General features: G+C 73.5%; 54 protein-coding genes and 1 riboswitch (2 of these 55 running past the window's edge). Of the genes, 34 read left to right on the top strand and 20 right to left on the bottom strand.

Annotated elements, in window-relative coordinates; translation table 11 throughout:
* Together IE251_RS09695 and IE251_RS09690 are read left to right on the top strand one after the other, a co-directional pair.
* Nucleotides 1-305, top strand: the 3' portion of a protein-coding gene (locus IE251_RS09695) for a C40 family peptidase (RefSeq protein WP_189752491.1). It extends 703 nt beyond the left edge of the window; only the last 305 of its 1,008 coding nucleotides appear in the window; its start codon lies beyond the left edge, outside the window; its stop codon occupies nt 303-305.
* Nucleotides 306-332: 27 nt separating this feature from the next.
* A complete protein-coding gene (locus IE251_RS09690; protein ID WP_189752490.1) occupies nt 333-1,517 on the top strand; it encodes a hypothetical protein in 1,185 nt (394 codons plus the stop codon).
* On the opposite strand, the gene IE251_RS09685 is transcribed toward IE251_RS09690, so the two are convergent.
* Nucleotides 1,498-2,733, bottom strand: a complete 1,236-nt coding sequence (locus tag IE251_RS09685) for a glycosyltransferase 87 family protein (RefSeq protein ID WP_229896672.1) — start codon at nt 2,731-2,733, stop codon at nt 1,498-1,500. The two genes, IE251_RS09690 and IE251_RS09685, sit on opposite strands and share 20 nt — an antisense overlap.
* Before the next feature lie 128 nt (nt 2,734-2,861).
* Here IE251_RS09685 and IE251_RS09680 point away from each other — a divergent pair, with 128 nt between their 5' ends.
* On the top strand, nt 2,862-4,004 hold the full coding sequence (locus tag IE251_RS09680) for a glycosyltransferase family 4 protein (protein ID WP_189752488.1): 1,143 nt from the start codon (nt 2,862-2,864) through the stop codon (nt 4,002-4,004).
* Nucleotides 4,005-4,127: 123 nt separating this feature from the next.
* Here the strand turns inward: IE251_RS09680 and IE251_RS09675 are convergent, their stop codons facing one another.
* Nucleotides 4,128-5,924, bottom strand: coding sequence for an AMP-dependent synthetase/ligase (locus IE251_RS09675; protein ID WP_189752487.1), 1,797 nt, complete (start codon nt 5,922-5,924; stop codon nt 4,128-4,130).
* A 295-nt stretch (nt 5,925-6,219) separates the two neighbouring features.
* On the opposite strand from IE251_RS09675, the gene IE251_RS09670 reads away from it, so the two are divergent.
* The 6 genes from IE251_RS09670 to IE251_RS09645 all read left to right on the top strand — a co-directional run bounded on the left by IE251_RS09670 (nt 6,220) and on the right by IE251_RS09645 (nt 11,223).
* The gene (locus tag IE251_RS09670; protein WP_189752486.1) at nt 6,220-7,017 is read left to right on the top strand and encodes a metallophosphoesterase family protein; all 798 of its coding nucleotides are present in this window, start codon (nt 6,220-6,222) and stop codon (nt 7,015-7,017) included.
* A gap of 133 nt (nt 7,018-7,150) precedes the next feature.
* Nucleotides 7,151-7,594: an SRPBCC family protein gene (locus IE251_RS09665; RefSeq protein ID WP_189752485.1), complete on the top strand. Its 444-nt coding sequence runs from the start codon at nt 7,151-7,153 to the stop codon at nt 7,592-7,594.
* A gap of 68 nt (nt 7,595-7,662) precedes the next feature.
* Nucleotides 7,663-8,835, top strand: a complete 1,173-nt coding sequence (locus IE251_RS09660; protein ID WP_189752484.1) for an ArsA family ATPase — start codon at nt 7,663-7,665, stop codon at nt 8,833-8,835.
* Nucleotides 8,836-8,892: 57 nt separating this feature from the next.
* Nucleotides 8,893-9,372: a DUF5304 family protein gene (locus IE251_RS09655; protein WP_189752483.1), complete on the top strand. Its 480-nt coding sequence runs from the start codon at nt 8,893-8,895 to the stop codon at nt 9,370-9,372.
* A gap of 67 nt (nt 9,373-9,439) precedes the next feature.
* Nucleotides 9,440-10,393, top strand: a complete 954-nt coding sequence (locus IE251_RS09650) for an ROK family glucokinase (protein WP_030605596.1) — start codon at nt 9,440-9,442, stop codon at nt 10,391-10,393.
* Between the two features lie 83 nt (nt 10,394-10,476).
* Nucleotides 10,477-11,223 (top strand): endonuclease/exonuclease/phosphatase family protein, encoded by a 747-nt coding sequence (locus tag IE251_RS09645; protein ID WP_189752482.1) that lies wholly within the window; start codon nt 10,477-10,479, stop codon nt 11,221-11,223.
* A gap of 145 nt (nt 11,224-11,368) precedes the next feature.
* Here IE251_RS09645 and IE251_RS09640 read toward each other — a convergent pair whose 3' ends face one another.
* Nucleotides 11,369-12,016, bottom strand: coding sequence for a hypothetical protein (locus IE251_RS09640; protein ID WP_189752481.1), 648 nt, complete (start codon nt 12,014-12,016; stop codon nt 11,369-11,371).
* Nucleotides 12,009-12,788 (bottom strand): alpha/beta hydrolase, encoded by a 780-nt coding sequence (locus IE251_RS09635; protein ID WP_189752480.1) that lies wholly within the window; start codon nt 12,786-12,788, stop codon nt 12,009-12,011. Before IE251_RS09635 ends, IE251_RS09640 begins: the two co-directional genes overlap by 8 nt.
* A 102-nt stretch (nt 12,789-12,890) precedes the next feature.
* On the opposite strand from IE251_RS09635, the gene IE251_RS09630 reads away from it, so the two are divergent.
* From IE251_RS09630 to IE251_RS09615, 4 genes are all read left to right on the top strand, one after another.
* A complete protein-coding gene (locus tag IE251_RS09630; protein WP_189752479.1) occupies nt 12,891-13,637 on the top strand; it encodes a lysophospholipid acyltransferase family protein in 747 nt (248 codons plus the stop codon).
* 33 nt (nt 13,638-13,670) lie between these two features.
* Nucleotides 13,671-14,894: a MacS family sensor histidine kinase gene (macS, locus tag IE251_RS09625; RefSeq protein ID WP_189752478.1), complete on the top strand. Its 1,224-nt coding sequence runs from the start codon at nt 13,671-13,673 to the stop codon at nt 14,892-14,894.
* Nucleotides 14,894-15,571, top strand: coding sequence for a response regulator (locus tag IE251_RS09620; protein ID WP_189752477.1), 678 nt, complete (start codon nt 14,894-14,896; stop codon nt 15,569-15,571). The genes macS and IE251_RS09620 overlap by 1 nt, the downstream gene beginning before the upstream one ends.
* A gap of 119 nt (nt 15,572-15,690) precedes the next feature.
* Nucleotides 15,691-16,719 (top strand): 6-phosphofructokinase, encoded by a 1,029-nt coding sequence (locus IE251_RS09615; protein ID WP_189752476.1) that lies wholly within the window; start codon nt 15,691-15,693, stop codon nt 16,717-16,719.
* 586 nt (nt 16,720-17,305) lie between these two features.
* On the opposite strand, the gene IE251_RS09610 is transcribed toward IE251_RS09615, so the two are convergent.
* On the bottom strand, nt 17,306-19,162 hold the full coding sequence (locus IE251_RS09610) for an anthranilate synthase family protein (RefSeq protein ID WP_189752475.1): 1,857 nt from the start codon (nt 19,160-19,162) through the stop codon (nt 17,306-17,308).
* A 96-nt stretch (nt 19,163-19,258) separates the two neighbouring features.
* Entirely contained in the window at nt 19,259-19,315 is a 57-nt protein-coding gene (locus IE251_RS42065; RefSeq protein WP_350967234.1) for a trp operon leader peptide, read from the bottom strand.
* Nucleotides 19,316-19,392: 77 nt separating this feature from the next.
* On the opposite strand from IE251_RS42065, the gene IE251_RS40885 reads away from it, so the two are divergent.
* From IE251_RS40885 to IE251_RS09590, 3 genes are all read left to right on the top strand, one after another.
* Complete coding sequence (locus tag IE251_RS40885) at nt 19,393-20,865, top strand: hypothetical protein (protein WP_229896671.1); 1,473 nt, start codon at nt 19,393-19,395, stop codon at nt 20,863-20,865.
* Between the two features lie 119 nt (nt 20,866-20,984).
* Nucleotides 20,985-22,337 carry a class II 3-deoxy-7-phosphoheptulonate synthase gene (locus tag IE251_RS09595; RefSeq protein WP_030783351.1) on the top strand — a complete coding sequence of 451 codons (1,353 nt, stop codon included), beginning with the start codon at nt 20,985-20,987 and terminating at the stop codon, nt 22,335-22,337.
* A gap of 151 nt (nt 22,338-22,488) precedes the next feature.
* Nucleotides 22,489-22,713 (top strand): (2Fe-2S)-binding protein, encoded by a 225-nt coding sequence (locus tag IE251_RS09590; protein ID WP_189752473.1) that lies wholly within the window; start codon nt 22,489-22,491, stop codon nt 22,711-22,713.
* Here the strand turns inward: IE251_RS09590 and bfr are convergent.
* On the bottom strand, nt 22,710-23,201 hold the full coding sequence (bfr, locus tag IE251_RS09585; protein WP_189752472.1) for a bacterioferritin: 492 nt from the start codon (nt 23,199-23,201) through the stop codon (nt 22,710-22,712). The genes IE251_RS09590 and bfr overlap by 4 nt on opposite strands.
* 170 nt (nt 23,202-23,371) lie before the next feature.
* Between bfr and IE251_RS09580 the strand changes: the two genes are divergently transcribed.
* Nucleotides 23,372-24,004 carry a sulfite oxidase-like oxidoreductase gene (locus IE251_RS09580; RefSeq protein ID WP_189752471.1) on the top strand — a complete coding sequence of 211 codons (633 nt, stop codon included), beginning with the start codon at nt 23,372-23,374 and terminating at the stop codon, nt 24,002-24,004.
* A gap of 18 nt (nt 24,005-24,022) precedes the next feature.
* On the opposite strand, the gene IE251_RS09575 is transcribed toward IE251_RS09580, so the two are convergent.
* From IE251_RS09575 to thiO, 6 genes are all read right to left on the bottom strand, one after another.
* Nucleotides 24,023-24,583, bottom strand: a complete 561-nt coding sequence (locus IE251_RS09575; RefSeq protein WP_189752470.1) for a DUF4396 domain-containing protein — start codon at nt 24,581-24,583, stop codon at nt 24,023-24,025.
* Between the two features lie 70 nt (nt 24,584-24,653).
* Nucleotides 24,654-25,532 carry a deoxyribonuclease IV gene (locus IE251_RS09570; RefSeq protein ID WP_189752469.1) on the bottom strand — a complete coding sequence of 293 codons (879 nt, stop codon included), beginning with the start codon at nt 25,530-25,532 and terminating at the stop codon, nt 24,654-24,656.
* An 86-nt stretch (nt 25,533-25,618) separates the two neighbouring features.
* Nucleotides 25,619-27,547: a Stk1 family PASTA domain-containing Ser/Thr kinase gene (gene pknB, locus IE251_RS09565; RefSeq protein ID WP_189752468.1), complete on the bottom strand. Its 1,929-nt coding sequence runs from the start codon at nt 27,545-27,547 to the stop codon at nt 25,619-25,621.
* Nucleotides 27,548-27,891: 344 nt separating this feature from the next.
* The gene (locus IE251_RS09560; RefSeq protein ID WP_189752467.1) at nt 27,892-28,686 is read right to left on the bottom strand and encodes a thiazole synthase; all 795 of its coding nucleotides are present in this window, start codon (nt 28,684-28,686) and stop codon (nt 27,892-27,894) included.
* A 3-nt stretch (nt 28,687-28,689) separates the two neighbouring features.
* Entirely contained in the window at nt 28,690-28,902 is a 213-nt protein-coding gene (gene thiS, locus IE251_RS09555) for a sulfur carrier protein ThiS (protein WP_189752466.1), read from the bottom strand.
* Complete coding sequence (gene thiO / locus IE251_RS09550) at nt 28,899-30,068, bottom strand: glycine oxidase ThiO (RefSeq protein ID WP_189752465.1); 1,170 nt, start codon at nt 30,066-30,068, stop codon at nt 28,899-28,901. Before thiO ends, thiS begins: the two co-directional genes overlap by 4 nt.
* Nucleotides 30,066-30,176: riboswitch (TPP riboswitch) on the bottom strand. Its footprint overlaps the gene before it by 3 nt.
* Before the next feature lie 53 nt (nt 30,177-30,229).
* Between thiO and IE251_RS09545 the strand changes: the two genes are divergently transcribed.
* The 6 genes from IE251_RS09545 to IE251_RS09520 all read left to right on the top strand — a co-directional run bounded on the left by IE251_RS09545 (nt 30,230) and on the right by IE251_RS09520 (nt 35,246).
* On the top strand, nt 30,230-30,580 hold the full coding sequence (locus tag IE251_RS09545) for an avidin-fold protein (RefSeq protein ID WP_189752464.1): 351 nt from the start codon (nt 30,230-30,232) through the stop codon (nt 30,578-30,580).
* Between the two features lie 32 nt (nt 30,581-30,612).
* A complete protein-coding gene (locus IE251_RS09540) occupies nt 30,613-31,845 on the top strand; it encodes an NAD(P)/FAD-dependent oxidoreductase (RefSeq protein ID WP_189752463.1) in 1,233 nt (410 codons plus the stop codon).
* A gap of 110 nt (nt 31,846-31,955) precedes the next feature.
* Nucleotides 31,956-32,321, top strand: coding sequence for an Rv2175c family DNA-binding protein (locus IE251_RS09535; protein WP_030783380.1), 366 nt, complete (start codon nt 31,956-31,958; stop codon nt 32,319-32,321).
* A 211-nt stretch (nt 32,322-32,532) separates the two neighbouring features.
* Nucleotides 32,533-33,180: a thiamine phosphate synthase gene (gene thiE / locus IE251_RS09530; protein ID WP_189752462.1), complete on the top strand. Its 648-nt coding sequence runs from the start codon at nt 32,533-32,535 to the stop codon at nt 33,178-33,180.
* A gap of 122 nt (nt 33,181-33,302) precedes the next feature.
* Entirely contained in the window at nt 33,303-34,226 is a 924-nt protein-coding gene (gene metF / locus IE251_RS09525) for a methylenetetrahydrofolate reductase [NAD(P)H] (RefSeq protein WP_189752461.1), read from the top strand.
* Nucleotides 34,227-34,298: 72 nt separating this feature from the next.
* The gene (locus IE251_RS09520; protein WP_189752460.1) at nt 34,299-35,246 is read left to right on the top strand and encodes a low temperature requirement protein A; all 948 of its coding nucleotides are present in this window, start codon (nt 34,299-34,301) and stop codon (nt 35,244-35,246) included.
* A 16-nt stretch (nt 35,247-35,262) separates the two neighbouring features.
* Here IE251_RS09520 and IE251_RS09515 read toward each other — a convergent pair whose 3' ends face one another.
* From IE251_RS09515 to IE251_RS09505, 3 genes are all read right to left on the bottom strand, one after another.
* Nucleotides 35,263-36,774, bottom strand: coding sequence for a phytoene desaturase family protein (locus tag IE251_RS09515; RefSeq protein ID WP_189752459.1), 1,512 nt, complete (start codon nt 36,772-36,774; stop codon nt 35,263-35,265).
* Nucleotides 36,775-36,832: 58 nt separating this feature from the next.
* Nucleotides 36,833-37,435: a DUF4126 domain-containing protein gene (locus IE251_RS09510; RefSeq protein WP_189752458.1), complete on the bottom strand. Its 603-nt coding sequence runs from the start codon at nt 37,433-37,435 to the stop codon at nt 36,833-36,835.
* 402 nt (nt 37,436-37,837) lie between these two features.
* Nucleotides 37,838-38,467: a TetR/AcrR family transcriptional regulator gene (locus IE251_RS09505; RefSeq protein WP_189752457.1), complete on the bottom strand. Its 630-nt coding sequence runs from the start codon at nt 38,465-38,467 to the stop codon at nt 37,838-37,840.
* Nucleotides 38,468-38,620: 153 nt separating this feature from the next.
* On the opposite strand from IE251_RS09505, the gene IE251_RS09500 reads away from it, so the two are divergent.
* From IE251_RS09500 to IE251_RS09490, 3 genes are all read left to right on the top strand, one after another.
* The gene (locus tag IE251_RS09500; RefSeq protein WP_189752456.1) at nt 38,621-39,208 is read left to right on the top strand and encodes an SAV_6107 family HEPN domain-containing protein; all 588 of its coding nucleotides are present in this window, start codon (nt 38,621-38,623) and stop codon (nt 39,206-39,208) included.
* 209 nt (nt 39,209-39,417) lie between these two features.
* Nucleotides 39,418-40,188, top strand: coding sequence for a methyltransferase (locus tag IE251_RS09495; RefSeq protein ID WP_189752455.1), 771 nt, complete (start codon nt 39,418-39,420; stop codon nt 40,186-40,188).
* Nucleotides 40,189-40,491: 303 nt separating this feature from the next.
* Nucleotides 40,492-40,875 (top strand): SCO2097 family morphological protein, encoded by a 384-nt coding sequence (locus tag IE251_RS09490; protein ID WP_189752454.1) that lies wholly within the window; start codon nt 40,492-40,494, stop codon nt 40,873-40,875.
* 82 nt (nt 40,876-40,957) lie between these two features.
* Here the strand turns inward: IE251_RS09490 and IE251_RS09485 are convergent, their stop codons facing one another.
* The 4 genes from IE251_RS09485 to IE251_RS09470 all read right to left on the bottom strand — a co-directional run bounded on the left by IE251_RS09485 (nt 40,958) and on the right by IE251_RS09470 (nt 46,604).
* A complete protein-coding gene (locus IE251_RS09485; protein ID WP_189752453.1) occupies nt 40,958-43,336 on the bottom strand; it encodes a transglutaminase TgpA family protein in 2,379 nt (792 codons plus the stop codon).
* Nucleotides 43,333-44,694 carry a DUF58 domain-containing protein gene (locus tag IE251_RS09480; protein WP_189752452.1) on the bottom strand — a complete coding sequence of 454 codons (1,362 nt, stop codon included), beginning with the start codon at nt 44,692-44,694 and terminating at the stop codon, nt 43,333-43,335. Before IE251_RS09480 ends, IE251_RS09485 begins: the two co-directional genes overlap by 4 nt.
* The gene (locus tag IE251_RS09475; RefSeq protein WP_189752451.1) at nt 44,694-45,734 is read right to left on the bottom strand and encodes an AAA family ATPase; all 1,041 of its coding nucleotides are present in this window, start codon (nt 45,732-45,734) and stop codon (nt 44,694-44,696) included. Before IE251_RS09475 ends, IE251_RS09480 begins: the two co-directional genes overlap by 1 nt.
* A 258-nt stretch (nt 45,735-45,992) precedes the next feature.
* Nucleotides 45,993-46,604 (bottom strand): beta-class carbonic anhydrase, encoded by a 612-nt coding sequence (locus IE251_RS09470; protein ID WP_189752450.1) that lies wholly within the window; start codon nt 46,602-46,604, stop codon nt 45,993-45,995.
* 288 nt (nt 46,605-46,892) lie between these two features.
* Between IE251_RS09470 and rsmH the strand changes: the two genes are divergently transcribed.
* The 8 genes from rsmH to ftsW form a co-directional block, all read left to right on the top strand.
* A complete protein-coding gene (rsmH, locus tag IE251_RS09465; RefSeq protein WP_189752449.1) occupies nt 46,893-47,849 on the top strand; it encodes a 16S rRNA (cytosine(1402)-N(4))-methyltransferase RsmH in 957 nt (318 codons plus the stop codon).
* A gap of 64 nt (nt 47,850-47,913) precedes the next feature.
* Nucleotides 47,914-48,468, top strand: a complete 555-nt coding sequence (ftsL, locus tag IE251_RS09460) for a cell division protein FtsL (RefSeq protein WP_189752448.1) — start codon at nt 47,914-47,916, stop codon at nt 48,466-48,468.
* A 5-nt stretch (nt 48,469-48,473) separates the two neighbouring features.
* The gene (locus tag IE251_RS09455; protein WP_308436571.1) at nt 48,474-50,438 is read left to right on the top strand and encodes a peptidoglycan D,D-transpeptidase FtsI family protein; all 1,965 of its coding nucleotides are present in this window, start codon (nt 48,474-48,476) and stop codon (nt 50,436-50,438) included.
* A 179-nt stretch (nt 50,439-50,617) separates the two neighbouring features.
* Nucleotides 50,618-52,138: a UDP-N-acetylmuramoyl-L-alanyl-D-glutamate--2,6-diaminopimelate ligase gene (locus IE251_RS09450; protein ID WP_189752446.1), complete on the top strand. Its 1,521-nt coding sequence runs from the start codon at nt 50,618-50,620 to the stop codon at nt 52,136-52,138.
* Nucleotides 52,139-52,142: 4 nt separating this feature from the next.
* Entirely contained in the window at nt 52,143-53,555 is a 1,413-nt protein-coding gene (locus IE251_RS09445; RefSeq protein ID WP_189752445.1) for a UDP-N-acetylmuramoyl-tripeptide--D-alanyl-D-alanine ligase, read from the top strand.
* Nucleotides 53,555-54,625, top strand: coding sequence for a phospho-N-acetylmuramoyl-pentapeptide-transferase (mraY, locus tag IE251_RS09440; RefSeq protein ID WP_030605496.1), 1,071 nt, complete (start codon nt 53,555-53,557; stop codon nt 54,623-54,625). Before IE251_RS09445 ends, mraY begins: the two co-directional genes overlap by 1 nt.
* Nucleotides 54,607-56,043 (top strand): UDP-N-acetylmuramoyl-L-alanine--D-glutamate ligase, encoded by a 1,437-nt coding sequence (gene murD, locus IE251_RS09435; RefSeq protein WP_189752444.1) that lies wholly within the window; start codon nt 54,607-54,609, stop codon nt 56,041-56,043. The genes mraY and murD overlap by 19 nt, the downstream gene beginning before the upstream one ends.
* A 95-nt stretch (nt 56,044-56,138) precedes the next feature.
* Nucleotides 56,139-56,636 carry the 5' end (the start) of a putative lipid II flippase FtsW gene (ftsW, locus tag IE251_RS09430; RefSeq protein WP_189752443.1) on the top strand. The gene runs 864 nt beyond the window's last position, so the window shows 498 of its 1,362 coding nt (coding positions 1-498); the start codon lies at nt 56,139-56,141; the stop codon falls past the right edge of the window.

Here is a 56,636-nt window from a genome sequence, read left to right as displayed (position 1 = left end):
TCGGCCGCCCCTATGTGTGGGGCGCCAACGGCCCCGCGGGCTTCGACTGCTCGGGCCTGACACAGTGGGCGTACGCGCACGCCGGCATCCGGCTGCCGCGCACCTCGCAGGAGCAGCGGTTCGCCGGCCGCCGGGTCCCGCTCTCCCAGGCCCGCCCCGGCGACCTGGTCGTCTACCGCTCCGACGCCAGCCATGTGGCGCTGTACGCGGGCCACGGCCAGGTCATCCACGCGCCCTACCCCGGCGCGCCGGTGCGCTACGACCCGGTCGGCATGATGCCGGTCTCCTCGGTCACCCGGCCCTGACCGGGCCGCGCGCCGTACCATCGGGCAGTGGCTGGTCGCGGGCGGGCGTGGAGGATCGGAGCCGTAGGGCTCGTGCTGCTGCTGCCGCTCACCGGGTGCGAGGGGCGGCCGGCGGCCGATCCGGTGCGCACCGAGGTGCAGCGGATGCTGGACCGGCGCTCGGCCGCGCTGCTCGGCCACGACGAGCAGGCGTACGCCGCGACGGGCACCCGCGCCCAGTACACCCGGCTGCGCGCCCTGCCGCTGGCCTCCTTCGCCTACCGGGTCACCGCCGTGCGCCGCACCGCCTCCGGGGCCACCGCCGACGCCGAGCTGAGCTACCGCGTCGCCGGCTACGACAAGGCCCCGGTCGACGCCCGCCGCACCCTCACCCTGGGCCGCACCGCCGACGGCCACTGGTACGTCGCCACCGAGCGGCCCGCCCGGGAGGCCGGGCAGCAGCTGTGGGACCAGGGCCCGGTGAGCGCCGTCCGGGGCGCGCACAGCCTGGTGCTCGGCACCGGCGGCACGGCCGGCCTGAGCGGGTTCGCGCGGCTGGCCGACCGGGCGGTCCCGGCCGTCTCCGGGGTGTGGGGCACCCGCTGGAGCCGCCGGGTGGTCGTCCTCGTCCCCGAGTCGCTGGCGGGCATGGCGGGCCTCCTCGGCGCGCCGGCCGCCGAATACAAGGGCATCGCGGCGGTCACCACGGGCGAGGCGGGCGGCTCGGGGCGGGCGCCCGCGGACCGGGTGGTGGTCAACCCGGAGGCGTACGCGATGCTCGGGGACGCCGGCAAGCAGATCGTCCTCACCCACGAGACGACCCACGTGGCCACCCGGGCGGACACCACCGCCGCCACCCCGCTGTGGCTGTCCGAGGGCTACGCCGACTGGATCGGCTACCTCGACACCGGCCGCACCCCCGCCGAGGCCGCCCCCGAACTGGCCCGCGCGGTCCGGGCGGGCGAGGTGCCCCGGGCGCTGCCCGACGACAAGGACTTCGGCTTCACCAGCGACCCCGTGAAGCTGGCACGGGCCTACGAGAGCGGCTGGCTGGCCTGCCGGATGATCGCCGAACAGTGGGGCGCGGCCCGGCTCGGCGCCTTCTACCGCGCCGTCGGCACCCACGGCGAACGGCCCGGCGCGATCGAGAAGGCCCTGCGCGAGGTCCTGGACACCACCCCACAGGCGTTCACCACCCGCTGGCAGACCTACGTCACGACCCACCTGCGCTGACCACCCTCACCCCACGCCCCGGCGGCGAGGGGGTCGCCGGGTGGGGTGGGAGCGTGGTGTGCCACAGGTGGTGGGCGGCGGTGAGGGCGGCCGCGGCCAGCAGGCCGTTGCGCAGCACCAGCAGCGTGATGCCGTACGCGTCGCTCAGCACCACGTGGGAGAAGCCGAGCGGGAACTCGAGGACCGTCAGGAAGGACGCCGCTGTGATCATCAGCGCGGGCCCTGTCATCCGGCTCGCCCGGTGCGTCAGGCATACGGCGGCCAGGCCGACCAGCCACACCAGGTACTGCGGGCTGATCACCCGGTTGGTCACCGTGAACAGCAGCACGGCCGTCAGGGCCGCGTCGGCGAGGACGGCCGCCGTCGGTTCCCCCGCCCGCAGCCGCCACAGCAGCAGCCAGCCGAGCGCGGCCGCGGTCAGCGCCAGCGCGGCCGTGCTCACCACGTTCACCCACGGGCCCAGGAACTCGATCGAGCCGTAGTTCAGCAGCACCTCGCCGCGCCAGCCGAAGTGCCGGGCCACGTGGAACACCAGGCCGCCCAGCGACTCCACCTCGGTGCCCCGCTCCCGCTGGAAGGTCAGGAACGCGAACGCGCCCGGCATGGACAGGGCGAACAGCAGCCCGACGCCCGCCCCGGTCACCGCCGCCGCCCCCCACGCCCGCCGCCGGGCGGCACCGGCCAGCAGCAGCGCCGGCCACACCTTCACCAGCGCCCCGACCGCGGCCAGCGCCCCCAGCACCCGCGGATGCCGGGCCCCGGCCAGCAGCGCCGCCACGGCCACCGCGGTCACCATCAGGTCGTAGCGGGCGTACACCGTCGGCCCGAGCAGCGGCACGCCCGCCACCCACACCCAGGCCCCGCGCGGGGACCGGCCGGGCCGGCCGCCCGCGTACGCCAGCAGCGCCAGCACCACGGCGTCGGACAGGCACACTAGCGTGAAGAAGGCGTGCGCGTACGACAGGAAGGGCAGGGCGGCGGGGGAGAGGATCGCGAGGGCCGCGGCGGGCGGGTACTGCCAGGTGACGTCGTCCAGCGGAAACGTGCCCTGGCGCAGCACCTCGTACCAGCCGCGGTAGATCACCGACACGTCCGTGGTGACGTCCGGGCCCGGGAAGACGTACACCCGGAACACGAACAGCAGCAGCACCGCGCGGGTCACCGCCCAGGCCGCGAGCAGCCACAGCGGGGACCGTCCGGCGCCCTTGGTCTCCACGCGATCCCCTGCCGTTCGAATCCGCCCGAATCCGCTTCGAGCGACCATGATGTCCTCCGATCCTGTGCGCGGGCCACACACTCGGCCGCGCCCGGCCGGGGACGGCCCATTCGGTAGGGTCGGCGGCGATGCGAAAGACCCTGATCGTCACCAACGACTTCCCGCCCCGGCCGGGCGGCATCCAGGCCTTCCTGCACAACATGGCCCTCCGCCTGGACCCCGGCCGGCTGGTCGTCTACGCCTCCACCTGGAAGCGCGGCCGGGAGGGCGCCGAGGCCACCGCCGCCTTCGACGCCGAGCAGCCCTTCACCGTCGTCCGCGACCGCACCACCATGCTGCTGCCCACCCCCGGGGCCACCCGGCGCGCGGCCGGGCTGCTGCGCGAGCACGGGTGCACCTCGGTGTGGTTCGGCGCGGCCGCCCCGCTCGGGCTCATGGCCCCCGCGCTGCGCAGGGCCGGCGCGGAGCGGCTGGTGGCCACCACCCACGGGCACGAGGCCGGCTGGGCCCAGCTGCCCGCCGCCCGGCAACTGCTGCGCCGGATCGGGGAGTCCACGGACACGCTCACCTACCTCGGCGAGTACACCCGCTCCCGGATCGCCGGCGCCCTGACCCCGCGGGCGGCCTCGCGGATGGTCCAACTGCCGCCGGGGGTCGACGAGAAGACCTTCCACCCCGGCTCCGGCGGCGACGCCGTCCGCGCGCGGCTCGGCCTGACCGACCGGCCGGTCGTCGTCTGCGTCTCCCGGCTGGTGCCGCGCAAGGGCCAGGACACCCTGATCCGGGCCATGCCCCGGATCCTGGCCGCCGAACCGGACACCGTCCTGCTGATCGTCGGCGGCGGCCCCTACGAACGGGACCTGCGCCGCCTCGCCCGGGAGACCGGCGTCGCCGGCTCGGTCCGCTTCACCGGTGCCGTGCCCTGGCCCGAACTGCCCGCGCACTACGGCGCCGGGGACGTGTTCGCCATGCCCTGCCGCACCCGGCGCGGCGGCCTGGACGTGGAGGGCCTCGGCATCGTCTACCTGGAGGCCTCCGCGACCGGCCTGCCCGTCGTCGCGGGCGACTCGGGCGGCGCCCCCGACGCGGTCCTGGACGGCGAGACCGGCTGGGTGGTCAGGGGCGGCGAGCCCGCCGAGGCCGCCGACCGCATCGTGACCCTCCTGGGGGACGCCGGACTGCGCCGGCGGATGGGCGAGCGGGGCCGCCGCTGGGTGGAGGAGAAGTGGCGCTGGGACCTGCTGGCGGAGAACTTGAAGACATTGCTGTAGTGCGGCGCCCCAAAGGGGCGCGGGGCCGCGTCCGGTGTGCGGCTACCGCCGCGTGGGCGCGAGTGACCACCGGACAACCCGCACCCGCCCACGGCGCCCGGGGGGCACCCCTCCAGGCGCACGTCACTTCGCGTAGATCGCCTCGATCTCGTCCGCGTAATCCTTCGCCACCACGTTCCGCTTCAGCTTCAGCGACGGCGTCAGATGCCCCGACTCCTCCGTGAACTGGGCGGACAGCACACGGAACTTGCGCACCGACTCGGCCTTCGACACCGCCGCGTTGCCGTCGTCCACCGCCGCCTGGACCGCCGCGAGCAGATCCGGGTCGTCCTTCAGCGACGCCGCCGTGGAGTTCGCCGGCTTGCCGTGCTCGGCGGCCCAACGGCCCAGGAACTCCTCGTCGATGGTGACCAGCGCGCCCACGAACGGCCGCCCGTCGCCCACCACCATGCACTCCGCGACCAGCGCGTGCGCCCGGATCCGGTCCTCGATCACCGCCGGGGCCACGTTCTTGCCGCCGGCCGTGACGATGATCTCCTTCTTCCGGCCGGTGATGCGCAGATAGCCGTCCTCGTCCAGGGTGCCGATGTCACCGGTGTGGAACCAGCCGTCGGCCAGCGCCTCCGCCGTCGCGCCCGGATTGTTCCAGTACTCCTTGAACAGGTGCTCGCCGTGCAGCAGCACCTCGCCGTCGTCCGCGATCCGCACCACCGAACCGGGCAGCGGCTGCCCGACCGTGCCGATCTTCTGCCGGTCCCACGGGTTGAACGCGGTCGCCGCGCAGGACTCGGTCAGGCCGTACCCCTCCAGCACCGTGAAGCCGATGCCCCGGAAGAAGTGGCCGAGCCGCTCGCCGAGCGGGGCGCCGCCGGAGATGGCGTACTCGCCCCGGCCGCCGAGGACCGCGCGCAGCTTGCCGTAGACCAGCTTGTCGAAGAGTCTGTGCTTCAGCCTCAGGCCGAGCGACGGGCCGGACGGGGTGTCCAGCGCCCTGCTGTAGGCGATCGCGGTGTCCGCCGCCTTGTCGAAGATCTTCCCCTTGCCCTCGGCCTGCGCCTTGGCGCGCGCCGCGTTGTACACCTTCTCGAAGACCCGGGGCACACCGAGGATCAGCGTCGGCCGGAACGCGGCGAGTTCGTCGGTGAGGTTCTTGATGTCCGGGACACAGCCCAGCTTGATCGGCGCCATCATCGGCGCCACCTGCACCAGCCGCCCGAAGACATGGGCGAGGGGCAGGAAGAGCAGCACGGAGCACTCACCGGTGCGGAACAGCGGACGCAGCCGCTCCACCACGTTCCCGCACTCGGCGAAGAAGCTGCGGTGGGTGAGCACACAGCCCTTGGGGCGCCCGGTGGTGCCGCTGGTGTACACGATGGTCGCCGGGTCGTCGGCCCGGGCGAGCGAACTGCGCTCCTCCACCGTCTCGTCCGACACGCCGTGGCCCAGCCGGCCCAGCTCGGCCACGGCCCCGGACTCGATCTGCCAGACGTGCTTCAGCGCGGGCAGCGACTCGCGCACCGACTCCACGGCCGCCGCGTGATGGTCCAGCTCCACCACACAGGCGGTCGCGCCCGAGTCGGACAGGATCCAGCGCACCTGCTCCGGCGAACTGGTCTCGTACACCGGCACGGTGACGGCGCCCGCGCTCCAGATCGCGAAGTCCAGCAGCGTCCACTCGTAGCGCGTCCGGGACATCAGGCCCACCCGGTCGCCCGGCTGCACCCCGGCGGCGATCAGACCCTTGGCCGCGGTGCGCACCTCGGCCAGGAACTCCCGGGCGGTCACGTCCTGCCAGACACCCTCCGCCTTGCGGGCGATGACGGCGACATCGGGATGCTGCGCGGCGTTTCTGCGGACGATATCGGTCAGATTTCCGTCCGCAGGGACCTCGTACAAAGCCGGAAGGCTGAACTCGCGCAAGACTGCTGCTCCTCATAGGGCGCCGGCGCCACGACGTTGTGCGATGCGACGGTGCGGTCCAAGGCTCGGGCAGGTGCTCGGGTCTTCGGTGGCTGAAATCCGAGCACGACTGGACTGCCCGGACGTTACCCGCCGGTATGGCGTCTACGACAGGGGGTCCCGGTGAGATGTTCGGTGCGTCACACACGCGGGCTCTCCTCCGCGCACAGTAGTCCACGGCCCAACCGACCGGCGAGTAACCGCAGGCCGGACCGGCACTGTTCACCTACACCCCACACGCCTACTCTTGATCACCATGGCATCCACACGCACCGGCAACCGGCGGACCCGGGTCCATGTGGTCAGCGATGTGCACGGCAACGCCCGCGACCTGGCCCGGGCCGGCGACGGTGCCGACGCCCTGATCTGCCTGGGCGACCTCGTCCTCTTCCTCGACTACGCCGACCACTCGCGCGGGATCTTCCCCGACCTGTTCGGCAAGGAGAACGCGGACCGCATCGTCGAGCTGCGCACCGCCCGCCGGTTCGCCGAGGCCCGCGAGTTCGGCGCCCGGCTGTGGGGCGGCATCGGCACCGACCGGGCCGCCGCCATCGAGAAGGCGGTGCGCCGGCAGTACGAAGAGCTGTTCGCCGCGTTCCCCACCCCGACGTACGCCACCTACGGCAATGTCGACATGCCGCAGCTCTGGCCGGAGTACGCCCGGCCCGGCACCACGGTCCTCGACGGGCAGCGGGTGGAGATCGGCGGGTGGACCTTCGGCTTCGTCGGCGGCGGCCTGCGCACCCCGATGCGCACGCCCTACGAGATCGACGACGAGGAGTACGCCGCGAAGATCGAGGCCGTCGGCGAGGTCGACGTGCTGTGCACCCACATCCCGCCCGAGGTGCCCGAACTCGTCTACGACACCGTGGCCCGCCGCTTCGAGAGGGGCAGCCGGGCCCTGCTGGACGCCATCCGCCGCACCCGGCCGCGATACGCCCTTTTCGGCCATGTGCACCAGCCGCTCGCGCGCCGGATGCGGATCGGCGCCACCGAGTGCGTGAACGTCGGCCACTTCGCGGGCACCGGCACCCCGTGGGCGCTGGAGTGGTGAGGCACCGCGGGTACCGCGGGCGGGGTGAAGGCGGCAGGTCGGCGGCGCGGTAGCCTTCACGCTGCACACACGTGCGCGGCCCGGCGCACACACGACCTCTCCCACACGGCGCGCATCCGGAGGAGCCACGGCGATGGCGGAACACACCAGTTCGAGCATCACGATCGAGGCGGCCCCCGCCGACGTCATGGCGGTGATCGCCGACTTCGCGCGCTACCCGGACTGGACCGGCGAGGTGAAGGAGGCCGAGGTCCTCTCCGCCGACGAGCAGGGCCGCGCCGAGCGGGTCCGCCTCGTCATGGACGCCGGCGCCATCAAGGACGACCAGACCCTCGCCTACACCTGGCACGGCGACCACGAGGTCTCCTGGACCCTGGTCAAGTCCCAGATGCTGCGCTCCCTGGACGGCTCCTACCTGCTGAAGCCGGCCGGCCAGGGCGCCACCGAGGTCACCTACCAGCTCACCGTCGACGTCAAGATCCCCATGCTGGGCATGATCAAGCGCAAGGCGGAGAAGGTCGTCATCGACCGGGCGCTGGCGGGCCTGAAGGGGCGGGTCGAGTCCCTGGGGAAGTAACTCCCCGACGCCCCCGGGGCAGGTCCTCCCCGGCTCTCCCCCCGCCCGCGACGGTACGGTTCAGCCTCATGCGCACCCTCCTGATCATGGGCCCGGGCGGCAGCGGCCGTACGACCGTCGCCGCGGCCACCGCGCTCGCCTCCGCCCGTGCGGGCCACCGCACCCTCCTGCTGAGCGCCGACCGCACCGACACCCCGGGCGCCGCCCTGGGCACCCCGACAGGACCGGCCCCCACCGAGGCCGCGCCGCACCTGACCGTCTGGCGCCCGGACGCCACCGAAGGCTTCCGCCGGGACCTCACCGCCTTCCAGACCCGCGCCGAGAACGTCCTCGACCTGCTCGGCGCCGCCCGCCTGGACGCCGAGGAGGTCACCCCGCTGCCCGGCGCCGAGGAACTGTCCTTCCTGCGCGCCCTGCGCGACGCGGCCCTCTCCGAGCGCTACGACCTGCTCGTCGTGGACCTCCCGCCGCTCCCGCGGGCCCTCGCCCTGCTCGGCCTGCCCGAGGAGCTGCGCCGCTATCTGCGCCGCCTGCTGCCGCCCGAGCGGCAGGCCGCCCGCGCCCTGCGCCCGGTCCTCGGCCGGCTGGCCGGCGTCCCCATGCCCGCCGAGTGGCTGTACGAGACGGCGGCCCGCTGGGACGTCGAACTGGCCGCCGTCGAGGCCGTCCTCACCGACCGGGCGACCGCCGTACGCCTGGTCGCCGAGCCCGGCCCGGCCGGCGCCGACGCCCTGCGCACCGCCACCCTCGGCCTCGCCCTGCGCGGCCTCGCCACCGAGGCCCTGATCGCCAACCGCACCCTGCCCGAGACCGCCTGCGACCCCTGGCTGTCCGGACTGACCGCCCAGCAGCGCAAGACGCTCGGCGAGTGGCGGGAGGCGTACGACGTCCACCCCGTCCCGCACCTCGGCCGCGACCCGCAGGGCGGCGACGACCTCACCGCGCTCGCCGTGCCCGCCGGCGGTCCGGCGCCCGCCCCGGTCGAGTGGCCCGTCACCGACCGGATCGCCGAGGACGGCGTGCTGGTCTGGCACCTCCCGCTGCCCGGGGCGATACGGGACGAACTGGACCTCGTCCGGCGCGGCGACGAACTCGTGATCACCACGGGCCCCTTCCGCCGGATCGTTCCGCTGCCCTCCGCGCTGCGCCGCTGCACCGTCGCCGGCGCCGGACTGCGCGACGGCGAACTGCGCATCCGGTTCGCCCCGGACCCGGCCCTGTGGCCCGCCGGCGGACGGTGAACCGGGCACGCCCGTTCGGGTAACGTCGTAAAGGCGAACCGTAGTCAGGAGTCCGCCATGAGCGAAGAGCGCCCCGCACACGAGCCGCCGCCGGAGCGGGCGACCGACGCCGACGCCTGGGCCACGGCCTGCGCCGAGGACCTCGCCGCCGAGCGGGCCCGCCGCCGCGCCGAGCACCAGCCGCCGCCGGGCTCGGCCGCCGAGGAGCTGAAGAAGCTGGTGGACGCGGTCGCCGACAAGCTGTCCGACCTGCGCTCGCCCCTGCTCGGCGGCCTCGCCGGACCGGCCGCCCAGCAGATGGTGCGCCAGGTCGTCCAGCAGGCCAAGGCCGCCGTGGAACCCGTCATAGAGCGCAACCCGGACGTCTTCGACCATCTCGCCGCGGCCGGGGGCGAACTGCTCGCCGCCTACCGCTCCGCGGTCCAGGGCCAGGAGCGGCGCTGGACCGAGCGCACCTCCGACCCGGCGAGCGACCGGCCGGACCGGGGCGAGGGGGGCGCGGGCGCGGGTCCGGGGGAGCGCATCGACCTGGACTGACGCTCTGCCGGGGCGGGGCCTCGGGTACGGTTGGCCGTAGCGGGGCTCGACCGAAACTGAGGGATTCATGGGACTCACCATCGGCGTCGACATCGGCGGCACGAAGATCGCGGCCGGCGTGGTCGACGAGGAAGGCAACATCCTCTCGACCTTCAAGGTGCCGACCCCCACCACGCCCGAGGCCATCGTGGACGCCATCGCCTCGGCGGTGGAGGGTGCGCGGGCCGGGCACGAGATCGTCGGCGTGGGCATCGGCGCGGCCGGTTACGTCAACCGCCAGCGTTCCACGGTGTACTTCGCGCCCAACATCGACTGGCGCAACGAGCCGCTCAAGGAGAAGGTCGAGGCCCGCACGGGCCTCCCGGTCGTGGTCGAGAACGACGCCAACGCCGCCGCCTGGGGCGAGTACAGGTTCGGCGCGGGCAAGGGCCACCGCAACGTCATCTGCATCACGCTCGGCACCGGCCTCGGCGGCGGCATCATCATCGGCAACAAGCTGCGCCGCGGGCACTTCGGCGTGGCGGCAGAATTCGGCCACATCCGGATGGTCCCGGACGGCCTGCTGTGCGGCTGCGGCTCGCAGGGCTGCTGGGAGCAGTACGCCTCCGGCCGCGCCCTGGTCCGCTACGCCAAGCAGCGCGCCAACGCCACCCCCGAGCGCGCCGAGGTCCTCCTCGCGCTCGGCGACGGCACCCCGGACGGCATCGAGGGCAAGCACATCTCCATGGCCGCCCGTCAGGGCGACCCGGTGGCCGTCGACTCCTACCGCGAGCTGGCCCGCTGGGCCGGCGCCGGCCTCGCCGACCTGGCCTCCCTCTTCGACCCGTCCGCGTTCATCGTCGGCGGCGGCCTCTCCGACGAGGGGGACCTGGTCCTCGACCCGATCCGCAAGTCGTACAAGCGCTGGCTGGTGGGCGGCAACTGGCGCCCGGTGGCCGACGTGATCGCCGCCCAGCTCGGCAACAAGGCGGGCATGGTCGGCGCCGCGGACCTGGCCCGGGAGCCCGACCCGGTCATGTAGCACCCGCGGGGCGCGGGGAACGGGGCGACCGGGTGGTCGCCCTTCACCTCGCGCCCCGATCCGCGGGGCGTACATTGATCCACATGGCGTTGCTCCCCGACTCCGCGACAGAGCCCGACGGTTCGGCCACGGTCCGCGTCCTGAGCTACAACATCCGCTCGATGCGCGACGACACCGCGGCCCTCGCCCGAGTGATCACCGCCTGCGCCCCCGACCTGGTCCTGCTCCAGGAGTCCCCCCGCTTCTTCCGCTGGCGCAAGAAGCTGGCGCGGCTCGCGGCGGCCTCCGGCCAGGTCATCCTCACCGGGGGCGGCACGGCGGCGGGCCCGGCGATCCTGTGCGGCCTGCGCGCCACCGTGGAGCGCACCGAGGACGTCCTGCTGCCCCTCACCCCGGGCCTGCACCGGCGCGGCTTCGCCACGGCGGTGGTCCGCTTCGGCGGCGCCCGCCTCGGCGTGCTCAGCTGCCACCTGTCCCTCCAGCAGGAGGAGCGCTACGACCAGGGCGGGATGCTCCTCGACCGGCTCGCCGGACTCGGGGTGGAGCACGCGGTCGCGGGCGGCGACCTCAACGAACGCCCCGACGGCCCGGTCTTCCGCCGCCTGGCCGCCGGTCTGACGGACTGCCGTACGGCCGCGCCCTGGGGCGGCGAGTTCACCTCCACCCCCGCCGACCCGCACCAGCGCATCGACGCGATCTTCGCGACCAAGGGCATCGAGGTGCTGGGCTGCGGGGTGCCCCTGGACCAGCCGGGCGTGCGCGAGGCGGACCTGCGGGCGGCCTCGGACCACCTTCCGGTGCTGGCCGCCCTCCGCGTCCCGGCCTCTTAGAGCCTCCGGGCCCGGCCTCGTACGGTCTCCGGGCCCGGCGCCGTACGGTCCCGGGTCCCGGCCTCGCAGGGCCTCCGGGTCCCGGCCCCCGTACGGTCTCCGGATCGTCCCGGCGTCGCGGGGCCCGGGCCCCGGACCGGCCGCCTCAGACGACCGCCCCGCGCCCGGGGCCGTCGTCCTCCTCGTCGTCGGTCCGCATCCGGGCCACCAGCGTCACGAAGCCGCCGAGGAAGCCGCCGATCCCGAGGGTCGCCAGCCACCAGGTCATGTCCCAGCGCAGCAGCACCGCCAGCAGCAGCAGGAGGGGCCCGCCGACCACACCGAGCCAGGCGAACCGGGCGGTGGTGTCCGCGGTCGGCAGCGGCGGCGGCTCCGGCGGTACGAAGTGGCCCTCGTCCTCCTCGTCCAGGTCGTCGTCGGAGGGCTCGGCCAGGGTGAAGTCGCGCGGGCCGACGCCGGGCGCGAAGGACACCGAGCCGCCCAGCGGCCGCGGGGGCGGCTCCTCGCCCCCGGCGTCCTTGCCGGCGTCCGGCGCGGCGTTCTTCTCCATCAGGGCCAGGTCCTCCACGGCCTTGAACGGCCGGGCGCCCGGCGGGTCCGGCGGCTCCTCGCCGTACCCGGCCACGATGGCCCGCCAGGCGGCGTCCTCGTCGAAGGGCACCTCCTGCCGGTGCGGCTCGAGGGCCCGGGGGCCGTCATGGGCCTCCCGGCCGTCGCGTTCGTCCCGGCCCCCGGAATCCTCCCGGCCCTCGCGGCCTTCACGGCCCTCGCGGTCGGAGTCGTGCTCAGCCAACTGAGGCCGTCCCTTCCTTGCCGACACCGGTTGCGAGCCGGCCGATGAAAGCGAGGCTCTCCTCGAAGATCCGGTCCGCGTCCACGTCCAACGTCGCCACGTGGTAGCTGTGTTCCAGCACGATCTCCGTGACGTCCCGGGACGACACCCGGCTCAGCACCCGCGCGGAGTCGGCCGCCGGGACGACATGGTCCTCGGCGCTGCGCAGCAGCAGCAACGGCTGGGTGACCTGGGGCAGCTCGCCGTCCACCCGGCGCAGGAACCGCCTGAGCGAGTGCGCCGCGTGCAGCGGCACCCGGTCGTAGCCCAGCTCCGCCGCGCCCGGCCTGGCGATGTCGCTGGCGATGCCCTTCGTCGAGCGGACCAGGTGCCGGGCCACCGGCAGGGCGTACGCCGACAGGCCGTGCACCTTGTTCGCCGGGTTGACCACCACCGCGCCCGCCACCCGGCCGCCGTGCCGGGCCGCGAGCCGCAGGGCCAGCGCCCCGCCCATCGACAGGCCCGCCACGAACACCCGGGAGCAGCGGTCGGTGAGCGCGCGCAGTTCGCGGTCCACCTCCGCGTACCAGTCCTGCCAGGTGGTGAGCTGCATGTCCGTCCAGCGGGTGCCGTGACCGGGCAGCAGCGGCAGGGACACGGTCAGCCCGTGGGCCGCGTGGTGCTCCGCCCAGGGGCGCAGCGACTGGGGTGAGCCGGTGAAGCCATGGCAGAGGAGGACACCCACCTCGCCGCCCTCGTGGCGGTACGGCTCGGCTCCGGGGAGAACTGGCATGTGCTTCACCGTACGCGACCGCACGGACACCGACCAGGGTCGTCGGGCTCATTGCCGGTCCTTGGGGTTAAGGTCTTGCCGACGGAAACGGGAGGCACACGGGTGTTGTACGGCACGATGAAGGTAGCCATCGGCGGGCCGCTGAAGGTCGCCTTCAGGCCCTGGGTGGAGGGCCTGGAGAACATCCCGGCCAGCGGCCCGGCCATCCTGGCCAGCAACCATCTGTCCTTCTCGGACTCCTTCTTCCTGCCGGCCGTGCTGGACCGCAAGGTCACGTTCATCGCCAAGGCCGAGTACTTCACCACCCCGGGCGTCAAGGGCCGGCTCACCGCGGCCTTCTTCAAGGGCGTCGGCCAGCTCCCGGTGGACCGCTCCGGGGCGCGCGGCGCCGGTGAGGCGGCCGTCCGCAGCGGCATCGAGGTGCTGGAGCGCGGCGAACTGTTCGGCATCTACCCGGAGGGCACCCGCTCGCCCGACGGCCGGCTGTACCGGGGCAAGCCCGGCGGCCTGGCCCGGGTGGCGCTCGCCACCGGCGCGCCCGTCATCCCGGTCGCCATGATCGACACGGAGAAGATCCAGCCGCCCGGCCAGGTCGTGCCGAAGCTGATGCGGCCCGGCATCCGGATCGGCAAGCCCCTGGACTTCAGCCGCTACCAGGGCATGGAGCACGACCGGTTCGTCCTGCGCGCGCTGACCGACGAGGTCATGTACGAGATCATGAAGCTGTCCGGCCAGGAGTACGTCGACATGTACGCCACCGCCGCCAAACGGCAGATAGCCGAGGCAGCCAAGGCGGCGAAGGCGGCGAAGGACGCGGAGAAGGCGGGGAAGAAGCAGGCCGGGCAGTAGCCGGGGGATCGGGGGAACCGGGGGAGGCGGGGGATGCCCAAGCGCGAACGCGTCATGCGGATGTCGGTCGAGCTGCCGCTGTGGCGTGCGCTCGCCGGCTACCGCGTCCTGACCATGCTGTACGCCATCGGCCTGTGCGCCACCGCGTACGACCAGTTCACCCGGCCCTGGGTCGCCGTCGCCTACTACGCCGTCCTGGTCGGGTGGACCCTGGCCACCCTGCCCAAGGTGTCCGGCGCGGCGAGCTGCACCCCGCGCTTCCTGGCCGCCGACCTGGCCGTCGCCCTCGCCGGCATCCTGCTCACCCCCATCGCCGACAGCCACCAGCGGATCGCGGGCGGCGGCCCCACCCTGCCGTCGATCTGGACCGCCGGCGCGGTGCTGGCCTTCGCCGTCAAGGGCGGCTGGCGCTGGGCGGCCATCGCCTCCACGGCCGTGGCCGCCGTCAACCTGGTCGAGCGCGGCCACCCCGCCCGGGACACCGTGCACAACGTGATCCTGGTCTGGGTGGCCTCCATCGCCATCGGCTACGTGGTGGAGGTGGCCCGCGCCTCCGAGCGCACCCTCGCCCGCGCGCTGGAGATCGAGGCCGCGACCCGGGAACGGGAGCGGCTGGCCCGGGACATCCACGACAGCGTGCTCCAGGTGCTGGCGATGGTGAAGCGCCGGGGCGCGGCCCTGGGCGGCGAGGCGGCCGAGCTGGGCCGGCTGGCCGGGGAGCAGGAGGTGGCCCTGCGCACGCTGGTCTCGGGCGGTCTGGTCCCGGTCTCCCGGGTCTCGGAGGACCTGGCCGAGGGCGCCGTCGTCCGCGCGGTGGAGGAACCGGACGACGACGGTCCGCTCGATCTGCGCGCCCTGCTCGCGCCGTACGCCGGCGCCCGGGTCAGCCTGGCCGAGCCCGGCGCCCCGGTGCCGCTGCCGCCGGACGCGGCCCGTGAGGTGGCCGCCGCGGTCGGGGCCGCCCTGGACAACGTACGGGCGCACGCCGGGGACGGGGCCCGGGCCTGGATCCTGGTGGAGGACGAGCCGGACGAGATCGTCGTCACCGTCCGGGACGACGGCCCCGGCATCCCCGAGGGCCGGCTCGCGCAGGCCGAGGGCGAGGGCCGGCTCGGGGTGGCCCTGTCGATCCGGGGCAGACTGCGCGACCTCGGCGGCAGCGCCGGGATCCTCTCCGTGCCCGGGCAGGGCACGGAGGTCGAACTGAAGGTACCCAAGGGCGCCGTGCGGGCGCGGGGGAAGAAGGCGGAACGGTGATGACTGAGCGGCAGGACCCGATCAAGGTCATGGTGGTCGACGACCACCCCATGTGGCGGGACGCGGTCGCCCGGGACCTGGCCGAGTCCGGGTTCGACGTGGTCGCCACCGCCGGCGACGGCGAGCAGGCGGTCCGCCGCGCCAAGGCCGCCGCCCCCGACGTCCTGGTGCTGGACCTGAACCTGCCGGCCAAGCCCGGCGTCCAGGTGTGCAAGGAACTGGTCGGCCACAACCCGGCGTTGCGGGTCCTGGTGCTGTCGGCGAGCGGCGAGCACGCGGACGTGCTGGAGGCCGTGAAGTCCGGCGCGACCGGCTATCTGCTGAAGTCGGCCTCCACCGAGGAACTGCTGGACGCGGTGCGCCGCACCGCCGTCGGCGACCCGGTGTTCACCCCGGGCCTGGCCGGGCTGGTCCTCGGCGAGTACCGGCGGCTGGCCGCCGAGCCCGCGCCCGCCGCGGACGCCGACGAGCCGGGCGCCCCCCGGCTGACCGACCGGGAGACGGAGGTGCTGCGGCTGGTGGCCAAGGGGCTGAGCTACAAGCAGATCGCCGAACGCCTCGTCATCTCCCACCGCACCGTGCAGAACCACGTCCAGAACACCCTGGGCAAGCTCCAGCTGCACAACCGTGTGGAGCTGGTCCGGTACGCCATAGAGCGCGGACTCGACGAGGAGTAGGAGCGCGCGGGGCGCATCCGCCGTACGCCCCGGAATCACCCTTCTCGCCTATCCCGGTGTGACCTGAATCACCATTAGCGTGACCAAGCGTCAGGTAACCGCGGCGAAGGGACATTTCCATGCGGGTCGGAGTACTGACCGGAGGCGGCGACTGCCCCGGGCTCAACGCCGTCATCCGGGGCGTCGTCCGCAAGGGCGCGCAGGAGTACGGCTATGACTTCGTCGGCTTCCGGGACGGCTGGCGCGGTCCCCTGGAGAACGACACCGTCCGTCTCGACATCCCCGCCGTGCGTGGCATCCTGCCCCGTGGCGGCACCATCCTCGGCTCCTCCCGGACCAATCCGCTCAAGGTGCCCGACGGCATCCGCCGGATCAAGGACAACCTCGCCAAACAGGAGATCCAGGCGCTCATCGCGATCGGCGGCGAGGACACCCTGGGGGTCGCGGCACGGCTGTCCGACGAGTACGGCATGCCCTGCGTCGGCGTGCCGAAGACCATCGACAACGACCTGTCCGCCACCGACTACACCTTCGGCTTCGACACCGCCGTCAACATCGCCACCGAGGCCATCGACCGGCTGCACACCACCGCCGAGTCCCACATGCGGGTGCTGGTGGTGGAGGTGATGGGCCGGCACGCCGGCTGGATCGCCCTGCACTCCGGACTGGCCGGCGGCGCCAACGTCATCCTCATCCCCGAGCAGCGCTTCGACGTCGGCCAGGTCTGCGAGTGGGTGACCTCCCGGTTCCGGGCCTCCTACGCGCCGATCGTGGTCGTCGCCGAGGGCGCCATGCCGAAGGACGGCGAGATGGTGCTCAAGGACGACTCGCGGGACTCCTTCGGGCACGTCCGGCTGTCCGGGGTGGGCGAGTGGCTGGCCAAGGAGATCGAGAAGCGCACCGGCAAGGAGGCGCGCACCACGGTCCTCGGGCACGTCCAGCGCGGCGGCACCCCCAGCGCCTTCGACCGCTGGCTCGCCACCCGCTTCGGCCTGCACGCCATCGACTGCGTGCACGAGGGGGACTTCGGCCGGATGGTCGCCCTGCGCGGCACCGACATCGTCCGCGTCCCCCTCACCGAGGCCACGGCCCGCCTGAAGACCGTGGACCCGAAGCTCTACCAGGAGGCCGACGTCTTCTTCGGCTGACCCCCACGGCCCGCCCCGCCGACTCGACCACCGACCGCCCCACCCCGGCCGGGTCCTGACCGCCCCCGGACGGCCTGACAGCCCTGGGTGACCTGGCTGCGGCCGGGCCGTCCCCGGACAACCCGCCCCGCCTGCCGGCGTGACCGCCCGGTGCCCCGGCTGATGGTCAGCGGGCGTCCCGGCCGCCGGCCGGCCGTCCGCGGGTGGTCCGGTCGTCGGCCGACCGCCCCGGGAACCGCCCGGCGGCCGGCCTGACCGGCCCGGGCGCTCTGACAGCGGTCGGACCGTCCGCGGGTGGCTCAGCCCGTCCCGCCCGCCTGCCGGCCGACCGCCGGACTGACAGCCCCTGGCGACCCGGCCACCAGGGCGGGTTGCTCCGGCCGTCCTGGTCGTTGGCCGGGTTGCTCCGGGTGACCTGGCCGTCCGCCTGATCGGGCCGCTCCGGCTGTCCCGGCTGTCGGCCGGTCGCCCGGGCCGCCGTTCGGACCGTCTTCCGGCGCCCCGGCCGCCGGCGGGCCGGCCCCGGTGCCCGGCCGACCGCCCCCGGAGTTCCGGCCGCCGGCCGCCGGGCGGTCGTTCCGCGCGGTTACACGGTCGTGCGGTGCAGGCCGGTCACCAGTTCGCGCACGATCGTCGCACCGTTCAGTGTCAGTACCGACTCCGGGTGGAACTGGACACCGGCGAAGCCGGGGCCGCGCAGGGCGTGTACCTCGGCGTCGGCCGAGCGGCTCACCTCCACGCCGTGCGCGGCCAGCTCCCGGGCCGTCGGCTCGTCGCAGCGCGCGACGAAGCTGTTGTAGAAGCCGACGGTCTCGCTCCGCCCGAACAGGTCGATCACGGTCTGCGCCCCCTGGTACGGCACCCGCTTGCGCACGATGTCCAGGCCCAGCCCGGCCGCGATCAGCTCGTGCCCGAGGCAGACGCCGAGCACCCCGTGCCGGTGCGTCCCGACCACCTCGGCGGCCAGCTCCCGCAGGATCCGCATCTTGGGGTCGGCGAGGTCGCGGGGGTCCCCGGGGCCGGGCCCGAGGACGACCGGACCCTCGTGGCCGAGCACCGCCGCGCGCAGCCCGGGCTCGTCGTAGCGCCGGACGGTCACCTCGAGCCCGCCCGAGCGCAGGACGTGCGCCAGCATCGTGGTGAAGGTGTCCTCGCCGTCGACCACCAGGGCGTGGCCCGCGAGACCGGCGGACCGCTCCTGCATCCGCAGCCAGAACGGCGCGAGCCCGGCCCGCCGGCCGTCCAGCGCCGCCCGCACCCGGGGGTCGTCGGCCAGCCGGGGCCGCTCCCGCTCCGCCCGCGGCCGGGCGGGCCGCACGCCGAGGGCGGCCAGCACGCCCGCCGCCTTGGCATGGGTCTCGGCGACCTCGCCGGCCGGGTCGGAGCCGCGCACCAGCGTCGCCCCGACCGGCACCCGCAGCCGGCCGTCCCCGCCGATGTCGGCGGTGCGGATCAGGATGGGCGAGTCGAGGGTCTGCGCGCCCCCGGCGTCCCGCCCGAGCAGGGCCAGCGCCCCGGCGTAGTACCCGCGCCCCGTGCTCTCGTACCGCTTGATGACCCGGCAGGCGTTCTGCACCGGCGACCCGGTCACGGTCGCCGCGAACATGGTCTCCCGCAGCACCTCCCGCGCGTCCAGCGAGGACTTCCCGCGCAGCTCGTACTCGGTGTGCGCGAGGTGTGCCATCTCCTTCAGCCGGGGGCCGACGACGACCCCGCCCATGTCGCCGACGGTGCACATCATCTTCAGTTCCTCGTCGACGACCATCGACAGCTCCTCGGTCTCCTTGGCGTCGGAGAGGAACGTCAGCAGGTCCTCCGGGGTGGGCCCGCCGGCCGGATAGCGGTACGTGCCGCTGATCGGGTTCATGACGACCGTGCCGCCGTTCATCCGGACGTGCACCTCGGGGCTCGCGCCCACCAGCGTCCGGTCCCCGGTGTGCACCACGAACGTCCAGTACGCGCCCCGCTCGGCCACCAGCAGCCGCCGGAACAGCGCGAGCGCGTCCGCGCGGCCGAAGCCGGGGATCCGGCCCTCGTACGTGCGCCGGATCACGAAGTTCGCGCCCTCGCCCCGGCCGATCTCCTCGCGCAGCACCCGGCCGACGATCTCGCCGTACTCCTCGTCGTCCACGTCGAAGCCGCCGTCCTCGACCCGCACCGCGTGCGCGGGCAGCCGGTCCAGCGCTTCGGTGAGCGGGAGCTCATACGACTCCTCGGGGGTGAGCACCAGCAGCGGGGTGCCGTCGTCGCGGACGTCGAAGCCGCGCTCGCCCAGCTGCCGGAACGGCACCAGGGCGAGCCCCTCGTCGGGCAGGGCGGCCAGCTTCTCCCGCCGGGTCACCGGGCCGATCAGCACCTCGACCAGCTGCTCGTCGCGGCCCGGGGTGCGGCGGCGGAGCAGGGCGAAGGGGCGGTCGTCGTGGGCGAGCCGTGCCAGGTCCATGGGTTCCTCATTCCGTCGGGTGTCGGTGAGGAACGGCCCCGGAAACGCCGAAGGCCGCCCCTCGGAGCGGCCTTCGCGAAGTCGTCGTACGCGCGATCAGTGGGCCGCCAAAGAAGCGGTCCACCACCAGTTCTGGATCGACGGCGCGAACATGCGGGGAACCCTACCGCACCGCGCTACGATCTTGGCTTCATTTGTCATGTTCCACTCCTACCGCACGGAAGGTGTGCATGGGACTCAGATCCAGGCTGCTGGCCTCGCTGGCGGCCACGGCGGCGCTCCTGACGACCGGCCTCACGGCCCAGCCCGCCTCGGCGGTGGACGCGCCGACGATGACGAAGCTCTCGCTCGGCGCCGACCAGTTCAAGCTGACCGACACCAGCACCGTCTCCGCCGCGAACAACCTCTACAACAACGTCCTCACCGACCACGCCACGCTCACCGACGTCGTCACCACGGACTACACGAAGAACTCCGCGGGCGCGACCGACCCCTGGCTGAACCTGCGCTCGATGCGCGCCTGCACCGGCGACGAGACCAAGGCACTGCCGCCCGTCACCACCAAGACGGCCTGGTGCTGGTCGCACGCGCACACCGACGACACCACCCCGCACTGGTGGCCGCAGGGACTGAGCAGCACCGGCACCGCCGACGGCGGGGACGGCGCGATCCAGGGCCGCCGCGTCACGGCCGTCTCCTGGCACTACGAGGTCCTCTCCGGGGAGAAGTCGGAGAACTGCACGACGCAGAACATGCTGAAGCTGACCTTCCTGGACCGGGACACCGCCAAGTACCGTCACGTCTTCCTCGCCGAGCCCACCGGCTCGGGCACGAACTTCAAGCTGGTGACCGGCCACGGCGGCGGCATCGTCTGGTACGGCAACTACATCTATGTGACGGACACCGTGAACGGCATCCGGGTCTTCGACATCGACCGCATGGCGAAGGTCGACCGCTACGGCTCCGACGTGCACACCTACGGCGTCGACAGCGGCGGCCGCTCCAGCGCCTGCGGCTACCCGTACGTCGTGCCGCAGGTGCACTACTACAAGCAGGCCGGCGTGCCCTCCTCCTGCCAGGGCGGCGTCATCGACCCCCAGTACCTGTGCTTCTCGTGGCTCTCGCTGGACAAGACCGGGGACGGCCCGTACAAGCTCGTCACCGGTGAGTGGTACGGCGGCACCGAGGGCGGACGCGTGGTGCGCTACCAGCTGAACCCGTCCGGGTCGGCCTCCTATCCGGGGCTGCTCAACATGTCCGGCGGCAGGACCGTGGTCCAGGACGCCTACAAGGCCGGCGCCTACCGGGGCCTGCAAGGCGGCATGACCTGGACCGACGGCCAGGGCGTGCTGAACTTCGCCTTCCACAAGGGGTGCGGCACCAAGAGCGGTGTGTTCTCGCACACCTGGCTGGGCGACACCGGCCCCACGACGAGCTGCGCGGCCGGCGGCAACTGGGCGGTGGGCCCGCCGCAGGCCCTGAGCTACTGGCCCCGGCTCGGCACCACGCAGGTGGAGGAGCTGTGGGGGCAGACCGAGGGCATCTGCGCGGGCAGCGCCCTGCGGGCCGCGCACGAGACGGACTTCCCGGTCATCACCGAGAAGGACAACGCGTGCACGGGCTACCAGGGCGTGGACAACCTCTCCCTGCGCGCCGTCTTCGCCGTCGGCTTCGACGACCCGGCGGTGCAGGACCGGCGCTGACGGCCGGGTGTGACGGCCCCGGCCGGTCCGCCGCGCGCCTCTCGCGCGGTGGACCGGCCGCGTCTCACCCTTCGAGCCGGGGCGAAAATCCCTTGGCGCGACCCCGTAATGTTTACGGGGTGACCGTGAACGCTAAGACCAGCCAGAGCGCTGGCAACACCTGGCGAGACCTGCCCGCGGCGCAGCAGCCCGAGTACCCCGACCCCGAGGCTCTGCGCGCAGTGATCGCGGACCTCGAGTCGTATCCGCCGCTCGTCTTCGCGGGCGAGTGTGACCAGCTGCGCGCCCGGATGGCGGCCGTCGCCAAGGGAGAGGCGTTCCTCCTCCAGGGCGGCGACTGCGCGGAGGCCTTCGACGGCGTCTCCGCCGACCAGATCCGCAACAAGCTGAAGACGCTGCTCCAGATGGGCGCCGTCCTGACCTACGCGGCCTCCGTGCCCGTGGTGAAGGTCGGCCGCATCGCGGGGCAGTACTCCAAGCCGCGCTCCAAGCCGACCGAGACCCGCGACGGCGTGACGCTGCCGGTGTACCGGGGCGACTCCGTCAACGGCTTCGACTTCACCGAGGCCAGCCGCATCCCGGACCCGGAGCGGCTGAAGCGCATGTACCACGCGTCGGCGTCCACGCTGAACCTGGTGCGCGCCTTCACCACCGGCGGCTACGCCGACCTGCGCCAGGTGCACGCCTGGAACCAGGACTTCGTGCGCACCTCGCCGTCCGGCCAGCGCTACGAGCAGCTCGCGCGCGAGATCGACAACGCGCTGAACTTCATGCACGCCTGCGGGGCGGACCCGGAGGAGTTCAAGACCGTCGAGTTCTACTCCTCGCACGAGGCGCTGCTGCTGGACTACGAGTCCGCCCTCACCCGGGTCGACTCGCGCACCGGGCAGCTGTACGACGTCTCCGCGCACATGGTGTGGATCGGTGAGCGCACCCGGCAGCTGGACCACGCGCACATCGAGTTCGCCTCGCGGATCCGCAACCCGATCGGCATCAAGCTCGGCCCGACCACCACGGCCGAGGAGGCGCTGCAGTACATCGAGCGCCTCGACCCCGAGCGGGAGCCTGGCCGGCTGACCTTCATCGTCCGGATGGGCGCCGACAAGATCCGCGACAAGCTCCCCGACCTGGTCGAGAAGGTCACGGCGTCCGGGGCGACGGTGGCCTGGGTGACCGACCCGATGCACGGCAACACCTTCGAGGCGGCCTCCGGGCACAAGACCCGCCGCTTCGACGACGTGCTCGACGAGGTCAAGGGCTTCTTCGAGGTCCACAAGGCGCTCGGCACCCACCCGGGCGGCATCCACGTGGAGCTGACCGGCGACGACGTCACCGAGTGCGTGGGCGGCGGCGACGAGATCTTCGTGGACGACCTGCACCAGCGCTACGAGACGGCCTGCGACCCCCGGCTGAACCGCAGCCAGTCGCTGGACCTGGCGTTCCTCGTGGCCGAGATGTACCGGGACCAGTGACCGGCGGCCGATGAGCCACCCTGGGGCGCGGATCACACCGGATCCGCGCCCCGGTCGCTTTTCCGGGTGCCACGGCGTGGGTAAGGTTAGGTTTGCCTCACCGGAACGGGGAGTGCATCGAACAGCGAACCCCTCGGGGAGGTGAACCCGCGTGTACGTCTGCAGTTGCTTCGGCATCACCGAGGACCAGGTGAAGCAGCACGCGGAGAACGGCGCCTGCACCCCGCGCCAGATCGCCTCCGCCTGCAAGGCCGGCACCGACTGCGGTGGCTGCGTGCGGCGCATCCAGGCCCTGCTCGGCCGTGGCGCCTGCCCGCGCCGGGAACTGATCGACCAGCGGGCCCCGGCCCTGGCACGGCTGGACGACGCGGCCTAGCCGGAGGAGTCCGGCTGGCTCTGCTCGACCACGGTCGACAGGTAGAGCGCCTCGCCCAGCTTGTCCACCAGCTCCAGCTGGGTGTCCAGGTAGTCGATGTGGTGTTCCTCGTCGGCCAGGATCGCCTCGAAGACGTTGGCCGACGTGATGTCGTCCTTCTCCCGCATCAGCTGCACACCCCGGCGCAGCCGGTCGATGGCCTCGACCTCGATCTGCCGGTCCGCCTGGAACATCTCGGTCACCGTCTGCCCGACCCGCACATGGAACAGCCGCTGGTAGTTGGGCAGGCCGTCCAGGAGCAGGATGCGGTCGGTGAGGATCTCGGCGTGCCGCATCTCGTCGAAGGACTCCGCCCGGGTGTACCGGGCGAGCTTGGTCCATCCCTTGTGGTCCTGGAGCTTGGCGTGCAGGAAGTACTGGTTGATCGCGGTCAGCTCGGCGGTCAGCTGTTCGTTCAGCAGTTCGATGACCTCGGGGTCGCCTTGCATGGCTATGGACTCCTTCCAGGTGGACCGGCCGCTAGCGCCGCATGATTGCACCGGCGGGGAAGATCGTCCAGTAAGTGCGTACTTAGTAAGTACGCACTGAGTTGTAGGCAATTGTCCTATTCGGGGGTGGGTGGTCAGGGGCACTGCCCGGGGTCTGTCAGGATGGATACATGGGGCATCCGGTGGAGCGCGAGTCTGGGACGGCGGCAGGGTCCGAGCTTCCGCCGGGCCAGCGGCTCCAGCGGGGCTGGCCGGTCACGCACTACGGACCCGTGCCGAAGTTCCGGCCCGAACGCTGGGAGTTCCGGGTCTTCGGCGCCACCGCCGACGGCGGCAAGCACACCTGGACCCACGAGGAGTTCACGGCCCTGCCGTACACCACGGTGGTGGCCGATCTGCACTGCGTGACGAAGTACAGCATGCTCGGCGCGGAGTGGGGCGGCGTCCCCGCGAGCGCCGTCCTGGACCTCGCGCCGCCGGCGCCGGACGTCACCCATGTGATGGTCTGGGCGGAGTACGGCTTCAGTTCGAACCTGCGCCTGTCGGACTTCTGCTCCGAGCGCACCATCTTCGCCACCCACAAGGACGGTGAGCTGCTCACCGCCGAGCACGGCTTCCCGGTCCGCCTGATCGTGCCCCACCTGTACGCCTGGAAGGGCCCGAAGTGGGTCCGGGGCGTGGAGTACATGACCGCCGACCGCCGCGGCTTCTGGGAGGAGCGCGGCTACCACAACATCGGCGACCCCTGGAAGGAACAGCGCTACTCCTACCAGGAGGAGCCCGGGGACGGCCCCGAGCTCTGACTCCCGCGTCCTTCGGGCTCAGTGGTGGTACTGGTGCACCACCGCGTGGCCCTTGCCCCGGCCGATCGTCCACTTGTTGACCGGGGTGGTCACCAGGAAGGCGATCACCAGCGAGACGGCGAGCGAGACCCAGAACAGCGCGTCGCTCAGCATGGCGTCCATCGCCGACGGCCAGATCAGGATCACGCCGTTGTCGATCAGCTCCATCACCGCGATGGACAGGGTGTCCGCCGCCAGCGCCACCCGGAAGGCCGTACGGAAGTCGACGCCGGCCCGCAGTACCCCGCGCAGGGTGAGCGAGTAGCCGAAGAAGAAGGCCAGCACGATCGCGAGCACCATGGTCGGCAGGTTGCCCCAGCCGAGCGCCGTACCGATGATCATGCCCAGCACCTCGCCGATGGCGCAGCCGGTCAGGCAGTGCAGGGTGGCCTGTGCGGCCATGGTCCAGGAGGCGCCGGGGGAGTGGTGGTGCCCCTGATGCCCCTGATGGCCCTGATGCGTCTCGTGCTCGTGGTGCCCGTGGTCCGGGTGCTGGTGGCCGTGGTGGTGTCCGTGTTCCGTGTGCGCTTCGTGCTGCATGACTGCCCCCATGTCAGGTAGTGGTTCCCGCGCCCAGCAGGAACCATATACCCCCTAGGGGTATTCCCAGTCAGTTGTCGCGAAGTTTCTTCAGCCGCTCCACGTCCGCCGCGTGCCCCTCCTTGCCGCCGGGCGTCTCGATCACCAGCGGCACGCCCTCGGTCGCGGGGTGGGTCATGAGGGCCCGGAAGGGGTCCTCGCCGATGTGGCCGGCGCCGATGTTCGCGTGCCGGTCCTTGTGCGCGCCCACCACGTCCTTGGAGTCGTTGGCGTGGATCAGCTTCAGCCGGCCCGCGCCGACGGTCTCCACCAGCAGGTCCAGCGTCCGGTGCATGCCGCTCGGCCCGGTCAGGTCGTGCCCGGCGGCGAAGACATGGCAGGTGTCCAGGCACACGCCCAGCTTCGGGTGGGCGTCCAGCGCCTCGAAGTACGGCCCGAGGTCCCAGGTGCGCGAGCACAACGAGGCGCCCTGCCCGGCCGTCGACTCCAGCAGCAGGAACGGGTCGTCGTCATGGGTCAGCTCGTCCAGCAGCGGCAGCATGTGCTCGCGCACCTGCTTCAGCGCCACCTCCCGGGCCCGGCCGCCGGTCGCGCTCCCGGTGTGCACCACCACACCGAGCGCGCCGATCTCCCGCCCGCGCCGCAGCGAGTGCCGCAGCGACTCCACCGACCGCTCCACGGTCGCCCCGGTGTGCGAGCCGAAGTTGATCAGGTACGGGGCGTGCACATAGGCCGGGATCGACTCCTCGGCGCAGGCCGCGCGGAACGCCTCGTCCTGCCGGGGGTTCCCGGCGGGCGTGGCCCAGCCGCGCGGGTTGGCGACGAAGACCTGCACGGTCTCCGCCTTCAGATCACGGGCGTAGGACAGCCCGACGGAGTGCAGACCGCCGGCCACCGGGACATGGCTGCCGACGGGGTTGCGGGGGAGGGAGGACTGAACGGGACTCACCCGTTCAGGGTGTCATGTCCGCCCCCGCACCCGGACCGGGCCCGGCGGTGAGCCCGGTCACCGGAGGTGAGCGGTGGTGTGACCGGTCAGCGGATGGTGATCTTGATCGTGGAGCCCTTGGGCGCCTCGTCGCCGCCCTCCACCGACTGCTTCTTCACGGTGTCGCCGAACAGCCCGAGCAGCCCGCGGTCCTCCTTCACCTCGAAGCCCGCCTCCTCCAGGGCGTCGCGGGCGTCGTCCACGCTGTCGCCGACCACGTCCGGGACCTCGACCATCTCCGGGCCCTCGGACAGCGTCAGCGTCACCGTGTCGCCCTCGGCGGCCTCGCTCCCCTCGTCCGGGGTCTGCGCGGCGACGGTCCCCTTGTCGTAATCGGAGGAGTGGATCCGCTCGGCGGACACCTTCACCTTCAGCCCGGCCTCCTCCAGGGCGTCCCGGGCGCTGTCCAGGTCCTCGCCGGTGACGTCCGGCACGTCGACGGGGCTGCCCTTGCTGACGGTCAGCGCGATCGCCGAGCCCGCGTGCCGCTTCGTGCCCGCGTCCGGCGTCGTACGGATGACCGAGCCCGCCGGCACGTCCTCGCTGAACTCGCGGGTGACCATGCCCGGCTCCAGGCCGTCCGCCTTCAGCCCCGCCCGTGCCTTCGCCAGGGTCTGTCCCTCCACGTTCGGCACGTTCACCGTCTCCGGGCCCAGCGACACGGTCAGCGTGACCTTGCCGTGGTCCCGTATCCGCGCGCCGGGCGCCGGGTCCGAGCCGATCACCGTGCCGCGTTCGACGGTGTCGCTGTAGGCCCGCTTGACCCGGCCGACGTCCAGCCCGGCCGAGTCCAGCCGGTCCCGCGCCTCGGCCTCGGTCTTCGCCAGCAGCGGCGGGACCTTGGTGAACTGGCCGGAGTTGATGTACCAGACCCCGGCGCCCACCCCGAGCACCACCAGCACGGCCACGATCAGCGCCAGCACCGAGCGCGGGGGCCGGGCCGGGCGCCGGCGCGGCGGCACGGGCGGGGTCTGGAGCCGGGCGGTGCGGTCGACGGCGGGGTCCAGGGCGTCCTCGTCGACCGGCCGGGGCCGGGGCACGGTCAGCGCGCGCGGGATCACGCTCGTACGGTCCTCGGCGGTGTCGTGCTCCGCGGTCAGCGCCTGCGGCGGCAGCGCGTCCAGCTGCTCCTCGGTCAGCGTCAGCCGGGCCTGGCGCGCCTGGGCGAGCAGCGCCACCGCGTCCTCGGGCCGGTCCTCGGGGGCGCGCGCGGTGGCCGACGCCACCAGCTCGTCCAGCGCCACCGGCAGCCCCGGCACCAGCGCCGAGGGCGGCGGCACGTCGGCGTGCAGGTGCTGGTAGAGCACCTGGGCCGGGGATTCCCCGGAGTACGGCTTCGCGCCCGTCAGCATCTCGTACAGCACCACCCCGCACGCGTACACGTCGACGCGCGGGTCCGTGGTGCCGTTCTCGATCTGCTCGGGCGCGAGGTAGGAGACGGTGCCGAGCACGGCGCCCGTGGTGCTGGTCACCGTGTCCACCGAGCGCACCAGCCCGAAGTCGGCCACCTTGACCCGGCCGTCGTCGCCGATCAGCACGTTCTCGGGCTTCATGTCCCGGTGCACGAACCCGGCCCGGTGCGCGGCGCCCAGCGCGGCGAGCACCGGCTCCAGGATGTCCAGCGCGGCCCGCGGCTGCACGGCCCCGCGCTCGCGCAGCACGTCCCGCAGGGTGCAGCCGGCGATGTACTCCATCGCCAGATAGACGTACGACCCGTCGGTGCCCTGGTCGAAGACCTGCACCACGTTGGGGTGGTCGAGCCGGGCGACCGACTTGGCCTCCCGGATGAACCGCTCGACGAAGGACCCGTCGGCGGCGAGCGCCGGGTGCATCACCTTCAGCGCGAGCACACGGTCCAGACGGGTGTCCAGGGCCCGGTAGACCGTGGCCATCCCGCCCGCCGCGATCCGCGCGTCGACGCGGTACCGGCCGTCGAGCACCTGCCCGACGAGGGGGTCCTGAAGGGTCGTATCCACGCAGGCGAGTCTACGAGGACCTGCCCGGCGGGCCCGCCCGTCCGCCGGGTACGGCACCGGTACTGCAGCCGACCTGTGACGCGACACACGCGGAACCCGGGCCCACCGGGACTAAGGCCCTGTCGTCAGACTCCCGCCTGCCGCGCGACGCCATGCACGCTCCCCCAAGCTCTTCGAGCAGGGGGTGCCCCCACTCGCCGCACCGGGCCCAGACCCAAGTACGCCCAGTACGAGGGTCAGGGCCCGGCACTCCCCCAGCCTTCGGCCGGGGGGACCCCCAGAGCACGCACCTGACGCCGTGCGGCCCGCCCTCCGGGCGGACGGCGGGAGTTTGACGACAGGACCTAGAACGCCGGCCGCTCCGGATCCAGCCGGGCCAGCCCCTCCGCGGGGGACGACGCCTCGGCGAGGTACCTGCGTGGGATCCGGCCCGCCAGCCGGGCCTGCCGGCCCCCCTCCACCGCGAGCCTCATGGCGGACGCCATCAGCTCCGGGTCCTGCGCCCGCGTCACCGCGGAGGCCAGCATCACCCCCGCGCACCCCAGCTCCATCGCCAGCGCCGCGTCGGACGCCGTACCGGCCCCCGCGTCCAGGATCACCGGCACGTTCGCCTGCTCCACGATCAGCTGGAAGTTGTGCGGGTTGCGGATCCCGAGCCCCGACCCGATCGGCGAGCCCAGCGGCATGACGGCGGCGCACCCCACGTCCTCCAGCCTGCGCGCCAGCACCGGGTCGTCGTTGCAGTACGGCAGCACCGTGAACCCCTCGTCGACCAGCGTCTCCGCCGCCTCCAGCGTCTCCACCGGGTCCGGCAGCAGCGTCCGCTCGTCGGCGATGACCTCCAGCTTGACCAGGTCCGTGCCCAGCGCCTCCCGGGCCAGCCGGGCGGTCAGCACGGCCTCGCCGGCGGTGTAGCAGCCCGCCGTGTTCGGCAGCACCCGGATGCCGAGCTTCTCCAGCACCGACAGCACCGAGCCGTGCACCGAGGGGTCCACCCGGCGCATCGCCACCGTCGTCAGCTCCGTGCCGGAGGCGACCAGCGCCCGCTCCAGGACCTCCAGGCTGGGCGCTCCGCCCGTGCCCATGATCAGCCGGGAGGAGAAGGCGAGGTCTCCGAGGACCAGAGGATCGTCGGCCATGGCTCAGCCTCCCTGTACGGCGGTGAGGACTTCGACGCGGTCGCCCTCGGCGAGCGCGGTCGTCGCCCACTGCGCGCGCGGGACGACGGTCTCGTTGACGGCGGCGGCCACCCCGCGCGGCGCCGCCGTGAGGGTCCGCACCAGCGTGTCCAGCGCGGTGCCGGGGGCGACACGGCGGGGTTCGCCGTTGACCGAGATGGTGACGGAGATGCTCATACGGGCTGCTCCAGCTGTTCCGTGCGGGCGGCACCGAAGCGCCGGGGGGTGAACGGACGTGCCTCTTCGGGAAGCTCACCGGTGACCAGGGTGTGCGCCAGCACGTCCCCGGTGACCGGCGTCAGCAGCACCCCGTTGCGGTAGTGCCCGGTCGCCAGCAGCAGCCCGGGCAGACGGGACGGGCCGAGCAGCGGCGCGTTGTCGGGGGAGCCGGGGCGCAGACCGGCCCGGGTCTCGGTGAGCGGCAGCTCGGTGATGCCGGGCACCAGCTCGTGGGCGTCGCGCAGCAGCTCGTACACGCCCCCGGCGGTGACCGTGGTGTCCCAGCCCAGCTCCTCGCTGGTGGCGCCGACGACCAGTTCCCCGTTCTCCCGGGGCACCAGGTACAGCGGGCCGCCGCGCACCACGGCCCGTACGGTCCGGCTCAGGAACGGCGCGTACCGGGGCGGCACGGTCAGCCGCAGCACCTGGCCCTTGACCGGCCGCACCGGAGGCAGCACCTCCGCCGGCACGCCCGCGAGGCGCCCGCTCAGGCTGCCCGCGGCGAGCACCACGCGCTCCGCGCGCAGCCCGGTGCCGTCGGCCGTGGTGACACCGGCGGCCCGGTCCCCGGCCACGTCCAGGCGCTCGGCCCGGACCCGGTGGAACACCACACCGGACCGCTCGCAGGCGACGACCAGGGCCGCCGCCAGCCGGCGCGGATCGATCTGGTGGTCACCGTCGACCCGCAGCCCGCCGCGCACCCCGGGCGCCAGCATCGGCTCCAGGCGGCGGCACTCCCGCCCGGACAGCCACTGCGACTCCAGGCCGTGGCGCTGCTGGAGGGCGTGCAGTTCGCGCAGGTGGGCGCGGTCGTCGGAGTCCAGCGCGACGGCGAGGGTGCCGCAGCGGCGGTAGCCGAGGTCGTGACCGGTCAGCTCGGTCAGCTCGGCCGCGAACTCCGGATAGCGGCGCGCGGAGGCCAGGTTCAGGCCGAGCAGGGTCTCCTCGCCGTAGTGCAGCTCGGTGACCGCGGCCAGCATCCCGGCCGCCACCTGCGCGGCCCCGCCGCCGGGCGCGGGGTCCACGACGGCCGTGGCGAGCCCGCGCTGCGCCGCGCGCCAGGCCGTGACCAGGCCGATGATTCCGCCCCCGATGACGAGGACGTCGGACGTACGTGAGGACATGGGCGGTGAGCCCCTCCCTTCGCCGGCATGACCCGGATCAGGTTCGTACGGTCGGAGGCCGCGAGCCTCCCTCTCAGCCCGGTCGTCCGGGCTCCCGCGAGTGCTTGTACGGTGGCCACCCTAGCCCGCCGCCCTCCTCACCCGTAAGGGAGCCCCGTTCCATGGCCCGTTCGCTCGACGGACTTTTCTTCGCCCCCGTGTCGGACCAGGCCCCGGGCCAGGTGGGCACCCGCACCCGGTTCGCCTACCACGAGGAAGGCGGCGCCGTCTGGGCCGAGTACGCCGGCGGTGACGTGGTACGCGGCCATCTGGTCGGCACCCGCGAGGGGGACCGGCTGGACTTCCGGTACGTGCAGCTGAGGACCGACGGGACGACCGCCTCGGGGCACTGCGTGTCCACGGTCGAGGAGCTCGAGGACGGGCGGCTGCGGCTGGCGGAGACCTGGGAGTGGGAGTCCGCGCCGGGCTCCGGCACCAGCGTTGTGGAGCAGGTCACCGAGCACGCCCGCTGACTGACGTTCCGTCATGTGTCTAAGGTGATCGCGTGAGCGAGCAGACACCGCACGAGGGCACGGCACAGCGACGGCGCGTGGTCGTCGTCGGCGCGGGCATGGCCGGGGTGCAGACCGCGGTCGCCCTGCGGGAACAGGGCTTCAAGGGCCCGGTGACCGTCATCGGCGCCGAACCGCACCAGCCGTACGACCGGCCGCCGCTGTCCAAGGCGGTGCTGCTGGGCACCGCCGAGGGCTCCGCCTTCGACGTGGACTTCGAGTCCCTCGGCGTCGAACTGCGGCTCGGCTGCGAGGTGCGGGGCCTCAGGCCCGCCGCGCGCGAGCTGGACACCGAGCACGGCGTGGTGCCCTACGACGTCCTCGTCCTCGCCACCGGCGCCGAACCGGTCACCCTGCCCGATGCCGAGGGCGTACCCGGCACGCATCTGCTGCGCACCCTGGACGACGCCGCACGGCTGCGCCCCGTCCTCGCCCGGCAGCACGACATCGTGGTGGTGGGCGCCGGCTGGATCGGCGCCGAGTTCGCCACCGCCGCCCGCGAGGCCGGCTGCGCGGTCACCGTCGTGGAGGCCGCCGGCCAGCCGCTGGCCGGCGCCCTGCCCGCCGAGGTCGCCGCCCCGATGGCCGGCTGGTACGCCGACGCCGGCGTCACCCTGCGCACCCACGCGCGCGTGGACCGCGTCGAGCCCGGCGCGGTGCTGCTCGCCGACGGCACCCGGCTGCCCGCCGGCGCCGTCGTCGTCGGCATCGGCGCCCGTCCCGCCACCGCCTGGCTGGCCGGCTCCGGCGTCGAGCTGGGCGCGCACGGCGAGGTCCTCGCCGACGACCGGCTGCGCACCTCCGTACCGGACGTGTACGCCGTCGGCGACTGCGCGTCCTTCCCCTCGGCCCGCTACGGCGAACGGCTCCTGGTCCACCACTGGGACAACGCCCTCCAGGGCCCGCGCACGGTCGCCGCGGACATCCTCGGCGAGACCCCGGCGGTCTACGACCCGGTGCCCTACTTCTGGTCGGAGCAGTTCGGGCGGTTCGTGCAGTACGCCGGCCACCACGCGGCCGGCGAGCGCATGGTCTGGCGCGGCGACCCCGCGGGCCCGTCCTGGACGGTGTGCTGGCTGTGCGAGGACCGCCTGGTGGCCCTGCTGGCCGTCGGCCGTCCCCGCGACCTGGCCCAGGGCCGCCGCCTGATCGAGGCGGGCCGGACCATGGACGTCGAGGCCCTGACGGACCCGGCCCGGCCGCTGAAGAACGCCACGGCCGACTGACCGCGCCCCTCGCAGCGTCCGGCTTCCGGGGGCCCCACCAGCCACAACGCACCCGCGGACGGCCGACGACACATCGCGGCGGGACCGGCGGAGCGCCTACCCTGGGTGCTGTGACCGAGATTGACGCAAAGATCGATGCTCTCGTCCCCGAGTGGCTCACCCTTCCCGACATCGCCGAGATGCTCGGTGTCGAGGTGACGCGCGTGAGGCAGCTGGTCAAGGAGGGCCAGCTCATCGCCGTACGCCGGGGTGAGAACAGGGCGCTGCACGTGCCCGCCGCCTTCATCGACGGGGACAAGGTGGTCAAGGGCCTGTCCGGGACCCTGACGCTGCTGCGGGACGACGGCTTCACGGTCGAAGAGATGATCGAGTGGCTCTTCACCCCCGACCCCACCCTGCCCGGCACCCCCGCGCAGGCCCTGAGCGAGAATCGCGGCACGGAGGTGAAGCGCCGCGCCCAGGCGCTCGCCGTCTGAGCCGACCCGCGGAACGAGGCTCGCCGTTCGAGCCGACCCGCGGTACGAGGCTCGGCGTCCGGGCCGACCCGCGGTACGAGAGGGTGTGCGGGCCGCCCGCCCGCACACCCGCCGCCGGGACCAGCGCCCGGCCACCGCGTGCGGTCGGGACCCGCGCCCGCACACCACCGCCGAGAACCACCAGGCACACCGACCACGGGGGGACCCACGCATGTCCGACACCGCCCGCGCCGCGCTCGCCGACGCCCGCCTGTACCTCTGCACGGACGCCCGAAAGCGCCAGGGCGACCTGCCCGAGTTCCTGGACGCGGCGCTGGCCGGCGGCGTCGACATCGTGCAGCTGCGCGACAAGGGCATGGAGGCCGCCGAGGAGCTGGAGCACCTGGAGGTCTTCGCCGACGCCTGCGCCCGGCACGGCAAGCTGCTCGCGGTCAACGACCGGGCCGACGTCGCCCACGCCGCCCGCGCCGGCGTGCTGCACCTCGGCCAGGGCGACCTGCCGGTTCCCGCCGCCCGCGCGATCCTCGGCGAGGAGGTGCTGATCGGCCGCTCCACGCACGCCGAGGACGAGGCCGCCGCCGCGGCCGTCCAGGACGGCGTGGACTACTTCTGCACCGGCCCCTGCTGGCCCACCCCCACCAAGCCCGGCCGGCCCGCCCCCGGCCTCGGTCTGGTCCGCCACACCGCGGGCCTCGGCACCGACCGCCCCTGGTTCGCCATCGGCGGCATCGACCTGGGCAACCTCGACCAGGTGCTGGACGCGGGGGCCCGCCGGGTGGTCGTGGTGCGCGCGATCACCGAGGCGGACGATCCCGGCGCGGCGGCGGCGGAGTTCGCCAAGCGGCTGCGGCAGGTCTAGGGCAGGGCCGAGCGGACCGCCGTCCGGCGGAAACTGTCCAAGGGATGGACAACGTCCCGACAATTCGGGCATATTTCCGAGGCATGGTTGGGGGACCGTCCGCCCCTGGCTAACCTGCCCGTATGGCCCTCGGAACCCCGTCCACCAGGACTGATCGCGCACGCACCGTGCGCGATATGCTCGCCAGCGGCAAGACGACGTACTCGTTCGAGTTCTCCGCGCCGAAGACTCCCAAGGGCGAGCGGAACTTGTGGAGCGCGCTCCGGCGGGTCGAGGCGGTCGCCCCCGACTTCGTCTCCGTGACCTACGGCGCCGGCGGCTCCACCCGCGCGGGCACCGTCAAGGAGACCCAGCAGATCGTCGCCGACACGACGCTGACCCCGGTCGCCCACCTCACCGCGGTCGACCACTCCATCGCCGAACTGCGCAACATCATCGGCCAGTACGCCGACGCCGGCATCCGCAACATGCTCGCCGTGCGCGGCGACCCGCCCGGCGACCCCATGGGCGAATGGGTCCCGCACCCCCGGGGCCTGACCTACGCCGCCGAACTCGTCCGGCTCATCAAGGAGTCGGGCGACTTCTGCGTGGGCGTCGCCGCGTTCCCCGAGATGCACCCGCGCTCCGTGGACTGGGACACCGACGTCGCGCACTTCGTGGACAAGTGCCGTGCGGGCGCCGACTACGCCATCACACAGATGTTCTTCCAGCCCGAGTCCTATCTGCGACTGCGCGACCGCGTGGTGGCGGCCGGCTGTGACACCCCGGTGATCCCGGAGATCCTGCCGGTCACGAGCGTGAAGATGCTGGAACGGTTGCCGAAGCTCAGCAACGCCAGCTTCCCGGACGCCCTGAAAGAGCGGATCCTGGCGGCGAAGGACGATCCGGCGGCGGTACGCTCCATCGGTATCGAGTTCGCCACGGAGTTCTGCGCCCGGCTGCTGGCCGAGGGAGTGCCCGGACTGCACTTCATCACGCTGAACAACTCCACGGCGACCCTGGAGATCTACGAGAACCTGGGCCTGCACCACCCCCCGCGGGCCTAGACCGGCCGCACCGCGATAGGACACACTGCGTAGCGGTCACTGGCAGTAGCGGTCATTGGGAGAGGGGCGTACATGGGCTGGACGGTCCTCTACATCGCGTTCGGCGGCGTCGCGCTGTGGTTGCTGGGCGAGGTGCTGCTGCAGTACAAGGCGCGGCTGCGCTGGCGGCTGCTGGCCTTCGCCGGTTTCCTCGGCGTTGTGATCGGTGTGCTGTTGCCCTCCGTGATCGTCATCGCGCTGGGCGCGATCGCCTTCGCGGTCGGTCAGACCTACGTCACGCTGTCGTTCCGCCGGGGCTTCGCCTCCGGCTGGGCGGTCCGCCGTCCCGGCCCCCAGGCCGGTGGCGGCGGCAGCAAGCGGCGCCGGGGGCGCGCGGGCCGCAAGGACCCGGCCGCGCGGGACACCACCCCCGCCGCCCCGGAGACCGCCCCCGCGTTCCCCGGAACCGGCGAGGAGCCCTACGCCCTCGACCTGGAGGGCTACACCCCCGACCAGGTGGGCTACGGTCCCGCCCAGGCGCCCGGCGACTTCGACGACGACCGCGACGACGTCTTCACGCCCGCCGCGGCCCGCCCGGCCGGACCGGCCGCCGCCGAGACCACCGCCGTCCACGCGCCCCAGCCCGCCCCCGGCGACACCGGCGGCTACGACGGTTACGGCACCCCCGGCCACCCGGCCCCCGACCCGCAGGCCCCCGTCTACGGCTACACCGGCTACGACGCCCAGGACTACGGCTACGACACCGCCGACGGCCGGCAGGGATACGCCAACTACTCGGACCCCTACATCGGCAGCCGGCCCTACGCCGCCTACGACCAGGGCCCCGCCGGGCAGTACGGACAGCAGCCGGGCTACCCCCAGGACCCGTACGCCCCCGTCGGGTACCCCGAGACCCCGCCGGGCGGGGTGTGGGTGCCGCAGCAGCGCACCGACGACAGCCACGGCGGCGAACTCCCACAGGAGCAGCCCTACCCGCGGCAGCCGGGCGGGGCCGGGTACGACGAGCAGTACCGCTTCTGAGCCGCCCGGCCCGCGCTCACTGCGAGCCGCGGAACTCCGGACCCTCCACGATCAGCCCGGCCACCAGCGCGCCCGACATCCCGGCGTGCGGCAGGCCGCCGCCCGGGTGGGACCAGCCGCCCACCCGGTACAGCCCCGGCAGCCGGGTGCTGTTCGCCGGGTGCAGGAAGCGGCCCTGGCCGGCCGCCAGCGCGGGCGCGGGCACGGCCCCCGCGCGGGCGCCCGTCTCCTCCTCGGCGGCACCCGGCGCCCGCACCTCGTGCCACAGCAGCCGGTCGCGCAGCCCCGGTATCGCCCGCCCGGCGGCCTCCAGGAGCAGATCCGTGTACCGGGCGACCGTGCGCTCGTCGTCCCAGGCCGCCCGCGCGGGCACCACGGCGGACAGCACCGCCGACTCGTGCCCGTCGTCGGGCCGGAGCGCGGGGTCGTCGGGGCGCAGCACGGTCACCGTCGGCGTGGGCGGCTCGGCACCGCCCGGCGAGGCCAGGAAGTCCCACTCCCGCTCCGGGGCCGCCGGATGCACGACCGTGCGGTGCGCGGCACCGGGCTCCGGGGCGCCGCGCAGCGCGAGCAGCACGGTGAACCGGGCGGACGCCGCGGCCCCAGGGTCGGCCCGCACATCCTCCTCGCCGTCCAGCGGACGCTCCGTCAGGGCCCGCAGCCGCGCCGGATGGACGTCCGCCACGACATGGTCCGCCTCCGCGACCGGGCCCCCGGCCGGCTCCACCCCCGCGGCCCGGCCGTCCTTCTCCACGATCCGGGTGATCTCGGCGCCGAAGACGAACTCCACCCGCCGCTCCAGGCACCGTTCGTACACCGCGCGCGCCAACTCCCGGATGCCTCCGCGCACATACCAGGTGCCGAAGGCGTGCTCCATGTACGGCAGCACCGCCGCGCTCGCCGGAGCGGTCCGGGGGTCCAGGCCGTGGGCGAGCGCGTGGCTGGTCAGCAGGGCCGCCAGGCGCTCGTCCCGCAGCTCCCAGGCGGCGGCCTCGGCCAGGGTCGCGGCCCGCCGTGTGCGCAGCAGCCGCTTGTGCGGCACCGCCGGGTACGGCTCCTTCTCGGCCAGCACCCGCCAGTTCGGCCACAGCGGCTCTTCCAGCAGCGGCCGGCGGGTACGGTCCCAGGCCTCGCGGGCCCGCACCAGGAAGTCACCCCAGCGCTCGCCCGTGCCCGCGCCCAGCGCCTCGTCCAGGGCCGCCACGACCCCCGCGCGCGTGGCGTTGGGCAGCGACACCTCACTGCCGTCCGCGAAGACGTGCCGCGACGACGGGTCGACCTGGACCAGCTCGACCCGGTCCTCCAGCGGCGCCTTGCCGGTCTTGACGAACAGATCGCGGTACACCGCGGGCAGCGTGAGCAGCCCCGGACCCGTGTCGAAGCCGAAGCCGTCCCGCTCGAACCGGCGCACCGCGCCGCCGTACGTCTCCGTACGCTCGTACACCACCACCCGGTGGCCCGCGACGGCCAGCCTGGCGGCGGCCGCCATCGCGCCCATCCCGGCGCCGATCACCGCAATCCGTGCCATGTCCGCGACTTTATCGACCGCCACCGACAATCCGGCCGCCGGGCGGCCCCGGCGCAGGTCAGCGGGGCCGTGAGGCGGGCCGTCGCGCCTCGCGCCGACGGGCCCGGCGGCGCAGGAAGCGCCGGATGCGCGAGAACAGGAACACCAGGGCCAGCAGCCCGCCGGCCAGCAGGACGCCCGCGACGACCGCCGCCGCCACGGGATGGAACACCGCGAACGCGACCACGCCCCCGGCCCCGAGGTCCTCGGCCACACTCAGCACGATGTTGCTGAACGGCTCGGGCGAGGCGTTGACCGCCATCCGTGTCCCGGCCTTGACGGCATGGCTGGCCAGCGCCGTGGAACCGCCGAGCAGCCCGGCCGCCACATCCGACACCGAGCCGCTCTGCCCGGCGAGCAGCGCCCCCACCCAGGCGCCGGCGAGCGGACGGACCACGGTGTGCACGGAGTCCCACAGCGAGTCCACGTACGGGATCTTGTCGGCGACGGCCTCGCACAGGAACAGCACACCGGCGACGATCAGCACCTCCGGGCGCTGCAAGGTCCCCGGCACGTCGTCACTGACCCCCGTCACGCCGAACAGGCCGAGCAGCAGCACCACCGCGTAGGCGTTGACACCGCTGGCCCAGCCGCTGGTGAAGACCAGGGGAAGAACGGACACGGAGGCGATCGTAGCCAGCCCGGGGGCGGGCTGCCCGGGCACGCGCGCGGGCGGCTGAGTACAGGTACTCAGACCGCCAGATGAGTACGCGCGCGGATGGGGCGCCGGCCGCCGGGACGGGAGAGTGGAGCCACGGCAGGGGGACCGGCCCGCACCGCCGACACGGGGCGGCGGAACGGCACCCGGTCACCGGCCGCTCCTTCCGCCGACCCGTCGGCGGAAGCGAGACGGGGGGCCTCGGGGGACGACCGCCACGGGGGTCCGCACAGGGGGAACCCGTACGGGGGAGTACGGGAGGAAGTACGGGGGATCACGGGGGAGACGGGCAGGCGCCGGACCGGGAAACCGGGTCGGCGCCTGCCCCTGTGCGCCCCTCTTCGGCGCCCCTCGGACCCGGTTGCCTCAGATCCGGCCGCTGACCCGACCCTGGAGCAGCCGGGACAGGGCCGCGTGGACGTCGTCCAGGGAGCGCTCCGGCTGGAAGGACTTCCAGTCGAGCGCGGCCACCAGCACCATGCCGACCAGCGCCGCCGCCGTCAGCGGCACGTCGATCTCGTCGCTGAACTCGCCGGCCGCCACACCCTCGCGCAGCACCCCCTCCACCACCGCCACGGCCTCTTGCCGCACCACCATCAGGGTGGACTGCCAGGCCCGGTTGGTGCGCCACAGCTCGGCGACGTACAGCTGGGTGAAGGCCGGGTAGCGGTCGATGAAGACCAGGCCCGCGCGGATCATCGCGTCCAGCGCGTCCACCTTGCCGCCCCCGGCGCGTGCCGTGCCCTCCGCCGCCTCCTTCAGGGACGCGGTGAGCAGGCCGACGCCGTGCCGCAGCAGCTCCTCGAAGAGGACGGACTTGCTGGCGAAGTTGTAGTAGACCGTGCCCTTGGCGACCCCGGCCCGCTCGGCGATCTCGTCCACCGTGGTCGCGGAGAAGCCCTGCTCGGCGATGAGCGTGACGGCAGCCTCGTAGAGCTTCTGCCGGGTGGCCTCGCGGCGCGTGCTCCCGCCGGCCCTGGCGCTGGTGCTTTCCATGGCCCCGATTCTCACAGGTGGCCCGGGCCCCGATGGCCGCGCCCGCCCCCTCGGCCGTGGTGAAAGCCCAGCTCAGAACGGATTGTCAGTGGCATACCTCACGATGGGCACATACGGCACGTGTGCCGTCACCCAGACGACAGGAGGTTCGTCATGGCCCACTCGTCCGCAGCCGCCGCCCGCCGGCGCCGCGCCACCGGCCCTGCCCCCTCACTGACCGGCCCCGCGAGCGACGTACACCCCGTGCTCCGCCGGGCCACGGCCCCGCCCGCCGCGCTCGACCTGCTCGCCAAGGCCCGCGCCGGACTGGAGGAGGCCGTGCTCCTGGAGACCCCGAACGAGCGCTACGCCACGGCCCACCTCGCCGCCCTGCGCACCGCCGCCGCCGTGCTCGCCGCCCGCGGCCGGCCCGAGACCTCCGCCCGCCGCCGGGCCCGCATCCGCAGCGCCTGGGAGGTGCTGCCGGAGATCGCCCCGGAGCTGACCGAGTGGAGCGCGCTGTTCGCCTCCGGCGCCGCGCGCCGCGCCCGCGCCGAGGCGGGCATCCGGGGCGCGGCCGGCCGCCGGGACGCCGACGACCTGATACGCGACGTGGGGATGTTCCTGCGCATCGTGGAGCGGCTGCTCGCCCTCCAGCCGGTCCTGCCCCAGCCCCGCCGGGACACCGACGCGCCGCAAGCGCCGGACGGCCCCGGACCCGGCGCCCCACGACCGCACGGCCCGCTCCCGGACGCGGGCTGACCACGCCCCGCCACTACGACACCGGTCCGCCCGTCGGCCACGTCGGGCACCGGCCCCCGCACCGGCCACGCGTCGGTGGTGACGCGCACCGTGGCGGGCCCGGGCGCGACGCACGGGGGCGGACGCCGACGTGATGACCTGCCGCGGTGCCGGAGGCAATAGGGTGGAGACGCCTGAAGTCGCTCAGCCCCGCCGAGGAGTCAACTGCCGTGTCGGACCCGTCGCGCCCCCGCGCCTCCCTGCGTACCGCCGTGGTCTGGGACGTCCTGCAGGACGCTCTCGACCGCCGGGTCAAGGCCACGGGCCGGGACTCGCTGGACGTCCTCGACACCGGGGGCGGCAGCGGGAACTTCGCCGTGCCCGTCGCCCGCCTCGGCCACCGTGTCACCGTGGTCGACCCCAGCCCCAACGCCCTGTTCGCCCTGGAGCGTCGCGCCGCCGAGGCCGGCGTCGCCGACCGGGTCCGGGGCGTGCAGGGCGACGCGCACGGCCTGTTCGACGTGGTCGAGCCGGGCGGCTACGACGCCGTCCTGTGCCACGGCGTCCTGGAGTACGTGGACGACCCGGCCGAGGGCGTGCGCAACGCGGTCGCCGCGCTGCGCCCCGAGGGCGTCCTCAGCCTGCTCGCCGCCGGTCTCGGCGGCGCCGTGCTCGCCCGCGCCCTCGCCGGCCACTTCACCGAGGCCCACCAGGCGCTCCAGGACCCCGACGGCCGCTGGGGCAGCGGCGACCCGATGCCCCGCCGGTTCACCGCGGAGCAGCTCACCGCGCTGGTCGAGGGCGCCGGTCTGCGGGTCGGCGCGGTGCACGGCGTGCGGGTCTTCGCCGACCTGGTGCCCGGCGTCCTGGTGGACACCGAGCCCGGTGCCGTGGACGCGCTGCTGAGGCTGGAGGCCGCGGCGGCCGAACTGCCCGCGTTCCACTCCGTCGCCACCCAGCTCCACGTGCTCGGCGAGACTGCCGGTACCGCCGGGGGCTGAGCGCCATGGGGGCGCCCTGTGCCCTGAGTGCACCATCGGGAACAGGCGCTGATCAGCGCCTCGGCCGCGGATGGAGTACGCCACAGGCCCCCCGATCGAGCGGTTTGCGCCGTATGATCGAGGTACACCGCTCGGCATGACGAGACGGCCGCCGGGGAATGGAAGCCTCAGCGAGCCGGACGGCCATGACGGAATCCGGTTGGCCAATTGGCGTAGAGGGGCGGGTTTCACGGGGGCGATTCCCTGCCTATCCTGAAGGGACCCCCCGGGTCGCCCCGGCGACTGCACGATGAGGAGGACTCCGTGCCGCTCTCGGAGCACGAGCAGCGCATGCTCGAGCAGATGGAGCGAGCGCTGTACGCCGAAGATCCGAAGTTCGCGTCGGCGCTTGAGGGAAACGGGCTGCGGACGTACACCCGCCGGCGGGTCTACCAGGCGGTCGCGGGTTTCCTCATCGGTATCGCGCTCCTCATGACCGGAATGGTCATGCAGCTGATCTGGGTCAGCGTGGTGGGTTTCCTCGTCATGCTGGGGTGTGCCGTGCTGGCCGTCACCGGCTGGCGCAAGGCCCCCAAACCTGGTGAGCAGCCACCAGGCGTCGCCCGTCGGCAGGTGCGGCCCAGACGCTCCGTGATGGACCGGATCGAGGAGCGCTGGCAGCGCCGCCGGGACGAACAGGGTCGCTGACCCCGGGACACACGTGAGGGGCGGCCACCGGAAGGTGGCCGCCCCTCAGCCGTGCCCGCGAGTGCCGTGCTCGCGGGGCCCCTCAGCCGTGCTGCCGGGACGGGCGGCGCAGGGCCGGCCGGGCCGCAGCGGCCCGGGCCCGCAGCGCCGACCAGCGGGCCGACACCGCCCACCACGCCCGGGCCGACGAGCGGGGCAGGAACAGCGCTCGCAGCCGGGTCCCGGCGCTCGCCACGCTCCGCAGGCCCTCGATCGCCTCGCGCACGTCCCGCGCCGTTCCCGCCGCCGGGCGCGGCCGGGGCGCGTACAGCACCTGTTCCACCGCGTCCGCCACCCGGTGCACCGCGGCCCCGGCCCCCGGCTCCAGCCGCCCCAGCCGCACCATCCGCTCGGCGGCCTTGCGCGGGGTCAGCGACTCGTCCGGGGCGATGCCGTGGTCCCAGGCGCTGTCCGTCAGCTCCTGCCAGGCGGCCAGGGTGTGCGCCGCGGCGCCCCCCGGGGTCCGGTCGTGGCCGCCCAGCCGCAGCGCGCGCGTCCGCCGCCGCCACAGCAGGGGCGACAGCGGCACCACCAGGACCAGCAGCGCGCCCGCGCCGGCCAGCGGCCACACCCACCAGTTGGAGTCGTCGGGGTCGTGGTGCGGGATCGCCGCCGCGGACGGGCTGTGGCAGGACTGCGGCCGGCGCGGTTCCCCGGCGCAGCTCTCGCTCGGCGAGGCCGCCGCCGAGGGCGCCGAGGAGGCGCGCCGGGACGGCAGCGTCTCGTCCGGCAGCGAGCTGCCGGGGGTGTCCGACTGGGTGTACGACGGCGTGGTGCCCCGGGTCGGGGTGGGCTCGAAACGGGTCCAGCCCACGCCCTCGAAGTACAGCTCGGGCCAGGCATGGGCGTCCCGCTGGTTCACCACGACCGTGCCGTCGGACTGCGGACTGCCCGGCGCGAAGCCCACCGCGACCCGGGCCGGGATGCCGAGCGTGCGCGCCATCGCCGCCATCGCGAACGAGAAGTGGACGCAGAAGCCCTGCTTGTCCTCCAGGAAGTTCGCGATGGCGCGCGGACCCTGGCCGGCCTCCACCTGGGTGTCGTACTGGAAGCCCCCCGTGACGGCGAAGTAGTCCTGGAGCTTGACGGCCTCCTCGTAGTGGCTGCTCGCGCCCGCGGTGACCTCCTTGGCGGTGCGGGCCACCACCTTCGGCAGCGAGGACGGCACCTTCGTGTACTGCTCCCACAGGGCGGCCGGCGGTGGCGGCGCGGCGGCCAGCTGTTCGGCGGTCGGCTCCACGTCCAGGCTCGTGACCTCGTAGCGCTCGCCCCGCGTGGTCTGGCCGTGGTCGCCGGACAGGGTCATCCCGACCGGCTCGTACCGCCACCGGCCGCTGACCCGCACCCGGCTCGGCGGGTAGGGCATCGGCAGCGAGTCCTGGGCGTAGGTGTCCTCCGCGGTGATCGTCGTGCGTATCGTGTCGCGCCGGACGGCCCCGTCCAGACCGGCCGGCGTGGGCAGCGGGTCCGGCACGTCGGCGTAGGCGCGCCGGGACGCCTTCCAGGTGGTGCCGTCGAAATCGTCCAGGGAGACGATCCGCAGATACAGGTCGGAGAGGTCGTTGGTGCTGGTCCGCAGGGACAGCACCTGGCGGGCGTCCTCGCTGTTCAGGTTGTCGTGCAGCGCCACCAGCGGGTCGACCGCCGAGACCGCGCCCACGCCGCCCGCCCCCACGCCCTCGCGGGCCCGCTCCAGCAGGCCGGCGGGCAGCGAGGGCAGCGCCAGCGGCAGGACGAGGGCCACCCCGAGCGCGGCCGCGCCGATCCGGCGGCCGGTGCGCACCGGGGCGAGCGGCACCGCCGCCGGGGCGCCCGGTATCCGGGGCGGGCCGCCGAAGACCCGGCCCCACTGGGCGAGCCGGTCCCGGCCCTCGGCGAGCAGCAGCATCAGATAACCGGCCGCCGCCACCAGGAACCACAGCCAGTCGGCGCCGCCGTCGGACAGCCCCGCGGCCACCGAGTACAGCGCGAGCAGCGGCAGTCCGGCCGGGGCCGCGCTGCGGAAGGTCACCGCGAGCGTGTCCACCAGCAGCCCGACCAGCAGCACACCGCCGATCAGCATCAGCCTGATGCCGTCGGTGACCGGCGCCGGTATCGCGTACCGGCCGATGTCGTCCGTGCCCTGACGGAGCAGCTCGGCGAGGTACCGGACGGTGTCCGGGCCCGGGATCAGCCCGGCGATCGCGTGCTGCCGGGCGCACACCAGGGTCAGCAGCACCAGGGTGACCAGGAGCTGGGCCGCCAGCGTCAGCGTCCGGCCCAGCGGGATCCGCCGGGCCGCCGCGCCCACCCCGGTCTGCACGGCCACCAGCGGCACCAGTTGCAGCAGCCAGGTCGGCTCGGAGAGCAGCGGCAGCAGTGCGCAGGAGGCCATCAGTGTGGCCGCCGCCGCGCACAGCGCCAGTCGTGCCCGTCCGCTCATCCCCGAGCCTCCCCGCTCAGCGACGCCAGGCCCGAGCGCTCCCGGTCCGCCTGCCGCCACAGCTCCTCCACCGCGGCGCCGCGCGGCACGCTCAGCGCCGTCCAGCCCGCCTCGCGCAGCATCCGCAGCCGCTCCTCGTGCCGGTGGCCGGCCCGGGGCACGTCGGTCGCCTCCCGCGTCCACACGTCGGGGTCCAGCACGAAGGCGACGGCGCCGCCGCCGCGCCGGCTCATCTTGGCGACCGTGGTGGTCTGCTCCTCGTCCAGGTCGCCGAGGAAGGCGATCAGCAGCCCCTCGTTCCCGGTGCGCAGCGCCTCGTAGGCGTGGGACAGGCCGGTGCCGTCGGAGTAGTCGATCACCGCGAGGGTGTCCAGCAGCAGCCCGGCCGTCTCCGCCGACTCCTGGCCGGTGCCCCCGAAGCCGTCGCCGCCCTCGCCGGGCACCGTGCTGCCGCCGTCGGTCAGCAGCCGCACCGAGAAGCCGCGCTCCAGCATGTGCGCCAGCACCGAGGCGGTGGCGGAGACGGCCCACTCGAAGGCCGAGTCCGGGCCCGCGCCCTCGTAGGCACCGCCGCGGGTGTCCAGCAGCACGGTGCACCGGGAGCGCCGGGGCTGCTCCTCGCGGCGCACCATCAGCTCGCCGTAGCGCGCGGTGGAGCGCCAGTGCACCCGGCGCAGGTCGTCGCCGTAGCGGTAGCCGCGCGGGATGACGTCGTCCTCGCCCGCGAGGGCCGGCGAGCGCTGCCGTCCGTCGCCGTAGCCCGTGGCCTCGCCGGCGAAGCGGACCGGGGGCAGCGGGGTCACGCGCGGGATGACCGTCAGCATGTCCTGCGTCGCGAAGGAGCGGGTCAGCTCGCACATCCCGAAGGGGTCCGTCAGCCGCAGCTGGAGCGGGCCCAGCGGATAGCGGCCGCGCAGATCGGAGCGGACCCGGTAGGACACCTCGCGGTGGCCGCCCGGCTCCATCCGGTCCAGCACGAACCGGGGGCGCGGCCCGAGGACGTAGGGCACCCGGTCCTGGAGCATCAGCAGGCCGGTGGGCAGCCGGGAGACGTTGTCCATGCGCAGGTGCACCCGGGCCTCGCCGCCGGCCGGCACCCGCGCGGGGGCGAGCAGGCGGCTCGCGGCCACCCGGTAGCGGGTGCGGTACAGCACGGTGGCGCAGATCAGCGGCAGCACGGCGAGCAGCAGCCCGACCCGCAGCAGATCGCTGTGGCCCAGCACGAACGCGCAGACCGCGGCGGCGATCCCGGCCGCGAGGAAGGAACGGCCGCGGGTGGTCAGACCCGACAGGGCCGTGCGGACCCCGCCCGCCTGCCCGCGTCCGGGCTCGGCCGGCCCGGTCCCCCCTGGGCTCATCACAGACCTCGCGGAGGCTGCTGCGGGTAGGTGGGGATGGTCCGGCCGAGATCACCGGGTCCGCCCGGCCGGCCGGGGGCCGCGGGCACCGGGGTGCGCTGGAGGATCTCCAGCACCACCTGTTCGGCCGTGCGGCGGTTGAGCTGGGCCTGCGCGGTGGGCAGCAGGCGGTGGGCGAGGACGGCGACGGCGAGCGCCTGCACGTCGTCCGGCAGCGCGTACTCCCGGCCGGCCAGGGCCGCGGTGGCCTTGGCCGCGCGCAGCAGGTGCAGCGTCGCGCGCGGGGAGGCGCCGAGTCTGAGGTCGGGGTGGGTGCGGGTGGCGGCGACCAGCTCGACCGCGTACCGCCGGACCGGCTCGGCGACGTGCACACCGCGCACCGCCTCGACCAGCTTCACGATCTCGTGCGCGTGCGCCACCGGCTGGAGGTCCTCCAGGGGGCTGACCCCGCCGTGCACGTCGAGCATCCGCAGCTCGGACTCCACGCTCGGATAGCCGACGGAGACGCGGGCCATGAAGCGGTCGCGCTGGGCCTCGGGCAGCGGATAGGTGCCCTCCATCTCCACCGGGTTCTGGGTGGCCACCACCATGAAGGGGCTGGGCAGTTCGTACGTCTGCCCGTCGATGGTGACCTGCCGCTCCTCCATGGACTCCAGCAGCGCGGACTGGGTCTTGGGCGAGGCGCGGTTGATCTCGTCGCCGATCACGATCTGGGCGAAGATGGCGCCCGGCTTGAACTCGAAGTCCCGGCGCTGCTGGTCCCAGATCGACACACCCGTGATGTCCGAGGGCAGCAGGTCGGGGGTGAACTGGATGCGCCGCACCGAGCAGTCGATGGACCGCGCCAGCGCCTTGGCGAGCATGGTCTTGCCCACCCCGGGGACGTCCTCGATCAGCAGATGGCCCTCGGCGAGCAGCACGGTCAGCGCGAGCCGTACGACCTCGGGTTTGCCCTCGATCACGCCCTCCACCGAACCGCGCACCCGTTGCACTGTGGCGGTCACATCCGTGAGGCTCGCTCGATCGTCATAGGTCGTCACCCGGCCCTCCTCGGCCCATTCTTTGCCGGACCGACGCTGTCACTGCGCAACCGGCCCACCCCGAAACACGGACACCACGCGGAAAAGGTTCCGCATGGTGCCACACCCCGCATTCTCGCTGCCGTTACCGATTCGTGTCACCGCCTGTGGACAACTGCCCCCGCGATGGCGGTCATACGACTTGTCCGACCGGGTTCTCGGCGGTGTCGGCGCGGGTGGCGGGACACGTACCGGGGCGGCCGGCCGGTACGTTCCGGGTCAGGCCGGGTCGACCTCGCGCAGCAGACCGGTGCGCACGTCGAAGACGAAGCCGCGGACGTCGTCGGTGTGCAGCAGGAAGGGCGAGGTGCGCACCCGCTGCATGGACTGGCGCACGTCCTGGTCCACGTCCCGGAAGGACTCCACCGCCCAGGCCGGCCGCTGCCCGACCTCCATCTCCAGCTCGGAACGGAAGTCCTCGGTCAGGGACTCCAGGCCGCAGTTGGTGTGGTGGATCAGTACGACGCTGCGGGTGCCGAGCTTGCGCTGGCTGATGGTCAGCGACCGGATCACGTCGTCGGTGACCACACCGCCCGCGTTGCGGATGGTGTGGCAGTCGCCGAGCTCCAGACCGAGGGCCTCGTGCAGGTCGAGCCGGGCGTCCATGCAGGCGACCACGGCGACATGCAGAACGGGGCGGGCGTCCATGCCCGGGTCCTCGAATGCCTCGGCGTAGCGCCGGTTGGCCGCCAGGAGGCGGTCGGTCACGTCGTCGCCGGTCTTTATGGCGCCTTCGGACCCAGTGTGTGCTGTTGCGGAAGTCGTCATACCGCCGACGTTACTGGTCACGTGCCGTTCCGGCCTGCTGTGAGAGGGGACAAAGAACGCCATCGTGGCTTGTTGTGAGCGAACCCACAGAGTGGGGGAGATGCCCCGAACGGGTGGGCCGGTGCCGGTCCGGATTCCCGCGGGGCCGCCGTGCGCGACGCGCAGGCCGGTTGATTGACCCGGGGACGGCGTGGACTAAAGTGACGCGAAAGCGGGAGACGAGTCTCTCCCCGCTGGTGAAACCCCCGGAGACCCCGGCACCGCCCGGATCCGTCTCCCCGCGCGCGCGGCGCGTACGTACGGCTCGGGGGACCGACGGTGCGTACGGCCCGCCGGAACTGAGAGGCCCCCTTGAGCCAGAGTCGACACGTCCCGGTGATGCTCCAGCGGTGCCTGGACCTGCTGGCGCCCGCCCTGGAGCGCCCCGGAGCCGTGGTCGTCGACTGCACCCTCGGCCTCGGCGGGCACAGCGAGGCGCTGCTGACCCGGTTCCCGGACGCGCGGCTGATCGGCCTGGACCGGGACAAGGAGGCGCTGCGGCTGTCCGGCGAGCGGCTGGCGCCCTTCGGCGAGCGCGCCACCCTGGTGCACGCCGTGTACGACGAGCTGCCCGACGTCCTCGGCCGGCTCGGCATCCCGCGCGTGCGGGGTGTGCTGTTCGACCTCGGGGTCTCCTCCATGCAGCTCGACGAGGCCGGCCGCGGCTTCGCCTACGCGCAGGACGCGCCGCTGGACATGCGCATGGACCAGACGACCGGCATCAGCGCCGCCGAGGTCCTCAACACTTACCCGCCCGGCGAACTCGTGCGCATCCTGCGCGCGTACGGCGAGGAGAAGCAGGCCAAGCGGATCGTCGCCGCGATCGTGCGGGAGCGGGAGAAGGAGCCGTTCAGCACCAGCGCGCGGCTCGTGGAACTCATCCGGGACGCCCTGCCGCAGGCCGCCAAGCGCACCGGCGGCAACCCCGCCAAGCGCACCTTCCAGGCGCTGCGCATCGAGGTCAACGGCGAGCTGTCCGTGCTGGAGCGGGCGATCCCGGCGGCCGTGAAGGCCCTGGACGTCGGCGGGCGCATCGCCGTGCTGTCGTACCACTCGCTCGAGGACCGGCTCGTCAAGCACGTGTTCGCGGCCGGGGCGGCCTCCACCGCGCCGCCCGGGCTGCCGGTCGTGCCCGAGCGATACCAGCCGCGGCTCAAGCTGCTCACCCGTGGTGCCGAACTTCCCACCGAGGAGGAGATCGCGGAGAACCGCCGGGCGGCACCGGCCAGGCTGCGGGGCGCCGAGCGCATCAGGGAGGACGTGGAGTGAGCGAGACGGGTCGGAGGGTCTCCTTCGCGCACCGGGGGAGCGGCATCCCCGTACCGGGGGAGCGGTGAGCAGGAAACCCGAGCTGAGGGGGAGGGCCGCGCGGCTGGCCCGGCTCTTCCCGGCCGGCCGCGCCCAGGCGGCCCGCACCCCGTTCGTGCTCCTCGTCGTCGTGCTGCTCGGCGGCGGTCTCATCGGGCTGCTGGTGCTGAACTCCGCTCTCAGCGAAGGCTCGTTCGAACTCGCGGACCTGCAGAAGCGGACGAAGACGCTCACCGACGAGGAGCAGGCCCTCCAGCGGGACATCGACGCCTACTCGGCCCCCGACGCCCTCCAGCGGCGCGCCCGCGAACTCGGCATGGTCCCCGGCGGCGACCCCGCCTTCCTCGGCCCCGACGGCACCGTCAAGGGCGTCCCCAGTGCCGCCCCCGCACCGGCGGCCCTCTCCGCCCCGGCCGCAGCCCCCGGCACCACGGCGCTGTCCGGCCCGGCCGCCGACCCCGGCGCACTGCTCCCGCCCGGCACCCCGGCGCCCACGACGGCCCCCACGGTCCCGCCGGCCGGTCCCGCGGCCCCGGCCGCCGTCCCCCCGTCCGTGTCCAACCCGACTCCCGGCAGGTGACGGAAGTGTCCGACAGGCAAGCGCCGCGCCGCCGTGTGCCCGGGCCCGCCAAGCCGCCGCGGCCCAGGGGGGCCGTCCGGCGGCAGCCCGGGCCCGGGGCGCGGCCGGCGCGCCGGCCCGGCGGGGCCCGGCCCATGCCGCCCGCCCCGCTCCGGCTCGGCAGCCCCCGGCCCCGGCTGCGCCTGGTCGGCCTCGCCCTGACGCTGGTGCTGCTCGTCTTCGTCGTACGGCTGCTCCAGGTGCAGGCCGTCGACGCGAGCGCCTACGCGGCGCGGGCCGAGCAGAACCGGTACGTGGTGCACACCCTGGCCGCCGAGCGCGGCGAGATCACCGACCGCAACGGCGTCGCCCTCGCCGTCAGCGAGGACGCCTACGACATCACGGCCGACCCGACCATGTTCGGCGTCAAGCAGCTGAAGATCAGCGACGGGCCGGAGCGGGCCGCCGCGCTGCTCGCCCCGATCCTCGGCCAGGACCAGGCCACCCTCGTCAAGAAGCTGCGGCCCGCGAACAAGAACTCCCGCTACACCCGCCTCGCCGCCCGGCAGACCCCGCAGGTCTGGAAGCAGATCAAGGACCTGAAGACGGCGCTCGCCAAGAAGTCCGGCACCGACCGGACCACCGTCAACGTGCTGGCCGGCGTCTTCGCGGACCCCAGCAGCCAGCGCGTGTACCCCAACGGCGACCTGGCCGCCGGGATACTGGGCTGGGTCAACGCCGACGGCAGGGGCGGCGGCGGCATCGAGCAGCAGCTCGACAAGCAGCTCACCGGCAAGGACGGCAAGGTCCGCTACGCCCAGGCCGGCGGCCGCGAGGTCCCCACGGTCGGATCGACGGAGACGCGGGCCGTGCCCGGCGCCGACGTCGAGCTGACCATCGACCGGGACATCCAGTGGGCCGCGCAGAACGCCATCACCGAGCAGGTGGCGAAGTCCAAGGCGGACCGCGGCTACGTCATCGTCCAGGACACCCGCACCGGCCAGATCCTGGCCATGGCCAACTCGCCCGGCTTCGACCCCAACGACCTGTCGAAGGCCGACGGCGACGCCATGGGCAACGCGGCCCTCCAGGACGCCTACGAGCCCGGCTCCACCGCCAAGGTGATGTCGATGGCGGCCGTGCTGGAGCGGAACGTGGCCACCCCGCTCACCCACGTCGTCGTACCCAACCGGCTGCACCGCGGCGACCGGCTGTTCCAGGACGACATCGACCACCGCACCTGGTACCTCACGCTCAACGGCGTGCTAGCCAAGTCCAGCAACATCGGCACCATCCTGGCCACCGGCGAACTCGCCAAGAGCCAGCCCGAGGCCAACAAGGTCCTCTACTCCTACCTGCGCAAGTTCGGCATCGGCGGCTACACCGGACTCGGCTTCCCCGGCGAGACCCCCGGCATCCTCGCGCCGCCGCAGAAGTGGTCCACCTCGCAGCAGTACACGATCCCTTTCGGCCAGGGCTTCTCCATCAACGCCATGCAGGCCGCCTCCGTGTACTCGACGATCGCCAACGGCGGCGTCCGGGTCGAGCCCACCCTGGTGCGCGGCACCAAGGGCGCCGACGGACGGTTCACCCCGGCGCCGCAGCCCAAGAAAACCCGGGTGGTCAGCGCCAGGACCGCCAAGAGCCTCGCCCAGATGCTGGAGTCCGTGGTGGACGACGAGCAGGGCACCGGCATCAAGGCCCGCATCCCCGGGTACCGGGTGGCGGGCAAGACCGGCACGGCCAACCGAGTGGATCCGGCCACCGGCCGCTACCGCGGCTACACCTCGTCCTTCGCCGGTTTCGCCCCCGCCGACAATCCGAGGATCACCGTCTACTGCGCCATCCAGAACGCCACCTCCGGCAGCTATTTCGGCGGCCAGATCTGCGGTCCCATCTACAAGCAGGTGATGGAGTTCGCCCTCAAGACCCTCCAGGTCCCCCCCACCGGCGCGAAGCCCGCCAGCCTGCCCGTCGAGTACAAGCCCTGATCAGCACCCCCACTGGTCAGCACGGAAACACCAGGAACGAACCCGTGACAACGATCACCCCCGATCCCGGGAACCAAGGGCCCCAGAGCCCCTCGCTTAGCTCCGGAGCCGGTACGCCCGGTACGCTCACCGCCGTGCCACACGCTGATCAGTCCCAAACCACCCAGAAAGGCGCTTCCGTGACATATCCGGGACCGCCGCGACCGGTCCAGGTCTCCGCCACACCCCTCGCGGAACTGGCCGATCAGCTGGGTACCGCCGCCGCGGATACCGCCGCCGAGGTCACGGGCATCACCCACGACTCGCGCGCCGTCCGCCCCGGCGACCTGTACGCCGCCCTGCCGGGCGCCCGGCTGCACGGCGCCGACTTCGTCACCCAGGCCGCCGGCCTCGGCGCGGTCGCCGTGCTCACCGACGCCGACGGCGCCGAGCGCGCCGCCGCCACGGGCCTGCCCGTCCTGGTCGTGGACGACCCGCGCGGCCGGATGGGCGAGCTGGCGGCCCGGATCTACGGCCACCCCGGCCGCGATCTGCTCCAGATCGGCATCACCGGCACCTCCGGCAAGACCACCACCGCCTACCTGGTGGAGGGCGGCCTGCGGACCGCCCGGGCCACCGGGCTGGTCGGCACCGTCGAGACCCGCATCGGCGACGAGCGGATCAAGTCCGAGCGCACCACCCCCGAGGCCACCGACCTCCAGGCCCTGTTCGCCGTCATGCGCGAACGCGGCGTCGAGGCGGTCGCCATGGAGGTCTCCAGCCACGCCCTGGTCCTCGGCCGGGTCGACGGCTGCGTCTTCGACATCGCCGTCTTCACCAACCTCAGCCCGGAACACATGGAGTTCCACTCCGACATGGAGGACTACTTCCGGGCCAAGGCGCAGCTGTTCACCCCCGAGCGCAGCAGGCTCGGCGTGGTCAACGCCGACGACGAGTACGGCCGCCGGCTCGCCAAGGAGGCGACCGTCCCGGTCGTCACCTACTCCGCCGAGGGCCACCCCGACGCCGACTGGCGCGCCCAGGACGTGCAGATCGGCCCGATGGACTCGACGTTCACCGTGCTCGGCCCGGACGGCGAGCGGGTGCACGCCAGGTCGCCGATCGCCGGTCCCTTCAACGTGGCGAACACCCTCGCCGCCATCGTCGCCCTCGCCGCCGCCGGCCTCGACCCGCAGACCGCCGCCGACGGCATCGCCGCCGTACCGGGCGTGCCGGGCCGCCTGGAGCGCGTCGACGCCGGGCAGCCCTACCTCGCGGTCGTCGACTACGCCCACAAGACGGACGCGGTCGAGTCGGTGCTCAGGGCGCTGCGCAAGGTCACCAAGGGCCGGCTGCACGTCGTCCTGGGCTGCGGCGGCGACCGCGACCGGAGCAAGCGCGCCCCGATGGGCGCCGCCGTCGCCCGGCTCGCCGACACGGCCGTACTGACCTCCGACAACCCCCGTTCCGAGGACCCCCTCGCGATCCTCGCGACCATGCTCCAGGGCGCCGCCTCGGTGCCCGCGCACGAGCGCGGCGAGGTGCTCCTCTTCGAGGACCGGGCCGCCGCCGTCGCCGCCGCCGTGGGCCGCGCCCAGGCCGGCGACACGGTGCTGGTCGCGGGCAAGGGTCACGAGCAGGGCCAGGACATCGCCGGCGTGATCCGTCCCTTCGACGACCGCCAGGTGCTTCGCGAAGCTATCCAGAAGACCCAGGGATGAACTTGTGATCGCCCTCTCCCTCGCCGAGATCGCAGCAGTCGTCGGCGGGCAGACGCACGACATACCGGATCCGTCCGTGCAGGTCACGGGACCGGTCGTCCGGGACTCCCGGGAGGTGGTGCCCGGCAGCCTGTTCGCCGCCTTCGTCGGCGAGCGCGTGGACGGCCACGACTACGCCCGGCAGGTCGTCGAGGCCGGCGCGGTCGCCGTGCTGGCCGCCCGGCCGGTCGGCGTCCCCGCCATCGTGGTGGACGACGTCCAGACCGCCCTCGGCGCCCTCGCCCGGCACGTCGTGGGCCGGCTCGGCACGACCCTCGTGGCGCTGACCGGCTCGGCCGGCAAGACCAGCACCAAGGACCTGATCGCCCAGGTCCTCGGGCGCAAGGCGCCGACCGTGTTCACGCCCGGCTCGCTCAACAACGAGATCGGGCTGCCGCTGACCGCCCTGTCCGCCACCGAGGAGACGCGGTTCCTCGTGCTGGAGATGGGCGCCCGCGGCATCGGGCACATCCGCTACCTCACCGGCCTCACCCCGCCGCGGATCGGCCTGGTGCTCAACGTCGGCTCCGCGCACATCGGCGAGTTCGGCGGGCGCGAGCAGATCGCCCAGGCCAAGGGCGAGCTGGTGGAGGCGTTGCCCCCGGCGAGCGAGGGCGGCGCGGCGATCCTCAACGCCGACGACCCGCTGGTGAAGGCCATGGCCTCCCGTACCCAGGCGAAGGTGGTCCTTTTCGGAGAGTCGGCCGAAGCGGACGTACGCGCCGAGAACGTACGACTCACGGACAGCGGACAGCCCTCCTTCAGGCTTCACACACCCTCCGGTGCAAGCGATGTGACGATGCGCCTGTACGGTGAGCACCACGTGTCGAACGCGCTCGCCGCGGCCGCCGTCGCCCATGAGCTGGGCATGTCCGCGGAAGAGATCGCCCTCGCGCTCTCCGAGGCGGGCTCCCTCTCCCGGTGGCGCATGGAGGTCACCGAGCGCCCGGACGGCGTGACCATCGTCAACGACGCCTACAACGCCAACCCCGAGTCCATGCGGGCCGCCCTCAGGGCGCTCGCGGCCATGGGCAAGGGGCGCCGTACGTGGGCGGTGCTCGGCAAGATGGCCGAGCTGGGGGACGAGGCGCTCGCCGAGCACGACGCCGTCGGACGGCTCGCCGTCCGGCTCAACGTCAGCAAGCTCGTCGCCGTCGGGGGGATTGAGGCCTCCTGGCTGCAATTGGGCGCATATAACGAGGGTTCGTGGGGTGAGGAGTCGGTGCACGTGTCCGACGCACAGGCGGCGGTCGACCTGTTGCGCAGCGAGTTGCGCCCGGGGGACGTCGTGCTCGTGAAGGCGTCCCGGTCGGTGGGGCTGGAGAGCGTCGCCCAGGCGCTCGTCGAGGCCGGCGAGGGTGAGGTCGCCGCCCGATGATGAAGCAGATCCTGTTCTCGGGAGTCATTGGCCTCTTCCTGACGCTGGTCGGCACCCCGCTGCTGATCAAGCTGCTGGCCCGCAAGGGCTACGGCCAGTACATCCGCGACGACGGCCCGCGCGAGCACGCCAGCAAGCGCGGTACGCCGACCATGGGCGGTATCGCCTTCATCCTGGCGACCATCGCCGCGTACTTCCTGAGCAAGCTCATCACCGGCTACGCGCCGACCTACTCCGGTCTGCTGGTCCTCGGCCTGATGTTCGGCATGGGCCTGGTCGGCTTCCTCGACGACTACATCAAGATCGTCAAGCGGCGTTCGCTGGGCCTGCGGGCCAAGGCGAAGATGGCCGGCCAGCTGATCGTCGGCATCGCCTTCGCCGTGCTGTCGCTGCAGTTCTCCGACTCCCGCGGCAACACCCCGGCCTCCACGAAGCTGTCGTTCATCACCGACTTCGGCTGGTCGATCGGCCCGGTGCTGTTCGTCGTCTGGGCGCTGTTCATGATCCTCGCGATGTCGAACGGCGTGAACCTCACCGACGGTCTGGACGGTCTGGCCACCGGCGCCTCCGTGCTCGTCTTCGGCGCCTACACCTTCATCGGCGTCTGGCAGTTCCAGGAGTCCTGCGCCAACGCGCAGACCCTGACCAACCCCGGCGCCTGCTACGAGGTGCGCGACCCGCTCGACCTCGCGGTGGTCGCCTCCGCGCTGATGGGCGCCTGCCTCGGCTTCCTGTGGTGGAACACCTCGCCGGCGAAGATCTTCATGGGCGACACCGGCTCGCTCGCCCTCGGCGGTGTCCTCACCGGCCTGGCCATCCTCTCCCGCACGGAGCTGCTGGTGGCCATCATGGGCGGCCTGTTCGTCCTCATCACCATGTCGGTCGTCATCCAGGTCGGCTCCTTCCGGCTCACCGGCAAGCGCGTCTTCCGGATGGCGCCACTCCAGCACCACTTCGAACTCAAGGGCTGGTCCGAAGTCCTGGTGGTGGTCCGCTTCTGGATCATCCAGGGCATCTGTGTGATCGTCGGACTGGGCCTCTTCTACGCGGGATGGGCAGCGGACAAGTGACCTCCACCTCGGGGCTCTTCGACTTCCAGGGCAAGCACGTCACCGTCGCCGGGCTCGGCGTCTCCGGCGTCCCGGCGGCCAAGGCGCTGCACGCGCGCGGCGCGGTCGTCACGGTCGTCAACGACGGCGACGACGCCCGCGCGCGGGAACAGGCCGCGGAACTGGAGGCGCTCGGCATCACCGTGCGCCTCGGTGACGGCTCCTCCCTGCCGGAGGGCACCGAGCTGGTCGTCACCGCGCCCGGCTGGCAGCCCGGCAAGCCGCTGTTCCGCGCCGCCGAGCGGGCCGGTGTGCCGGTCTGGGGCGACGTGGAGCTGGCCTGGCGGCTGCGCGGCCCGGACGCGGCCCCCTGGCTGGCCGTCACGGGCACCAACGGCAAGACCACCACCGTGCAGATGCTCGCCTCCATCCTGAAGGCGGCGGGCCTGCGGACGGCCGCCGTCGGCAACATCGGCGTCTCCCTGCTGGACGCGGTCCTCGGCGAGGAGGAGTACGACGTGCTCGCCGTGGAGCTGTCCAGCTACCAGCTGCACTGGGCGCCCTCACTGCGCGCCCACTCGGCCGCCGTCCTCAACCTCGCGCCGGACCACCTGGACTGGCACGGCTCCATGGAGGCGTACGCGCGCGACAAGGGCCGTATCTACGAGGGCAACAAGGTCGCCTGCGTCTACAACGTCGCCGACAAGGCCACCGAGGACCTGGTGCGCGAGGCCGACGTCGAGGAGGGCTGCCGGGCGATCGGGTTCACCCTCGGCGCCCCGGGGCCGTCCCAACTCGGCGTCGTGGACGGCATCCTGGTCGACCGCGCCTTCGTGGAGAACCGGCAGAAGAACGCGCAGGAGCTGGCCGAGGTCTCCGACATCCACCCGCCGGCCCCGCACAACATCGCCAACGCCCTCGCGGCGGCGGCCCTCGCGCGCGCCTTCGGGGTGCCCGCCACCGCCGTACGCGACGGCCTGCGGGCCTTCCGCCCGGACGCCCACCGCATCGCGCACGTCGCCGACCTCGACGGGGTCGCGTACGTGGACGACTCCAAGGCCACCAACACCCATGCCGCGGAAGCGTCGTTGGCGGCATATGAGTCGATCGTATGGATCGCGGGCGGACTGGCGAAGGGCGCCACCTTCGACGAACTGGTCGCCAAGTCGGCGCAGCGGCTGCGGGGCGCGGTCCTGATCGGTGCCGATCGGGCCCTGATCCGCGACGCCCTCGCGCGACACGCCCCGGAAGTACCCGTGGTGGACCTCGACCGGACCGACACTGGGGCGATGCTCCAGGCGGTGACGGAGGCCAGGCGGCTGGCCCGGCCCGGCGACACGGTGCTGCTGGCCCCGGCCTGCGCCTCCATGGACATGTTCACCAACTACAACCAGCGCGGCGACGCGTTCGCGGCGGCGGTCCGCGAACTCGGCGCCTGAGCCCGGCCGCCTGCCGGGCGGATCTTGGGAGGGACGCGTGGGACGGTCGACGTTCAAGGGACGCGTGGGACGTTCGACGTTCGGCGGAGGCACCGATGCCCGGTAGCCGCACCGGCCGGCCGCCCGTACAGCGGGCGTCCCGCCGTCCCGCCGTTCCCCGCGTCCCGAGCGAGAACCCCGTACAGCGGCTCTACACCCGCGCCCGCAAGGCCTGGGACCGGCCGCTGACCGCCTACTACCTGATCCTCGGCGGCAGCGTGCTGATCACCGTGCTGGGCCTGGTGATGGTCTACTCGGCCTCCCAGATCACCGCGCTCCAACTGTCGCTGCCCGGGTCGTACTTCTTCCGCAAGCAGTTCCTCGCCGCACTCATCGGCGGCGCACTGCTGTTCGCCGCCTCCCGCATGCCGGTGAAACTGCACCGGGCGCTGGCCTACCCGATCCTCGCCGCCGCCGTCTTCCTGATGGCCCTGGTGCAGGTGCCGGGGATAGGGATGTCGGTCAACGGCAACCAGAACTGGATCTCCCTCGGCGGCTCCTTCCAGATCCAGCCCAGCGAGTTCGGCAAGCTCGCCCTGGTGCTGTGGGGCGCC

The sequence above is a fragment of the Streptomyces eurythermus genome, from assembly GCF_014649115.1.
In the GTDB taxonomy this organism is placed as follows: domain Bacteria; phylum Actinomycetota; class Actinomycetes; order Streptomycetales; family Streptomycetaceae; genus Streptomyces; species Streptomyces eurythermus.
This window is presented reverse-complemented; position numbering and strand designations above follow the sequence as displayed.

Coding starts and splice junctions, on each gene's coding strand:
- IE251_RS09680 (WP_189752488.1), top strand. CDS start 2,862: ATGCGAAAGACCCTGATCGTCACCAACGACTTCCCGCCCCGGCCGGGC.
- IE251_RS09670 (WP_189752486.1), top strand. CDS start 6,220: ATGGCATCCACACGCACCGGCAACCGGCGGACCCGGGTCCATGTGGTC.
- IE251_RS09665 (WP_189752485.1), top strand. CDS start 7,151: ATGGCGGAACACACCAGTTCGAGCATCACGATCGAGGCGGCCCCCGCC.
- IE251_RS09660 (WP_189752484.1), top strand. CDS start 7,663: ATGCGCACCCTCCTGATCATGGGCCCGGGCGGCAGCGGCCGTACGACC.
- IE251_RS09655 (WP_189752483.1), top strand. CDS start 8,893: ATGAGCGAAGAGCGCCCCGCACACGAGCCGCCGCCGGAGCGGGCGACC.
- IE251_RS09650 (WP_030605596.1), top strand. CDS start 9,440: ATGGGACTCACCATCGGCGTCGACATCGGCGGCACGAAGATCGCGGCC.
- IE251_RS09645 (WP_189752482.1), top strand. CDS start 10,477: ATGGCGTTGCTCCCCGACTCCGCGACAGAGCCCGACGGTTCGGCCACG.
- IE251_RS09635 (WP_189752480.1), bottom strand. CDS start 12,788: ATGCCAGTTCTCCCCGGAGCCGAGCCGTACCGCCACGAGGGCGGCGAG.
- macS (WP_189752478.1), top strand. CDS start 13,671: ATGCCCAAGCGCGAACGCGTCATGCGGATGTCGGTCGAGCTGCCGCTG.
- IE251_RS09620 (WP_189752477.1), top strand. CDS start 14,894: ATGACTGAGCGGCAGGACCCGATCAAGGTCATGGTGGTCGACGACCAC.
- IE251_RS09615 (WP_189752476.1), top strand. CDS start 15,691: ATGCGGGTCGGAGTACTGACCGGAGGCGGCGACTGCCCCGGGCTCAAC.
- IE251_RS09610 (WP_189752475.1), bottom strand. CDS start 19,162: ATGGACCTGGCACGGCTCGCCCACGACGACCGCCCCTTCGCCCTGCTC.
- IE251_RS40885 (WP_229896671.1), top strand. CDS start 19,393: ATGGGACTCAGATCCAGGCTGCTGGCCTCGCTGGCGGCCACGGCGGCG.
- bfr (WP_189752472.1), bottom strand. CDS start 23,201: ATGCAAGGCGACCCCGAGGTCATCGAACTGCTGAACGAACAGCTGACC.
- IE251_RS09580 (WP_189752471.1), top strand. CDS start 23,372: ATGGGGCATCCGGTGGAGCGCGAGTCTGGGACGGCGGCAGGGTCCGAG.
- IE251_RS09575 (WP_189752470.1), bottom strand. CDS start 24,583: ATGCAGCACGAAGCGCACACGGAACACGGACACCACCACGGCCACCAG.
- IE251_RS09560 (WP_189752467.1), bottom strand. CDS start 28,686: ATGGCCGACGATCCTCTGGTCCTCGGAGACCTCGCCTTCTCCTCCCGG.
- thiS (WP_189752466.1), bottom strand. CDS start 28,902: ATGAGCATCTCCGTCACCATCTCGGTCAACGGCGAACCCCGCCGTGTC.
- thiO (WP_189752465.1), bottom strand. CDS start 30,068: ATGTCCTCACGTACGTCCGACGTCCTCGTCATCGGGGGCGGAATCATC.
- IE251_RS09545 (WP_189752464.1), top strand. CDS start 30,230: ATGGCCCGTTCGCTCGACGGACTTTTCTTCGCCCCCGTGTCGGACCAG.
- thiE (WP_189752462.1), top strand. CDS start 32,533: ATGTCCGACACCGCCCGCGCCGCGCTCGCCGACGCCCGCCTGTACCTC.
- metF (WP_189752461.1), top strand. CDS start 33,303: ATGGCCCTCGGAACCCCGTCCACCAGGACTGATCGCGCACGCACCGTG.
- IE251_RS09520 (WP_189752460.1), top strand. CDS start 34,299: ATGGGCTGGACGGTCCTCTACATCGCGTTCGGCGGCGTCGCGCTGTGG.
- IE251_RS09515 (WP_189752459.1), bottom strand. CDS start 36,774: ATGGCACGGATTGCGGTGATCGGCGCCGGGATGGGCGCGATGGCGGCC.
- IE251_RS09505 (WP_189752457.1), bottom strand. CDS start 38,467: ATGGAAAGCACCAGCGCCAGGGCCGGCGGGAGCACGCGCCGCGAGGCC.
- IE251_RS09500 (WP_189752456.1), top strand. CDS start 38,621: ATGGCCCACTCGTCCGCAGCCGCCGCCCGCCGGCGCCGCGCCACCGGC.
- IE251_RS09485 (WP_189752453.1), bottom strand. CDS start 43,336: ATGAGCGGACGGGCACGACTGGCGCTGTGCGCGGCGGCGGCCACACTG.
- IE251_RS09480 (WP_189752452.1), bottom strand. CDS start 44,694: ATGAGCCCAGGGGGGACCGGGCCGGCCGAGCCCGGACGCGGGCAGGCG.
- IE251_RS09470 (WP_189752450.1), bottom strand. CDS start 46,604: ATGGCGTTCTTTGTCCCCTCTCACAGCAGGCCGGAACGGCACGTGACC.
- mraY (WP_030605496.1), top strand. CDS start 53,555: ATGAAGCAGATCCTGTTCTCGGGAGTCATTGGCCTCTTCCTGACGCTG.
- murD (WP_189752444.1), top strand. CDS start 54,607: ATGGGCAGCGGACAAGTGACCTCCACCTCGGGGCTCTTCGACTTCCAG.